The 52,721-nt window shown below is 71.2% G+C and carries 47 protein-coding genes and 1 pseudogene; 20 read left to right on the forward strand and 28 right to left on the reverse strand.

Annotated features, from left to right (window positions below):
* Nucleotides 1-562: pseudogene (locus tag ACWIF2_RS20515) on the reverse strand (hypothetical protein); the annotation flags it as partial.
* A 337-nt stretch (nt 563-899) separates the two neighbouring features.
* Between ACWIF2_RS20515 and ACWIF2_RS20520 the strand changes: the two are divergent.
* The 3 genes from ACWIF2_RS20520 to ACWIF2_RS20530 all read left to right on the forward strand — a co-directional run bounded on the left by ACWIF2_RS20520 (nt 900) and on the right by ACWIF2_RS20530 (nt 5,177).
* Nucleotides 900-1,892 carry an SCO0930 family lipoprotein gene (locus ACWIF2_RS20520; protein WP_454361942.1) on the forward strand — a complete coding sequence of 331 codons (993 nt, stop codon included), beginning with the start codon at nt 900-902 and terminating at the stop codon, nt 1,890-1,892.
* Between the two features lie 331 nt (nt 1,893-2,223).
* A complete protein-coding gene (locus ACWIF2_RS20525) occupies nt 2,224-3,036 on the forward strand; it encodes an SAM-dependent methyltransferase (protein WP_454361943.1) in 813 nt (270 codons plus the stop codon).
* Nucleotides 3,033-5,177: a putative bifunctional diguanylate cyclase/phosphodiesterase gene (locus ACWIF2_RS20530; protein WP_454361945.1), complete on the forward strand. Its 2,145-nt coding sequence runs from the start codon at nt 3,033-3,035 to the stop codon at nt 5,175-5,177. Before ACWIF2_RS20525 ends, ACWIF2_RS20530 begins: the two co-directional genes overlap by 4 nt.
* A gap of 94 nt (nt 5,178-5,271) precedes the next feature.
* Here the strand turns inward: ACWIF2_RS20530 and ACWIF2_RS20535 are convergent, their stop codons facing one another.
* On the reverse strand, nt 5,272-6,156 hold the full coding sequence (locus ACWIF2_RS20535) for a LysR family transcriptional regulator (protein WP_454361947.1): 885 nt from the start codon (nt 6,154-6,156) through the stop codon (nt 5,272-5,274).
* Nucleotides 6,157-6,274: 118 nt separating this feature from the next.
* Between ACWIF2_RS20535 and ACWIF2_RS20540 the strand changes: the two genes are divergently transcribed.
* From ACWIF2_RS20540 to ACWIF2_RS20565, 6 genes are all read left to right on the forward strand, one after another.
* Nucleotides 6,275-6,946 (forward strand): succinate dehydrogenase, encoded by a 672-nt coding sequence (locus tag ACWIF2_RS20540; RefSeq protein ID WP_454362015.1) that lies wholly within the window; start codon nt 6,275-6,277, stop codon nt 6,944-6,946.
* 1 nt (nt 6,947) lies between these two features.
* The gene (locus ACWIF2_RS20545; protein WP_454361949.1) at nt 6,948-8,897 is read left to right on the forward strand and encodes a fumarate reductase/succinate dehydrogenase flavoprotein subunit; all 1,950 of its coding nucleotides are present in this window, start codon (nt 6,948-6,950) and stop codon (nt 8,895-8,897) included.
* Nucleotides 8,894-9,643 carry a succinate dehydrogenase/fumarate reductase iron-sulfur subunit gene (locus ACWIF2_RS20550; RefSeq protein WP_454361951.1) on the forward strand — a complete coding sequence of 250 codons (750 nt, stop codon included), beginning with the start codon at nt 8,894-8,896 and terminating at the stop codon, nt 9,641-9,643. Before ACWIF2_RS20545 ends, ACWIF2_RS20550 begins: the two co-directional genes overlap by 4 nt.
* Nucleotides 9,644-9,759: 116 nt before the next feature.
* Nucleotides 9,760-10,527 carry a GNAT family N-acetyltransferase gene (locus tag ACWIF2_RS20555; protein ID WP_454361953.1) on the forward strand — a complete coding sequence of 256 codons (768 nt, stop codon included), beginning with the start codon at nt 9,760-9,762 and terminating at the stop codon, nt 10,525-10,527.
* Entirely contained in the window at nt 10,527-11,459 is a 933-nt protein-coding gene (locus tag ACWIF2_RS20560) for a lysophospholipid acyltransferase family protein (RefSeq protein WP_454361955.1), read from the forward strand. Before ACWIF2_RS20555 ends, ACWIF2_RS20560 begins: the two co-directional genes overlap by 1 nt.
* A 114-nt stretch (nt 11,460-11,573) precedes the next feature.
* A complete protein-coding gene (locus ACWIF2_RS20565; protein WP_454361956.1) occupies nt 11,574-12,749 on the forward strand; it encodes an alanine--tRNA ligase-related protein in 1,176 nt (391 codons plus the stop codon).
* A 4-nt stretch (nt 12,750-12,753) separates the two neighbouring features.
* Here ACWIF2_RS20565 and ACWIF2_RS20570 read toward each other — a convergent pair whose 3' ends face one another.
* A complete protein-coding gene (locus ACWIF2_RS20570) occupies nt 12,754-15,114 on the reverse strand; it encodes an ATP-binding cassette domain-containing protein (RefSeq protein WP_454361958.1) in 2,361 nt (786 codons plus the stop codon).
* 10 nt (nt 15,115-15,124) lie between these two features.
* A complete protein-coding gene (locus tag ACWIF2_RS20575) occupies nt 15,125-16,111 on the reverse strand; it encodes an LLM class flavin-dependent oxidoreductase (protein WP_454361959.1) in 987 nt (328 codons plus the stop codon).
* 134 nt (nt 16,112-16,245) lie between these two features.
* Here ACWIF2_RS20575 and ACWIF2_RS20580 point away from each other — a divergent pair, with 134 nt between their 5' ends.
* Nucleotides 16,246-16,956, forward strand: a complete 711-nt coding sequence (locus ACWIF2_RS20580; protein ID WP_454361960.1) for a nucleotidyltransferase domain-containing protein — start codon at nt 16,246-16,248, stop codon at nt 16,954-16,956.
* On the opposite strand, the gene rpmF is transcribed toward ACWIF2_RS20580, so the two are convergent.
* The 4 genes from rpmF to ACWIF2_RS20600 all read right to left on the reverse strand — a co-directional run bounded on the left by rpmF (nt 16,939) and on the right by ACWIF2_RS20600 (nt 20,863).
* Nucleotides 16,939-17,109 carry a 50S ribosomal protein L32 gene (gene rpmF, locus ACWIF2_RS20585; protein WP_104786949.1) on the reverse strand — a complete coding sequence of 57 codons (171 nt, stop codon included), beginning with the start codon at nt 17,107-17,109 and terminating at the stop codon, nt 16,939-16,941. The two genes, ACWIF2_RS20580 and rpmF, sit on opposite strands and share 18 nt — an antisense overlap.
* Nucleotides 17,110-17,212: 103 nt before the next feature.
* The gene (locus tag ACWIF2_RS20590) at nt 17,213-18,808 is read right to left on the reverse strand and encodes a sodium/solute symporter (protein WP_454362017.1); all 1,596 of its coding nucleotides are present in this window, start codon (nt 18,806-18,808) and stop codon (nt 17,213-17,215) included.
* Entirely contained in the window at nt 18,805-19,251 is a 447-nt protein-coding gene (locus tag ACWIF2_RS20595) for a DUF485 domain-containing protein (RefSeq protein ID WP_454361962.1), read from the reverse strand. Before ACWIF2_RS20595 ends, ACWIF2_RS20590 begins: the two co-directional genes overlap by 4 nt.
* Before the next feature lie 403 nt (nt 19,252-19,654).
* Nucleotides 19,655-20,863 carry a right-handed parallel beta-helix repeat-containing protein gene (locus ACWIF2_RS20600; RefSeq protein WP_454361964.1) on the reverse strand — a complete coding sequence of 403 codons (1,209 nt, stop codon included), beginning with the start codon at nt 20,861-20,863 and terminating at the stop codon, nt 19,655-19,657.
* 103 nt (nt 20,864-20,966) lie between these two features.
* Between ACWIF2_RS20600 and ACWIF2_RS20605 the strand changes: the two genes are divergently transcribed.
* Nucleotides 20,967-21,461: a phosphatase domain-containing protein gene (locus ACWIF2_RS20605; protein ID WP_454361966.1), complete on the forward strand. Its 495-nt coding sequence runs from the start codon at nt 20,967-20,969 to the stop codon at nt 21,459-21,461.
* A gap of 16 nt (nt 21,462-21,477) precedes the next feature.
* Here the strand turns inward: ACWIF2_RS20605 and ACWIF2_RS20610 are convergent, their stop codons facing one another.
* The 5 genes from ACWIF2_RS20610 to egtA all read right to left on the reverse strand — a co-directional run bounded on the left by ACWIF2_RS20610 (nt 21,478) and on the right by egtA (nt 26,196).
* Entirely contained in the window at nt 21,478-21,693 is a 216-nt protein-coding gene (locus tag ACWIF2_RS20610; RefSeq protein ID WP_382485947.1) for a dodecin, read from the reverse strand.
* A gap of 114 nt (nt 21,694-21,807) precedes the next feature.
* Nucleotides 21,808-22,770: an L-histidine N(alpha)-methyltransferase gene (egtD, locus tag ACWIF2_RS20615; protein WP_454361968.1), complete on the reverse strand. Its 963-nt coding sequence runs from the start codon at nt 22,768-22,770 to the stop codon at nt 21,808-21,810.
* Nucleotides 22,767-23,558, reverse strand: a complete 792-nt coding sequence (gene egtC, locus ACWIF2_RS20620) for an ergothioneine biosynthesis protein EgtC (RefSeq protein ID WP_454361970.1) — start codon at nt 23,556-23,558, stop codon at nt 22,767-22,769. Before egtC ends, egtD begins: the two co-directional genes overlap by 4 nt.
* Entirely contained in the window at nt 23,558-24,895 is a 1,338-nt protein-coding gene (gene egtB / locus ACWIF2_RS20625; RefSeq protein WP_454361972.1) for an ergothioneine biosynthesis protein EgtB, read from the reverse strand. Before egtB ends, egtC begins: the two co-directional genes overlap by 1 nt.
* Entirely contained in the window at nt 24,892-26,196 is a 1,305-nt protein-coding gene (gene egtA, locus ACWIF2_RS20630; RefSeq protein ID WP_454361973.1) for an ergothioneine biosynthesis glutamate--cysteine ligase EgtA, read from the reverse strand. Before egtA ends, egtB begins: the two co-directional genes overlap by 4 nt.
* 290 nt (nt 26,197-26,486) lie before the next feature.
* Between egtA and ACWIF2_RS20635 the strand changes: the two genes are divergently transcribed.
* A complete protein-coding gene (locus ACWIF2_RS20635) occupies nt 26,487-27,302 on the forward strand; it encodes a TIGR02452 family protein (protein WP_454361975.1) in 816 nt (271 codons plus the stop codon).
* Here the strand turns inward: ACWIF2_RS20635 and ACWIF2_RS20640 are convergent.
* From ACWIF2_RS20640 to ACWIF2_RS20655, 4 genes are all read right to left on the reverse strand, one after another.
* The gene (locus ACWIF2_RS20640; protein WP_454361977.1) at nt 27,287-27,733 is read right to left on the reverse strand and encodes a type II toxin-antitoxin system PemK/MazF family toxin; all 447 of its coding nucleotides are present in this window, start codon (nt 27,731-27,733) and stop codon (nt 27,287-27,289) included. The two genes, ACWIF2_RS20635 and ACWIF2_RS20640, sit on opposite strands and share 16 nt — an antisense overlap.
* Nucleotides 27,734-27,775: 42 nt before the next feature.
* Nucleotides 27,776-29,245 (reverse strand): flotillin family protein, encoded by a 1,470-nt coding sequence (locus tag ACWIF2_RS20645; protein ID WP_454361978.1) that lies wholly within the window; start codon nt 29,243-29,245, stop codon nt 27,776-27,778.
* Between the two features lie 134 nt (nt 29,246-29,379).
* A complete protein-coding gene (locus ACWIF2_RS20650; RefSeq protein ID WP_454361979.1) occupies nt 29,380-29,598 on the reverse strand; it encodes a hypothetical protein in 219 nt (72 codons plus the stop codon).
* 20 nt (nt 29,599-29,618) lie between these two features.
* Nucleotides 29,619-31,043, reverse strand: a complete 1,425-nt coding sequence (locus ACWIF2_RS20655) for an amidase (RefSeq protein WP_454361981.1) — start codon at nt 31,041-31,043, stop codon at nt 29,619-29,621.
* A gap of 216 nt (nt 31,044-31,259) precedes the next feature.
* Between ACWIF2_RS20655 and ACWIF2_RS20660 the strand changes: the two genes are divergently transcribed.
* Nucleotides 31,260-32,648, forward strand: coding sequence for a glycoside hydrolase family 43 protein (locus ACWIF2_RS20660; protein WP_454361983.1), 1,389 nt, complete (start codon nt 31,260-31,262; stop codon nt 32,646-32,648).
* A gap of 52 nt (nt 32,649-32,700) precedes the next feature.
* On the opposite strand, the gene ACWIF2_RS20665 is transcribed toward ACWIF2_RS20660, so the two are convergent.
* The 6 genes from ACWIF2_RS20665 to ACWIF2_RS20690 form a co-directional block, all read right to left on the reverse strand.
* The gene (locus ACWIF2_RS20665; RefSeq protein ID WP_454361984.1) at nt 32,701-33,561 is read right to left on the reverse strand and encodes a 3-hydroxybutyryl-CoA dehydrogenase; all 861 of its coding nucleotides are present in this window, start codon (nt 33,559-33,561) and stop codon (nt 32,701-32,703) included.
* Nucleotides 33,562-33,609: 48 nt separating this feature from the next.
* On the reverse strand, nt 33,610-36,837 hold the full coding sequence (gene icmF, locus ACWIF2_RS20670) for a fused isobutyryl-CoA mutase/GTPase IcmF (protein WP_454361986.1): 3,228 nt from the start codon (nt 36,835-36,837) through the stop codon (nt 33,610-33,612).
* Between the two features lie 83 nt (nt 36,838-36,920).
* On the reverse strand, nt 36,921-37,898 hold the full coding sequence (locus ACWIF2_RS20675; RefSeq protein WP_454361988.1) for a PDR/VanB family oxidoreductase: 978 nt from the start codon (nt 37,896-37,898) through the stop codon (nt 36,921-36,923).
* Between the two features lie 18 nt (nt 37,899-37,916).
* Nucleotides 37,917-39,107: an acetyl-CoA C-acyltransferase gene (locus ACWIF2_RS20680; RefSeq protein ID WP_454361990.1), complete on the reverse strand. Its 1,191-nt coding sequence runs from the start codon at nt 39,105-39,107 to the stop codon at nt 37,917-37,919.
* A gap of 30 nt (nt 39,108-39,137) precedes the next feature.
* Nucleotides 39,138-39,743, reverse strand: coding sequence for a histidine phosphatase family protein (locus ACWIF2_RS20685; RefSeq protein ID WP_454361992.1), 606 nt, complete (start codon nt 39,741-39,743; stop codon nt 39,138-39,140).
* 28 nt (nt 39,744-39,771) lie between these two features.
* Nucleotides 39,772-41,310 (reverse strand): AMP-binding protein, encoded by a 1,539-nt coding sequence (locus tag ACWIF2_RS20690; protein ID WP_454361994.1) that lies wholly within the window; start codon nt 41,308-41,310, stop codon nt 39,772-39,774.
* 193 nt (nt 41,311-41,503) lie between these two features.
* On the opposite strand from ACWIF2_RS20690, the gene ACWIF2_RS20695 reads away from it, so the two are divergent.
* From ACWIF2_RS20695 to ACWIF2_RS20705, 3 genes are read left to right on the forward strand one after another with little or no spacing between them, the layout of a single operon-like run.
* On the forward strand, nt 41,504-42,745 hold the full coding sequence (locus ACWIF2_RS20695) for an acyl-CoA dehydrogenase family protein (protein WP_454361996.1): 1,242 nt from the start codon (nt 41,504-41,506) through the stop codon (nt 42,743-42,745).
* Nucleotides 42,746-42,785: 40 nt separating this feature from the next.
* Nucleotides 42,786-43,550, forward strand: a complete 765-nt coding sequence (locus tag ACWIF2_RS20700) for an SDR family NAD(P)-dependent oxidoreductase (protein ID WP_454361998.1) — start codon at nt 42,786-42,788, stop codon at nt 43,548-43,550.
* Between the two features lie 3 nt (nt 43,551-43,553).
* Nucleotides 43,554-44,348 carry a ThuA domain-containing protein gene (locus ACWIF2_RS20705; protein WP_454362000.1) on the forward strand — a complete coding sequence of 265 codons (795 nt, stop codon included), beginning with the start codon at nt 43,554-43,556 and terminating at the stop codon, nt 44,346-44,348.
* A 37-nt stretch (nt 44,349-44,385) separates the two neighbouring features.
* Here the strand turns inward: ACWIF2_RS20705 and ACWIF2_RS20710 are convergent, their stop codons facing one another.
* From ACWIF2_RS20710 to ACWIF2_RS20725, 4 genes are read right to left on the reverse strand one after another with little or no spacing between them, the layout of a single operon-like run.
* Nucleotides 44,386-45,429 (reverse strand): NAD(P)-dependent alcohol dehydrogenase, encoded by a 1,044-nt coding sequence (locus ACWIF2_RS20710; RefSeq protein ID WP_454362018.1) that lies wholly within the window; start codon nt 45,427-45,429, stop codon nt 44,386-44,388.
* Nucleotides 45,430-45,431: 2 nt separating this feature from the next.
* Nucleotides 45,432-46,457 (reverse strand): ABC transporter permease, encoded by a 1,026-nt coding sequence (locus tag ACWIF2_RS20715; RefSeq protein ID WP_454362002.1) that lies wholly within the window; start codon nt 46,455-46,457, stop codon nt 45,432-45,434.
* A 1-nt stretch (nt 46,458) separates the two neighbouring features.
* Nucleotides 46,459-47,982: a sugar ABC transporter ATP-binding protein gene (locus ACWIF2_RS20720; RefSeq protein WP_454362004.1), complete on the reverse strand. Its 1,524-nt coding sequence runs from the start codon at nt 47,980-47,982 to the stop codon at nt 46,459-46,461.
* Nucleotides 47,967-49,109 (reverse strand): sugar ABC transporter substrate-binding protein, encoded by a 1,143-nt coding sequence (locus ACWIF2_RS20725; RefSeq protein WP_454362006.1) that lies wholly within the window; start codon nt 49,107-49,109, stop codon nt 47,967-47,969. Before ACWIF2_RS20725 ends, ACWIF2_RS20720 begins: the two co-directional genes overlap by 16 nt.
* Nucleotides 49,110-49,410: 301 nt before the next feature.
* Here ACWIF2_RS20725 and ACWIF2_RS20730 point away from each other — a divergent pair, with 301 nt between their 5' ends.
* Genes ACWIF2_RS20730 through ACWIF2_RS20745 form a run of 4 tightly spaced genes read left to right on the forward strand, consistent with a single transcriptional unit; the run spans nt 49,411 to nt 52,399 of the window.
* Nucleotides 49,411-50,820, forward strand: a complete 1,410-nt coding sequence (locus tag ACWIF2_RS20730; RefSeq protein ID WP_454362008.1) for an aromatic ring-hydroxylating oxygenase subunit alpha — start codon at nt 49,411-49,413, stop codon at nt 50,818-50,820.
* Nucleotides 50,805-51,131, forward strand: coding sequence for a 2Fe-2S iron-sulfur cluster-binding protein (locus ACWIF2_RS20735; protein ID WP_386496532.1), 327 nt, complete (start codon nt 50,805-50,807; stop codon nt 51,129-51,131). The genes ACWIF2_RS20730 and ACWIF2_RS20735 overlap by 16 nt, the downstream gene beginning before the upstream one ends.
* Before the next feature lie 7 nt (nt 51,132-51,138).
* A complete protein-coding gene (locus ACWIF2_RS20740) occupies nt 51,139-51,354 on the forward strand; it encodes a transposase (protein ID WP_454362010.1) in 216 nt (71 codons plus the stop codon).
* Nucleotides 51,355-51,358: 4 nt separating this feature from the next.
* Nucleotides 51,359-52,399 carry an NADP-dependent oxidoreductase gene (locus ACWIF2_RS20745; protein ID WP_454362012.1) on the forward strand — a complete coding sequence of 347 codons (1,041 nt, stop codon included), beginning with the start codon at nt 51,359-51,361 and terminating at the stop codon, nt 52,397-52,399.
* Here the strand turns inward: ACWIF2_RS20745 and ACWIF2_RS20750 are convergent.
* Nucleotides 52,382-52,696, reverse strand: a complete 315-nt coding sequence (locus ACWIF2_RS20750) for a putative quinol monooxygenase (protein WP_454362014.1) — start codon at nt 52,694-52,696, stop codon at nt 52,382-52,384. The two genes, ACWIF2_RS20745 and ACWIF2_RS20750, sit on opposite strands and share 18 nt — an antisense overlap.
* Nucleotides 52,697-52,721 lie beyond the last annotated feature (25 nt).

Raw genomic sequence — 52,721 nt, forward strand, 5'->3', positions numbered from 1 at the left:
CCTCCAGGGCTTCAGGGATCAGCGCGCGCGCAGCGCGGCGACGGCGACCACCGCGGGCACCGTGACGAGCAGGACGAAGGTGAGGGGCGACATCGTGTTGCTCGTCCGCCGTGGCCGCGGCGCGGCGCGATACCGCGGGTAGTGCACGGGCGAGGCGGACGGACGCGGGGTCGGTGCGGCCGACGGTTTCGGTGCCGGGGGAGGGGGCGGCGGTGGCACGGGCCTGAGGGTCGGCGAGGGCGGGGGCACCACCGGGCGTGGTGCGGGCGGAGGCGGTGGAGGCGGCGGCTCGGGCCTGGCCGTGGGCCTCGGCTTCGGAGGCGGTGGCGTCGGGTCCGGAGACGGACTCGGCGTCGGCTTCGGCGGCGGGGGTGTCGGAGTCGGTGTGGGCGTAGGAGTCGGCGTGGGCGTAGGCGTCGGTGTGGGTGTCGGGCACGGCGGCTTGGTCGGCCAGGTCTTGCTCCCGGCGTACGCCACCGCCTTCGTGCCGTCCGGCCCCGTCGAGGCGTACGCGCAGGCGGTGGCCACCGCCACTGAACCCGGTGCGCCGACGAGCGCCCACGTCAGCGCCGCCACCGCCAAGGCCCGTACGGCGACGGCGGGTTGGATCGAGGAGGGTCCATACACGACGAAGATCATGAGCCCTGTTCCGCCGGGACGTGCCGGAGCGCAAGGGGATTGCCCCGAAAGAGGGATATCCGGGTGCCGTGGGTTTGATCTGCGCTCCCCCGCGAGGAGCCCGGCATGCACGTGCGTACGACGGCGGAGGGCGCTCCTCACAGGTTCCGGAAAGAAATTTGGCCGGTCGTTGAACACAATCGCCGTCCCCGTGCGTACTCATGGCCGTGCGGCGGCGCAGCAGGGCGCTGCAACACCCTTGCGATTATGGGGAGTTGACGATGAAGACCTCCTGGCGGAGCGCCTCACTCGTGGCGAGCGCCGCGGCGGTCCTGGCGCTGACGACGGCGTGCGGTCAGGACAGCCCTCCGGCGGCCAGCCAGAACGTGGGTGCCACGGCGGCGCCCGGGGACTACGGAAGCATCGGCGCGGGCGCCGGGACCGCCGGTGCGGGCGGCACCGCGAGCAGCCCGGCTGCCGTGCCGAGCGCTTCCAGCCCGTCCAACCCCGCGGGCAAGCTGTCCGTGTCCACCGCCGATGAGATCGGCAAGGTGGTGACCGACAGCCTCGGCCTCACCCTGTACCGGTTCGACCAGGACACCGAGCAGCCGCCCAAGTCGAACTGCGACGGCGACTGTGCCAAGACCTGGCCTCCGGTTCCCGCGGACGACGCCGAGGCCGGTGAGGGCATCGACAAGGCGCTGCTCGGCTCGGTCACCCGGTCCGACGGCATCAAGCAGCTGACCGTCGGCGGCTGGCCGGCCTACCGCTACGCCAAGGACGTCAACGCCGGTGACGTCAAGGGCCAGGGTGTGGGCGGCAAGTGGTACGCGCTGGCTCCCGACGGCAAGAAGGCGCAGGAGGGTGGCGCGGGCGCCGCCGGTGGCGGCGGGGCCGAGGCGCAGGCCGGCCTTTCCACCCGTGAGGACCCCAAGCTCGGCGAGATCGTCGTCGACAAGAACGGCATGACCGTCTACCGGTTCAAGAAGGACGAGGCCTGGCCCAAGCCGGTCTCGAACTGCAGCGGCGAGTGCCTGAAGAAGTGGCCGCTCGTGGAGCCCGTCGACTTCGCCGACACCAAGGGCATCCAGGAGAAGGGCTACATGATCTTCGACCGGACCGACGGCAAGGGCAAGCAGCAGACGATCAACTGCTCGCCGATCTACACCTTCGCCGGCGACAAGGCTCCGGGCGACACCAACGGCCAGGGCGTGGGCGGTACTTGGTTCGCCGTGCGCCCCGACGGAAAGCTGGTCGGCGCGTCGGAGAAGTAGAGAAACCTCCCCAGGGTTGATCAGCTCGTCCACCCGGCGGCGTTGACCCGGTCCGCCCCTCCGTGCCCCACGGAGGGGCGGACCGTTTTGCCGTGCTTCACCTGAACTCATCGAATTCTCAACACTCTTCCCCTTCCGAACCGGAACTCTCCGGAATGCCTCGAACACTGTTCGTCATATGTTCGAAGGGCATGCGGGCGGGTATCAATTCGGCACGTGCCGCAGGCAGTGACCGGGAACGGATGGTCAATTTCCGTTTCGGGTCGCTCCATTGGCGGGCGATCAGTAGCCTCTGCTCGAACACCGGATCGCCTACGCCTTGGAGAGATAGATGGAGCGTCCCGCCTGGGCCCCACGGAGCATCGACATCTCGGTGCCCTCCGTTTCCCGGATGTACGACTTCTATCTGGGCGGATCGCACAACTTCGAGGTAGACCGGGAAGCGGCCCGCAGGGCCATGGAGTTCCTGCCGGGACTCCCCAAGATCATGCAGGCGAACCGGGCGTTCATGCGTCGCGCCGTGCGCTACGCGGCCGACGAGGGCATCACCCAGTTCCTGGACATCGGCTCCGGCATCCCCACCTTTGGCAATGCGCACGAGGTGGCCCAGGCCGCCTGTCCGGGCGCGCGCGTGGTGTACGTCGACCACGACCCGGTGGCCGTGGCGCACAGCCAGGCGGTCCTTGAGGGCAACGACGGCGCGGGCGTCGTCGCCGCGGATCTCCGCAAGCCCCAGGACATCCTGGGCAGCCCCGAGGTGGAGCGGCTGATCGACCTGAATCAGCCAGTGGCTCTGCTCCTCGTTGCCATACTTCACTTCGTGGAAGACGAGGACGACCCGTACGGGGCGGTGGCAGAGCTGCGGGACGCGCTCGCGCCCGGCAGCCTGCTCGTGCTCACCCATGCCTCCTACGAGGGGATCCCGCTGCCGCCGGAGCGGGCCGGGGGCGCGGTGGACGTGTACGAGGAGATCCGCAACCCGCTGATCATGCGCTCGCGCGAGGAGATCGCGCGGTTCTTCGAGGGGTACGACATGGTGGAACCCGGACTGGTGGCGATGCCGCGCTGGCGGCCCGACACCGCACCGGAGGACGAGGATCCTTACGCGTTCTCCGGTTTCGCGGGCGTGGGGCGTACGGCGTGATCGCGGAACCGGACGGGCCGGAGGACAGACTGCGCAGATTCGCGACGATCTGGAGCCGGGCGGTCTACCCGGTGACCTCGACGTCGTCGACCCGCCCGGAGTTCGAGGAGCAACTGCTGCCGCTGGCCCGCCGGCTGAGCGAGGCGCTGGTGGCCCGGGCCTTCGACTCCGACGAGGGCAGGGCCGTGGGCGCCGCGCTCGTGGACGCGCACTGCACCGACCCCGAGGCACTCAGCCACACCCTGGACTGCGTGGACGCCTACCTGGTCCTGTACTGCGGCGGCGACGGTGACCAGGAGGACCTGCGGGCGCGCTGCGCGCGACTCCAGCACGCGATGTCCGCCGGCTTCGCCCGGGCGCTGCGCGAGCGGACGCTGGCCGAACAGGAGGCGATCGCCGAGGCGGCCCTCCAGGCGCAGGGCGTGGTGGCGCAGGCCCTGCACGCGAGCGAGGCGCGGTTCCGGGCGGTCTTCGAGGGCGCGGCCATAGGCATCGGCATGGCGGACCTCGAAGGCAACATCCTCCAGGTCAACGGCGCGCTGCTGCGCATGTTCGGGATCTCCGAGCAGGCGTTGCGCAGCCGCAACGTCATGGAGTGGACCCACCCCGACGACGCGCCGCAGACCTGGCGGCTCTACGACGAGCTCGTACGCGGCGAGCGTGAGCACTACCACGTGGAGAAGGCGTTCTACCGCCCTGACGGAACGGTCCTGTGGACCAATCTGACGGTCTCCCTGCTGCGCGACGCCGACGGCGAACCGCAGTATCAGCTCGCCCTCATGGAGGACACCACCGAGCGGCGGCTGCTCAACCTGAGGCTGCGCTACGAGGCCACACACGACGCGCTGACCGGCCTGCCGAACCGCACCTTCTTCTTCGAGCGCCTGGAGAAGGCACTGGGCGCCGGGGAAGGCCAGCGGTTCGGGCTGTGCTACCTCGACCTCGACGGCTTCAAGACCGTCAACGACAGCCTGGGCCACGCGGCCGGTGACCGGATGCTGGTGGAGGTCGCCGACCGGCTGCAGTCCTGCGCCACCGCGCCCGGCGAGATGGTCGCCCGGCTCGGCGGGGACGAGTTCGTGGCGCTGACCACCGGCCCCGACACCCAGCGCGAGGTCGACGAGCTCGCCGGCCGCATCATGAACGCGCTGCTCGCGCCGATCAGCGTCGACGGCAGGGAGCTGACCGTGCGCGGCAGCATCGGCATCGTCGAAGGCCCGGCAGGGGAGCGCAGCCCGGCTGAGGTGCTGCGCAGCGCCGACATCACCATGTACCGGGCCAAGTCGGCGGGCGGCAACCGCTTCGAACTCGCCGACCCCGAGGCCGACGCCCGCGCCATCACCCGGCACGGACTGACCACGGCCCTGCCCACCGCGCTGGAGCGGGGCGAGTTCTTCATCGAGTACCAGCCGCTGGTCCACCTCGGCGACGGCAGCGTCCGGGGAGCCGAGGCCCTGGTGCGCTGGCTGCACCCGCAGCACGGCGTGCTCGGCCCGGACCGCTTCATCCCGCTCGCCGAGCACACCGGGCTGATCGTGCCGCTGGGCCGCTGGGTCCTGGAACAGTCCGTACGCCAGGCCCGCGAGTGGCGGGAACTGCACGGCGGCGCCGAGGCCGTGGGCCCGCTGCGGATCAACGTCAACCTCTCGCCCTGCCAGCTGACCCACCCCGGTCTGGTGCAGGACACCGTAGACATCCTGGAACGCACCGGCATCGAACCGGACGCGCTCTGCCTGGAGGTCACGGAGTCAGCGCTGATCGGCGCGGACGACGACCTGCTGAAGCCGTTGCGCCGGCTGGCGGAGATGGGTGTCGACATCGCCCTGGACGACTTCGGGACGGGCTACTCCAACCTCGCCAACCTGCGCCGCCTCCCGGTCAGCATCCTCAAGCTGGACCGCTCCTTCACCCAGAGCATGCAGCAGTACCCGGCCGACCCCGTCGACCTCAAGATCGTCGAGGGCATCGTCTCCCTGGCCCACAGCCTGGACCTCGCGGTCACGGTCGAGGGCGTGGAAACGGGGGCCCAGGCCGAACAACTCCGCATCCTGGGCTGCGACACAGCCCAGGGCTGGTACTACGCAAGGCCGGGCCCGCCGGAGAGGCTGCACGAACTGGCACTTGTGGACGCCACGGGTTAAGTCGGCTTTCTTGGGGGCGCGGGGAACTGCGCGAGCAACCACAACGCACCCGCACCCCCGAACGACGCTCACGCCCCACGGCGCTCCGGAAAGGTCACCGCTCCAACAACATCCGCTGAAGCTCCCGCGCGGCCCGAGGCGGAGCCACATCACTACGATGCGCCAACGCGATCGTGCGATGCAGCCCGGGCCGCGCCAGCGGAGTCACCCGCAACCCACGCCCCGACCTGGCCGCGACCATCCGCGGCACCACCGCGACCCCCAACCCCGCCCGCACAAACCCCAGCACCGCATCCATCTCCCCACCCTCCACCGCGAAGTCCGGCTCAAATCCCTCGGCCCGACACGCGGCAACGGTCAGCTCCCGCAAGTCGTACCCGTGCCGGAACATCACCAGCCGCTCCCCCTCCAGATCGGCGACCCGCACGGTACGCGAGCCCCGGCCCGGCCTCGCCGCGTCGGGTGAGGAGACCACCACAAGATCCTCCCGCAGCAGCTCCACCGTGGTCAGCGCCGGCGACGGCGTCGGCAGCGGCAGCACGACCAGCGCCAGATCCAGCGCGCCCCGGGCCAGCTCCCGCACCAGATCATGAGAGCCGCCCTCCTCGATCAGCAGCCGGATCCCCGGGTAGCGATCATGGAACGCGCGCAGCACATCCGGCAGCAGCCCCGTGCACACACTCGGCGTCGCCCCCAGCCGCACCCGCCCCCGCCGCAGCTGCGCCAGCTCCTGCACCTCCTGCCGCGCCGTGTCCGCGTCGGCCAGGATCCGCCGGGCCAGCGGCAGCAGCGCCTCTCCGGCGTCCGTGAGAGTGATGTTGCCGCGGGCCCGCCGGAACAGGTCCGCGCCCAGTTCCCGCTCCAGCGCCTTGATCTGCTGCGACAACGACGGCTGCGCGACATGGACCAGATCGGCGGCCCGGGTGAAGTGCCGGGTCTCGGCGACGGCCACGAAGTACTGGAGCTGCTGGAACTGCATACTCGTACGATAGCCCCGGCCTATGGAATCAAGCCGGACCATGTCTTGGACCGATCGGTCGCGGGTCCGTAGCGTTCTGGCCATGGCTCTGGCAACGCGGACGGACCGACGGCCGTCCCTGGCACGCACCGTGTGGGACTCCACCCTCGGCAAGAAGACCGTGATGGCGGTCAGCGGGCTGATCATGCTGCTGTACCTGGTCGTCCACATGATCGGAAACCTGAAGATCTTCTTCGGGGCCGGCGAGTTCAACGACTACGCGCACTGGCTGCGGGTCGTCGGCGAGCCGTTCATGCACTACGAGTGGACGCTCTGGCTCGTCCGGATCGTGCTGGTCGTCGCCGTCGTCGCGCACGCCACCTCGGCGTACCAGCTCAGCCGCCGCGACATCAGGGCACGGCCCAGCAAGTACGTGCACAAGAAGCCGCGGGCCTCCTACGCCACGCGCACCATGCGCTGGGGCGGCATCATCCTCGGGCTGTTCATCGTCTGGCACATCCTGGACCTGACGACCGGCACCGTGCACTCCGGCGGCTTCCAGGAGGGCCGTCCGTACCAGAACGTCGTGGACACCTTCTCCACCTGGTACGGCAACGTCGTCTACATCGTCGCGATGCTCGCGCTCGGCCTGCACATCCGCCACGGCTTCTGGAGCGCCGCCCAGACCCTCGGCGTCGGCAGCCGCAGCCGCGACCGCGCCCTGAAGGCCACTGCCGACATCCTCGCGCTGCTGCTCACCGCCGGCTTCATCGCCGTACCCGTGGGCGTCATGACCGGATTGGTGAGCTGACATGTCTGCCTACGCCGAATACACGACCGGCGAACCGGTCGTCGACACCAAAGCCCCCGCCGGGCCTGTCAACGAGCGCTGGGACAAGCGCCGCTTCGAGGCCAAGCTGGTCAACCCCGCCAACCGGCGCAAGCACACGGTGATCGTGGTGGGGACGGGTCTGGCCGGCGGCTCCGCGGGCGCCACCCTCGCCGAACAGGGCTACCACGTCGTCCAGTTCTGCTACCAGGACTCGCCGCGCCGCGCCCACTCCATCGCCGCGCAGGGCGGCATCAACGCCGCGAAGAACTACCGCAACGACGGCGACTCCATCCACCGGCTGTTCTACGACACGGTCAAGGGCGGCGACTTCCGGGCCCGCGAGTCCAATGTCCACCGGCTCGCCCAGATCTCCGTCGAGATCATCGACCAGTGCGTCGCCCAGGGCGTGCCGTTCGCCCGTGAGTACGGCGGACTGCTCGACACCCGCTCCTTCGGCGGCGTCCAGGTGTCGCGCACGTTCTACGCCCGCGGCCAGACCGGCCAGCAGCTCCTCCTCGGCGCCTACCAGGCCCTGAGCCGGCAGATCGCCGCCGGGAACATCGAGATGCACCCGCGTACCGAGATGCTCGACCTGATCGTCATCGACGGCAAGGCGCGCGGGATCGTGGCCCGGGACCTCATCACCGGCCGCGTCGACACCTACTTCGCGGACGCCGTCGTCCTCGCCAGCGGCGGCTACGGCAACGTCTTCTACCTGTCGACCAACGCCATGAACTCCAACGCCACCGCCATCTGGCGGGCCCACCGGCGCGGCGCGTACTTCGCCAACCCCTGCTTCACCCAGATCCACCCCACCTGCATCCCGCGCACCGGCGACCACCAGTCCAAGCTGACGCTGATGAGCGAGTCGCTGCGCAACGACGGGCGCATCTGGGTGCCGAAGGCGAAGGGGGACCAGCGGCCCCCGAACGAGATCCCCGAGGAAGAGCGCGACTACTACCTCGAGCGGATCTATCCGTCCTTCGGCAATCTCGTGCCGCGTGACATCGCCTCCCGTGCCGCGAAGAACGTCTGCGACGAGGGCAGGGGCGTCGGCCCCGGCGGCCAGGGCGTGTACCTGGACTTCGCCGACGCGATCGACCGGATGGCCCGCAAGGCCGTAGAGGCCAAGTACGGCAACCTCTTCGACATGTACCAGCGGATCACCGACGAGGATCCGTACCGGGTGCCGATGCGGATCTATCCCGCGGTGCACTACACGATGGGTGGCCTGTGGGTCGACTACGACCTCCAGACCACCGTCCCCGGGCTGTTCGCGATCGGCGAGGCCAACTTCTCCGACCACGGTGCCAACCGGCTCGGCGCCTCCGCGCTGATGCAGGGCCTGGCCGACGGCTACTTCGTGCTCCCGGCGACCATCAACGACTACCTGGCCCGCAACCCGCACCAGGAACCGGTCACCGGGGCACACCCCGTCGTCCAGGAGGTGCTGGCCGAGACTCAGGACCGGATCAACCTGCTCCTCGCCGTCGACGGCGACCGCACGCCCGACTCCTTCCACCGTGAGGTCGGCGAGCTGATGTGGGAGTTCTGCGGCATGGCCCGCACGGACTCCGGCCTGCGCAAGGCCCTGGAGCGCATCCCGCAGATCCGGGAGGAGTTCTGGCGGCGGATCAAGGTGCCGGGCACCGGCGAGGAGTTCAACCAGTCGCTGGAGAAGGCCAACCGCGTCGTCGACTACCTGGAGCTGGCCGAGCTGATGTGCCTCGACGCGCTGCACCGCGCCGAGTCCTGCGGCGGCCACTTCCGCGAGGAGTCCCAGACGCCCGACGGCGAGGCCGCCCGCAAGGACGAGGAGTTCGGGTACGCGGCCGCCTGGGAGTTCACCGGCACCGGCGAGGCCCCGGCCCTGCACAGGGAAGACCTGGCCTTCGAGTACGTCCACCCCACTCAGCGGAGCTACGCATGAAGCTCACCCTGCGCGTCTGGCGGCAGCGGAACGCCGACGCCGACGGCACGATGTCCACCTACCAGGTGGACGACATCTCGCCCGACATGTCCTTCCTGGAGATGCTCGACACGCTCAACGAGGAGCTCATCCTGCGGGGTGAGGACCCCGTGGCCTTCGACCACGACTGCCGTGAGGGCATCTGCGGTGCCTGTTCGCTCGTGATCAACGGGGACGCGCACGGGCCGGAACGCACCACGACCTGCCAGTTGCACATGCGGTCCTTCGAGGACGGCGACACGATCGACATCGAGCCGTGGCGGGCGTCCGCCTTCCCGGTCATCAAGGACCTGGTCGTGGACCGGTCCGCCTTCGACCGGATCATCCAGGCCGGCGGCTACATCACCGCGCCGACGGGCGCGGCTCCGGAAGCGCATGCCACGCCGGTGCCGAAGCCGGACGCCGACCTCGCCTTCGAGCACGCGGAGTGCATCGGGTGCGGGGCGTGTGTGGCGGCCTGTCCCAACGGGGCGGCGATGCTGTTCACGTCCGCCAAGGTCAACCATCTCAATGTGCTGCCGCAGGGGGCGCCCGAGCGGGAGACGCGGGTGCTGGACATGGTGGAGCAGATGGACGAGGAGGGCTTCGGCGGCTGCACCCTCGCCGGGGAGTGCGCCACCGCCTGTCCCAAGGGAATTCCCCTCATGTCCATCACCAGCATGAACAAGGAGTGGCTGCGGGCCACGCGGAGGGTCGCCAAGCAGTAGTTCAACAGGCGCACACCCGCACTCCGGGCACTCGTCACGCGCAGGACAGGCGGCATGGGCACAACAGTGGGCGGCGGCACCGCTCGCCGCCTCCGGCCCGTGACCAGGAGAGAGCCATGACCGGCGTACTGACCGTCGACCGCCCCGCGCAGCCCACGGCCCCCACCCGCTACACCGTCGCCCTCGCCCGGAACGAGGAGGACGTGCGTGCCGCGCAGCGGCTGCGGCACGACGTCTTCGCAGGGGAGCTGGGCGCCCTGCTGACCGGCCCGCAGCCGGGACTCGACGTCGACTCCTTCGACGCGTACTGCGACCACCTGCTCGTCCGCGAGGAGACGACCGGCCAGGTCGTCGGCACCTACCGGCTGCTGCCGCCGGAGCGCGCGGCGGTCGCCGGGCGACTGTACTCCGAGAGCGAGTTCGATCTGACCTCCCTCGGCGGGATCCGGCCGGAACTCGTCGAGGTCGGCCGCTCCTGTGTGCACCCCGACCACCGCGACGGCGCGGTCATCAGCCTCATCTGGGCCGGTATCGCCCGCTACATGGTCGACCGCGGCCACGAGTGGCTCGCCGGCTGCTGCTCCATCCCGCTGGCCGACGGCGGCGCTCTCGCCTCCGCCACCTGGGACCGGGTGCGCGACAAGCACCTGTCGCCGCAGGAGTACCGCGTCCGGCCGCTGCTGCCGTGGACCCCGGGCCCCGCACCCGCCGCCCGCGTCGAACTGCCCGCACTGCTCCGCGGCTACCTGCGCCTCGGCGCCTGGGTGTGCGGCGAGCCGGCCCACGACCCGGACTTCGGCGTCGCCGACCTGTATGTGCTGCTGCCGATGAGCCGGGTCAACTCGCGCTACCTGCGCCACTTCCTCTCCCTCGTACCGGCCTGATGAGCGCCTGGCTGCCCCTCGCGCCCTGCACGCCCCGGGCTTGTGTCGAGCCGGTGGCGAGGGCCGTGCCCTGGGCCGTGCTGCGGCTCGCCGCGGTTGTCCTGCTCCTCCTCGCCGGGATCGTGCTGACGCCGTTCGGCGCACGGATACCGGCGTCCCTGGTCCGGCGGTGGTGCCGGTGGATCGTGCGGGCCGCAGGGGTCCAGGTCCGCATCACCGGCGCCGCCGCCCCCACCGGCGGAGTGCTGCTGGTCGCCAACCACATCTCCTGGCTGGACATCCCGCTGCTGGCCGCCGTACGCCCCGCCCGGATGCTGGCCAAGACCGAAGTGCGGCAGTGGCCCGTCGCCGGGCCGCTGGCCGCGCGCGGCGGTGTCCTGTTCATCGACCGGGACCGGCTGCGGGCCCTGCCGGGCACCGTCGCCCGCATCGCCGAGGTGCTGCGCGAGGGCCGGGCCGTCGGCGTCTTCCCCGAGGGCAGCACCTGGTGTGGCCGCTCCCAGGGGGTCTTCCGCCGGGCCGTCTTCCAGGCCGCCCTGGACGCGGGGGCCGCCGTCCAGCCGGTGCGCCTCCAGTACCGGATCGCCGGCGGGCCCACGAGCACCGCGCCCGCCTTCGTCGGCGACGACACGCTGCCGGCCTCGGTCTGGCGTGTGGTGTCGGCACGCGGACTGGTGGCCGACGTCGACGTACAGGCCGTCATACCCCCGGGTGCCCACCCCGACCGGCGCTCGCTCGCCCGGGCCGCCCAGCCGGCACCGCCCGCACAACCGGCCTGGACACACGCCGCGTTGGTGACCCGGCCGTACGGCGGTATGAAAAATCCGGTGACGGTTCCCGCGCCCGCTGTTACCGTCGCGGCCATGGAGGTCATCAAGCGCACCGAAGCCGCAGCCGCGCGAGCGACCAGCTCACCGGCTGCCGACGCCTGACCTCGTCACCCCCTCCCGGCGGCCGGAAACGGACCGCCAGGACCCCGTACTTCCGTACTCTCCGGCTTCCCTCGCGCGGTTCGTTCCGGTCCCCCTGACCTCAAGGAGACCACCATGGACACGGACCGGACCGTACGGACCTTCAACGACTTCTTCCGCGAGCGCGGGCACCGGCTGATCACCGGCAGCACACTGCTGCCCCCGCCCTCGGAGCCGGTGCTGTTCACCACGGCCGGCATGCAGCCCCTCACGCCGTATCTGCTGGGCCGCCCGCATCCGCAGGGGCGGCGGCTGGTCAACCTCCAGCGCTGCCTGCGCACCACCGACCTGGACGAGATCGGCGACACCACGCACCTGACGGTGTTCGAGATGCTCGGATCCTGGTCACTGGGCGACTACGACCACGCCCAGTCGCTCCGCTGGGGGTACGAACTGCTGCGCGACGGATTCGGCATCCCGCACGAGCGGCTGCACGTCACGGTCTTCGGCGGATCCGAACAGGTCGGCCCCGACACGGATTCGCTGTGCGTCTGGGAGGAGCTGGGGCTGCCGGTGGAACGGGCCGGGGAGGAGAACTGGTGGTCCAACGGCCCGGCCGGCCCGTGCGGCCCCGACTCGGAGATCTTCGTCTGGACCGGCGAGCCCGGCACCCCGCCCCAGGGCACTCCCGGCACCGACCCCCGCTGGACGGAACTCTGGAACCACGTCCACATGCGCTACGAGCGTCACAGCGACGGCACTCTCGTCCCCCTGCGACAGCCCGGCGTCGACACGGGCATGGGGCTTGAACGCCTTGTCGCCGTCCTGCAAGGGCATCGGTCGGTCTACGACACGGACGTCTTCGAACCGTGGATGCGGACCGTGCCCTCGCTGTGGGGCCTGGACGGACCGTCGACCCGCCTGGTCAGCGACCACCTGCGCGCCGGCATCGTGGTGCTCGGCGACGGCGTACGGCCCACGAACACCGGCCGCGGCTACGTCCTGCGCCGACTGATCCGCCGTCTCCTCACCACGCTCGGACGCGGCGACTCCTCCCGCACTCTCGCCGACCTGCCCCCGGAGCCGATCGAGCACACCCTCGACCATTTCCGCCAGTCCGTCGGCGCCGACCTCGTCCGGGAGGTTCTCCTCGACGAGGAACAGCGGTTCGGCAGGCTCCTCGAACGGGGAAGGCGCCTGCTGTCCCGGCCCGAATACCAGGGACCGCTCAGCGAAGAGGACTACGGCTACCTCCACGACACCCACGGCCTGCCCCGGGACCTCGTCGCCGGTCTGCTCGCCGGCCGCTGAAGGGCTACGTCCGCTCCCGGCCGAGCGCCCGGCCCAGATACCGTGCCGTGGCGCCCGGCTCCGCCCGGGCCACCTCCGCGGGCGGCCCCGCCGCCACGATCCGGCCGCCCGCGTCGCCGCCGCCCGGGCCGAGGTCGATCACCCAGTCCGCGCGCGCGACGACGGACATGTCGTGCTCGACGACGATCACGGTGTGCCCGGCGTCGACCAGGCCGTGCAACTGGCGCATCAGGACGTCCACGTCGGCCGGGTGGAGACCGGTGGTCGGCTCGTCGAGGAGGTAGAGCGTGTGGCCCCGCTTGCCCCGCTGGAGTTCGCTCGCCAGCTTGATGCGCTGAGCCTCGCCCCCGGACAGTTCGGTCGCGGGCTGGCCGAGGCGCAGATAGCCGAGGCCCACGTCCAGCAGGGTGGTGAGACTGCGGGCCACGGCCGGGGTGTCCGCGAAGAACTCCGCCGCGCTCTGAACCGTCAGGTCCAGCACCTGCGCGATGTTCCGTCCCCGGTAGGTCACTTCCAGTGTCCCGGGGTTGTACCGGGCCCCGCCGCAGTCCGGGCAGGGCGCGTATGTGCTCGGCAGGAACAGCAGCTCCACGCTGACGAACCCCTCGCCCTGGCAGGTCTCACAGCGCCCGCCCGCGACATTGAAGGAGAACCGGCCGACGCCGAAGCCCCGTTCGCGCGCCCCGTCTGTGGCCGCGAACACCTTGCGCACGACGTCGAAGAGTCCGGTGTAGGTCGCGAGGTTCGAACGCGGGGTGCGCCCGATCGGCTTCTGGTCGACCGAGACCAGCCGGCCCACCCCCGCCGTGTCCGCCCCGTCCTCGGTGATCTCGCCGATGAGCGTGGACTTGCCCGAGCCGGACACCCCTGTGACCGCGGTGAACACGCCGAGCGGGAACTCGGCGGTCACGCCGCGCAGGTTGTGCCGGGTGACCGGGCCGGTCCTCAGCCACCCGCTCGGTTCGCGGACCTCCCGGGCCGGGGCGGGGGAGCGGTCGAACAGATAGCGGGCCGTCGCCGACTCCTCGACGGCGGCCAGCTCCGCCACCGGGCCGCTGTGCAGCACACGACCGCCGTGCTCGCCCGCGTCGGGCCCCACGTCCACCAGCCAGTCGGCGCCGCGTACGACGTCGAGGTGGTGCTCCACCACGAACACCGAGTTCCCGGCCGCCTTCAGCCGCTCCAGCACCGTGAGCAGCGCCTCGGTGTCCGCCGGGTGCAGTCCGGCCGACGGTTCGTCGAGGACGTAGACGACGCCGAACAGGCCGGAGCGCAGCTGGGTGGCGAGGCGCAGACGCTGCAGTTCGCCGGCCGAGAGGGTGGGGGTGGGCCGGTCGAGACTGAGGTAGCCGAGGCCCAGTTCGACGACCGGTGCGATCCGGGAGGTGAGGTCGGCGGTGAGGACCCGGGCGGTCTCCGACGTCGCGTCGAGACCGGCGGCCAGCTCCACCAGCGGCAGCGCCGCCAGCTCCGCGATGGTCCGGCCGCCGAACGTCACCGCCATCGCCTCGGGGCGCAGCCGGCTCCCGCCGCAGGCCGAGCAGGGCGCACTGATCAGGAACCGTTCGGCCCTCGTCCGCAGGGTGGGGCTCTTGGAGTCCGAGAAGGTCTTCATCACGTACCGCCGGGCGCTCATGTACGTGCCCTGGTACGGCCGCTGGATGCGGTCCGCGTCCCGCACCGGGTGCACGGTGACCACCGGCTGCTCGTCCGTGAACAGGATCCACTCCCGGGCCGCGGCGGGCAGCTCCCGCCACGGCCGGTCCACGTCGTGGCCGAGCGCGTCCAGGATGTCCCGCAGGTTCTTGCCCTGCCAGGCGCCCGGCCACGCGGCGATCGCGCCCTCGCGGATCGACAGTGACGGGTCGGGGACCAGCGACTCCTCGCTCGTACGGTGTACCTGCCCGAGCCCGTGGCACTCCGGGCAGGCCCCGGCCGCCGTGTTGGGCGAGAACGCGTCGGAGTCGAGGCGCTCGGCGCCGGGCGGGTAGGTGCCGGCCCGGGAGAACAGCATGCGCAGGGAGTTCGAGAGGTTGGTGACGGTGCCGACGGAGGAGCGCGAGGTGGGGGCGGCGCGGCGCTGCTGGAGCGAGACCGCCGGCGGCAGACCGGTGATCTCCCCGACCTTCGGCGCGCCGACCTGGTGGATCAGCCGGCGCGCGTACGGCGCGACCGACTCGAAGTAGCGCCGCTGGGCCTCCGCGTAGATCGTGCCGAACGCCAGCGACGACTTGCCCGATCCGGACACGCCGGTGAACACGGCCAGCACGTCCCGGGGGATGTCGACGTCGATGCCCTGGAGATTGTGCTCGCGGGCGCCGCGGACGCGTACGTAAAAGTCGTGGGAGGTGTGGGGGTCGTGCATGGGCAGGACTCTAACCGGAGGCGATCGCGGCCAGCCGCCGGTAGGAGTCCAGCAGGGCCTCGCGGTCGTACGTGCTGGTGGTGACCAGGACCTCCTGGGCGCCCGTCTCCTTCAGCAGCGTCTCCAGCTCGTGGGCCACCTGCTCCTCGGTGCCGACGACATGACCGGCGAGCCCGGCCTCGTAGAAGCCGCGCTCCTTGCCGGTCATCGTGAGTGCCTCCACGCGCTCAGCGGGCGACAGGGGAGGGAAGGTGCCGTGGGTTCGGGAGTACGCCATCGCCCAGGCCTCCGGGACCAGCAGCCGCCGGGCCTCCTCGGGGGTGGCGGCCACGGCGACGGTGCCTGAGATGACGACGTACGGCTCCGGCGCCCAGGCGGAGGGGCGGAAGTGGTCGCGGTAGTGGTCGATGCCGCGCCGCATCTTCTCCCGGTTCCGGAGATCACCGATGACCATGGGCAGGCCGGCGCGGGCTGCGATGCCGGCGCCCTCGCCCATGGCCAGCACGAACGGCGGCACGCTCAGACCCTCGGCGGGCCTGGCGTGGACACCGGTGGGGGAGGTGCCCCGGAACCAGCCGAGCAGCTCCCGCAACTGGTCCTCGAAGTCCTTGGCGTCGTCCTTGTCGCGGCCCAGGGCCCTGCGCACTCCGTCCGTGAAGCCGACGGACCGGCCCAGGCCCATGTCGATCCGCCCGGGGAACAGCGACTCCAGCACCCCGAACTGCTCGGCCACGACCAGCGGCCGGTGATTGGGCAGCATCACCCCGCCGGTGCCCACCCGGATCGTCCGGGTCGCGGCGGCGACAGCGGCGGCCAGCACGGTCGGCGCGGAACCGGCGACCCCGGGAACGCCGTGATGCTCCGACACCCAGACCCGGTGGTACCCGAGCCGCTCCAGCTCCCCCGCCAGCCGCACGGTGTCCCGCAGCGCCTCGGGGTGGGTGTGCCCCTCGCGGGTGCGGGAGCGGTCGAGGACGGACAGGCGTACTGGTTCCATACGAGGTTCTACGCCGCACGGGGCCGCCGGTATTCCGCCGCCGCGGCGCGGGGAGCACCGCCGGAAAACCGGGTGACCGTGTCCTGGCAGGTCAGGACAATGGCCCGGTATCCCGTAGTGAAAGGCGGCCGACCGTGAGCGTCCCCAACGTCCTGCTCTCCGGCATCGTCGGATCGACCGCGTACGGACTTGCCCGCGAGGGCTCCGACATCGACCGCCTCGGCATGTTCGCGGCGCCCACCGCGGAGCTGCACGGTCTGCGCCGGCCCAAGGAGTCCCACGTCAGCACGGCGCCGGACAGCACGCTGCACGAGGCCGCCAAATGGTGCCGGCTCGCCCTGGGCGGCAATCCGACCGCGATGGAGCTGGCGTGGCTCCCGGAGGAGCTGTACGAGGTGCGGACCCCGCTCGGCGACGAGCTCATCGGCATCCGTACGGCCTTCCTGTGCGCCAAACGCGTCCGGGACGCCTACCTCGGCTACGCCACCCAGCAGTTCCGGCGGCTCGAGGCGCGCGGCGACGGCTCGTTCTCGGCGGACACCCGCAGGCGCACGGCGAAGCACGCCCGGCATCTCAAGCGGCTGTGCGGGCAGGGCCTGGAGCTGTACACCACCGGGCGGTTGACGATCCGTGTCGAGAACCCGGAGGAGTACCACGCCTTCGGGGAGCGCGTCGCCGCCGACCCGTCGGCCGCGCTGCCCCTGCTCAGACACTACGAGGCCGCCTTCGACGCCGGCCCCACGGCGCTGCCGGACGCACCCGACGATGCGCCGGTCGAGGCATGGCTGCGCCGGGTCCGCGCCCATTTCTACGCGGAGGCCGTGAGCTCAGCCGTCCGGGCGTAGCAGCCCGCGCTCGTAGGCCTTGACCAGGTTCTGCGGCACGAGGTGCCGGACGCCGTCGACGGTGACCGGGACCAGTGCCGGGGTGGCCGCCTTCCACTGGGCGCGGCGGTGGCGGGTGTTGCTGCGGGACATCTTCCGCTTCGGGACAGCCATGGGACTCCTCCTCGGTGGTCGGGCACCGAGGACGCTACATGAAAATGGATCCCATTAACAATATGCGTCCCCGGTGCCCGTGTGCCGAGGCCCTCAGGGCGAGTCAGTCGTCGGCGCCCACCAGCATCCGCACCTCGAACTCCTCGTGCACGCTGCTCTCCTCGGCCGGACCCTTGTCCAGCACCGTGCCGAGCCAGCCCAGCAGGAAGCCCGCGGGGATGGAGACGATGCCCGGGTTCTGGAGCGGGAACCAGGCGAAGTCGACGTCGGGGTAGAAGGAGGCCGGGGCGGAGGAGACGACGGGGGAGAACACGGCGAGCACGACGGAGCAGGCCAGACCGCCGTAGAGACTGAGCAGCGCCCCCTTCGCCGTGAAGCGCCGCCAGAAGAGGGTGTAGATGATCGTCGGCAGGATCGCGGACGCCGCGATGGCGAAGGCCAGGAAGGCGAGCGTCGCGGTGTTCGCCCCCCAGGCGACGAGGGCCAGCAGGATGCCGAGGATGCCGATGACCGCTCCGGACAGCCGGGCCACGGTCAGTTCCTCCGTCTCACTGGCCTGGCCCTTGCGAATCACCTCGCTGTACAGGTCGTGCGCGAGGGACGAGGCCGCGGCCAGGGTGAGGCCCACCGCCACGGCGAGCAGGGTCAGATAGGCCAGGCAGGTCAGCAGCGCGGTGAGCACACTGCCGCCCAGTTCGTGGGCGAGCAGCAGTACGGAGGCGTTGCCGGTGCGGTCCGTGTTCTCGATGGTGTCCCGGCCGAGGAGCGCGGTGGCGCCGAGGCCGAGGATGCCGGCCCCGAAGCAGACCGCGCCGACCAGACCGACGGCCCAGAGGAGGGAGGAGCGCAGCACGCCGCTCTTGCGCGGGGCGAGCAGCCGCATCAGCACGTGCGGGAGCGCGGCGAGGCCGAGGACGATGGCCAGTTCGAGGCTGAAGAAGTCCAGCTTGTTGCTGACGGTCCCGCCGTAGCGCAGCCCGGGTTCGAGGAAGCCCAGACCGGAACCGCTTTGTTCGGACGCCCTCTCCAGCAGCGCGTTGGGGTTCCAGTCGAAGTGGTACAGCACCCAGCCCGCGGTGAACAGCACACCCACCACCAGCATCACGGCCTTGATGATCTGGATGACCGTGGCTCCGGGCATGCCGCCGAGGGAGGCGTACAGGATCACGAACGTTCCGATCACGGCCACGCACAGGGTGCGGGTGGTGGCGCTCGGCGCACCGGTGAACTGCGTCAGCAGCGCCACACTGCCGACGAGCTGGGCCACCAGGTAGAGCGTCGCGATGGCCAGGATGCAGACCGCGAGCGCGACCCGCACCGGCCGCTGCTGCCGGGGCAGGCGCAGCGCCACCGTGTCGCCCAGCGTGAACCTCCCCGTGCGGTGCAGGGGTTCGGCGATCAGCAGCAGCACCATCATCCAGGCGACGGTGGTGCCGCCGAGGTACATCAGTCCGTCGTACCCGGTCAGGGCGACCAGTCCGGTGCTGCCCAGCAGGGTGGCGGCGGACAGATAGTCGCCGCACATGGCCAGGCCGTTGCGCAACGGCGACATGACGCGGTTGCCGAGGTAGAACTCGCTGATCTCGTCACGCTGAGGGGCCGTCAGCAGTGCCGTGAACAGGGTGATCACGACGACGGTCAGGAACAGGACGAACGTCAGCTGCAGGCTGCTGTCGTCGATGGCGGCGGCGGTCGTCACCACGTGCGGAACCCCCTCGTGCCGTGCTGCAGGGGCTGCCCGGCGCCCTGGGGCGCCGTGGCCGAACGGGCGCGGCGGTTGTCGTTCTCGTACTGACGGGACCTGAGGCCGCGGGCGAGCGGATCGACCCGGTCACGCATGTGCCGGACATAGCACCAGGCGGTCACGCCCATGATGACGAACTGCCCGAGACCGAGGGTGAGTCCGACCGTGAGGTGACCGAACAGCGGCTGATTCATCACCGCGGGAACAAAACTCGACAGCAGCACATACAGCAGGAATCCGCCGGCGGACAGGATCGTCGCCCGGGCGCCGAACCGGCGCTGCGCGCGACGCAATGAGTGAAATTCGGGATGGTCGGATATACGAGACGGCGGTGTGTGTTCGATGTGCGGAAGCGGGAATGTGGGAGTGTCTTCCCGCCGCGGTGGGAATTCGGGCACAGGCGCACCTTCTTCGCTGCTTCGTGCCCCGCACTCGACCCCGTCGGACAGGTGGCGCCCGGCTTTCGAGCAGGGTGGAGGGGCGCCGGACATGGTGAGGGGGTGCGGGCTCTGTGGGGGGCTCGTGAAACCGAGAAACTCGCAGTTCGGAATCACGAGGACGGCCTCGGGGTTCTGTGTGGGGATCCCCGACCAGCCCCGGCCACGGGTGGTGGCGAGGCTGAATGCGGAGTATGTCAGTGCCGTGCTTGAGCCATCAACTGTGATGGTCAATTGACTTGTGGTCATGGCTCGTTCACGTCCCCGGTGAAGGGGTGACGGTGCTGCGATGGCCTGGGTGAAAGGAGTTTCCGGCGAATAGTCCGGACCATTTATCCGGCCAGGCTGTCTCAAATGAGCCGGATCAGAAACGGGCGCCTACGGCGGTGCCGTTCCGTGGGACGAGGAACGCCGGCGCCTTCGGCAGCGAACCGTCCGCCGCCCGGGGGCCGGTGAGCGGAGCCGGGTCGGTGCTCAGCACAGAGGAGGCGTTCCATGTGCCGCCGATGTTCCAGGAGTTGCCGTCGGCGACCGTCTTCGCCCCGACGGCCGCCGCACGCTGGTCCGCGACGGACAGATTGCCGGTGAGCCGGGCGGTCCCGCCCGAGACGTCGGCGTCGAAACCCGTACCGGCGTTGCCGTACGTCGTGTCGCGGCTCAGGACGAGGGAGCCGGGGTTGCCGTTGTCCGTGAAGCCGTGTTTCGCGTTCTTGAAGGCCACGCTGCCGCGCACGGTGTGCGCCACCGCCGGGGCCGGGCTGCCACCGCCGAGCTTGAAGCCGTTGCCGTCGCCCGCGAAGTCGGGGAAGCTCCAGCGGTTGAACCCGTTGCCGTACGCCACCGTGTTCTCGATCGTCACCGGGGAGGCGAACTCCCAGGCGTCGAAGCCGTCGTCGACGTTGTTCCACAGCCGGGCGCCGCGCACCACGTTGCCCGTGCCGCTGCCCTCCTTGACGGCCAGGCCGTCGGCGCTCTCCCCGTTCTTGCGCGGGTCGCGGTTGCCGTGACTGTCCAGGTTCAGGATCTGGTTGCCGCTGGAGGCGCCCTGGAGCTGGAAGCCGGACTCGTAGTTGTCGTGCGTGCTCAGGCGCGAGAACACGTTGCCGTTACAGCCGTCGCAGTACACGCCGTAGGGGCCGTTGACGATCTCCAGATCCGAGATCCGCCAGTGCGACGCTTCCATGTGGATCGCCCCGCGTTCGGCACGGGGGATGCTGCCGCCGACCGGGGTGTGGCTGGCCGGCAGTCTCTCGCCGTCGACGACCACACGCTCGCCCGGGTGGGCGGCGAGGGTGATGGGCTGGGACGCGGTCCCCGAGGTGGTGATGGTGATGTTGTCCGTGAGGGCGTACGTCCCGCCGCGCACGCTGATGGTGTCGCCGGGCTTCGCCAGGTCCACCGCCCGCTGGATGGTCCTCAGCGGCCGGGCGAGCGTGCCGGGGGCGGAGTCGTCCCCGTCGGGCGCCACGACCAGGGTCGTGCCCGCGGCGGCAGCCGGCCCCGCCGGACCGCCCAGCGCCATGGCCAGCGCCGCCCCCGTCACCGCCGCCGACCAGATCCTCGTGTTGCGCATACGGCCTCCCGTCTCTGCCTGCGTGCTGTCGCAGAGCAGTGGCCGCGACAGGGGTGAAGGTTGCCGGGCGACGGAAAGCCGTTTCAGGCCTAGGGTGAGCAGCGTGAGAGACGACCGAGGCAAGGCCCCGCTGGCCGTGTTCGACCTGGACAACACCCTTGCCGACACCGCGCACCGGCAGCGGTTCCTGGAGCGCAGGCCGCGGGACTGGGACGGCTTCTTCGCGGCGGCGCCGCAGGACCCGCCGCTTCCGGAAGGCATCGAGCTGGTCCAGGAGAGCGCTCGGGAGTGCGAGATCGTCTATCTCACCGGCCGGCCCGAGCGCTGCCGCCGCGACACTCTCGACTGGCTCGCCGCGCAGGAGCTGCCCGAAGGGCGCGTGTACATGCGGCCGAACGCCGACCGCAGGCCCGCCCGGGTCACCAAGCTGGAGATCCTGCGACGGCTCGCCCGCACGCGTGACGTCCGCGTCCTCGTGGACGACGACGAACTCGTCTGCGAGGACGCCCGGCGCGCGGGCTTCACCGTCCTCCGGGCCGACTGGGCCGCCCGGTCGGCCGAACTGAAGGTGGCTCAGGAGCGGGAAGGCAGGACCTGAGAGCGCACGCCTCCGGCTACTCGCCCTCCTCCAGCCGGAAGCCCACCTTGAGTCCCACCTGCCAGTGCGCGATCTGCCCGTTCTCGAGCTGGCCGCGCACCTGGGTCACCTCGAACCAGTCCAGGTTGCGCAGCGTCTGCGAGGCTCGGCCGATGCCGTTGCGGATGGCCTCGTCGACGCCGTCGGGCGAGGTCCCGACGATCTCCGTGACCCGGTAGGTGTGGTTCGACATGCCGCTGCTCCTGTTCCAGTGACGGGTGTCATGCGTCACTCCACCGTGCCCCACCCGGCGGCGAAGCGCGAGACGTCGCCTCCCGCTCCGCCGCCGTCCCAGGGTTCCCGGATGTCAGCGCGCCACGCTCAGCGACAGCGCGAACCGGCCCGCACCGTCCGTCCACCAGTGGGCCAGGTCCAGCCCCGCCGCCGACAGCTCGGTGCGCACACCCTCCTGCCGGAACTTCGCCGACACCTCGGTGCGCAGTTCCTCGCCCGCCGCGAAGTCGACGGCGAGGTCGAGCGCCGGCACCTTCACCGTCTGCGCCGTACGGGACCGCAGCCGCATCTCGATCCACTCGTGCTCGGCGTCCCATACCGCCACGTGGTCGAAGGCGGCGGGCTCGAAGTCGGCGCCGAGCTCACGGTTGATCACGGTGAGGACGTTCTTGTTGAACGCGGCCGTCACCCCGGCCGCGTCGTCGTACGCCCGGACCAGCACCTCCTCGTCCTTGACCAGGTCCGTCCCCATCAGCAGGGCGTCGCCCGGGGCGAGCATGCCCCGCACCGACGCCAGGAACGCGGCACGCTCGGCCGGCAGCAGATTGCCGATCGTGCCGCCGAGGAACGCCACCAGCCGGGGCCCCGGCGTGTCCGGCAGCGTCAGTTCCGCGGTGAAGTCCGCGATCAGCGCGTGCACGTCGATCCCCGGCCGCTCGGCGGCGAGCGCCTGCCCGGCCTGGGTGAGGGCGCTCCCGCTGACGTCCACGGGGACGTAGGTGTGCAGCTCCGTGAGGGCGTCCAGCAGGTGCCGCGTCTTCTCGGAGGAGCCGGACCCGAGTTCGACCAGGGTGCGGGCGCGGGTCGCCGCGGCGATGTCGCCGGAGCGGCCGAGCAGGATCTCCCGCTCGGCGCGCGTGGGGTAGTACTCGGGCAGTTCGGTGATCTTCTCGAACAGGTCGCTGCCGTGCGCGTCGTAGAACCACTTCGGCGGCAGCGTCTTGGGGGTGCCGGTCAGTCCCCGGTGGACGTCGGCGCGCAGCGCGGCGTCCGTGGCGTCCTCGGGCAGGGTGCGGGTGAGGCGGAACGGGCTCACGTGCGGGGCTCCTTAGGTGGTGCGGGGACGAGGGGGTCGGCCGGCTCCTTCAGCGGTGTGAGCAGCACGTCCGTGCGGCTCGCCGCGAGGAGGGTGCGGTCGGGGACCTCCTGCCAGTGCGGATCGTCGTCGTAGGGCTCGGAGGCCACGACCGTGCCGCCGCCGGGCCGGGTGAGGTACCACAGGGTGTCGCCCCAGGCGGTCGCGGTGATGGTGTCGCCGTTGGTCAGGAGGAGGTTGAGCCGCGAACCGGGCGCGGCGGCGGCGACCTCCAGGACCGTGTCGGCCATCGCCTGGCCCTCCTCGTCACCGCCGCGGAGCCGGGCCAGCACCAGCGCCCACACGAGCGCCGAGTCGTTGCGGGCCTCCAGCGACAGCAGGTCCTGAGGTGGCAGGCTCCGGGACACCGGCGCGAGCGAACCCGGCCAGCCCTTGACCGCGCCGTTGTGGCTGAACAGCCAGGTCCCCGCGGCGAACGGCGCCGCCGCGGCCTCCGCGTCCGCACCCGACAGGGTCGCGTCCCGCACCGCCGCGAGCAGCGCCTGGGTCCGTACGACCCGGGCGAGATCGGCGAAGGACAGGTCCGCCCAGATCGGCCCGGCCCGGCGGTAGCGGGCCGGCACCGGGTCGCCCTCGGCGTACCAGCCGGCGCCGAAACCGTCGGCGTTGACCGTCCCGTACCGCTGCTTCCGGGGCGCCCACGACTGCCGGTACAGGCCGTGCGGAGGATCCACCAGGAGCCGCCCGAGCGGCTCCTGGGGCCCCACGTACGCCACATGACGGCACATCAGACATCCTCCGAGCGGGCCGTGCGGAACCCGGAGAAGATCTGCCGCCGGATCGGATGGTCCCAGTTGCGGAACGTGCCCCGGCAGGCCACCGCGTCCACGGCGAACGCACCGCCGCGCAGCACCTTGTAGTCGGGCCCGAAGAAGACCTCCGAGTACTCCTTGTACGGGAACGCCTTGAACCCCGGGTACGGCAGAAAGTCGCTCGACGTCCACTCCCACACGTCGCCGATCAACTGCCGTACGCCGAGCGGGGACTCGCCCGCCGGATAGCTCCCCGCCGGTGCCGGACGCAGGTGCCGCTGGCCGAGGTTGGCGTGCTCGGGCCCCGGGTCGGCGTCGCCCCAGGGGTAGCGCATGGAACGGTCACCGGCCGGGTCGTACCGGGCCGCCTTCTCCCACTCGGCCTCGGTGGGCAGCCGGCGTCCGGCCCAGCGGGCGTAGGCGTCGGCCTCGTACCAGCACACGTGCAGCACCGGCTCGTCGGGCGGTACGACCTCGGTGAGGCCGAAGCGCCGGCGCAGCCACTGCCTGCCGTCCCGCCGCCAGTACAGCGGGTGCGCGATGGAGTTCCGGCGGATGTGCGCCCAGCCGTCCGCCGTCCACCAGCGCGGGTCGTCGTAGCCGCCGTCCTCGATGAACGCCTGGTACGCGCCGTTCGTCACCGGCGTGGTGTCGATGTGGAACGGCGCGACCTCGCGCCGGTGCGCGGGACGCTCGTTGTCCAGCGCCCACGGCTCGCCGGAGGTGCCCATCGTGAACGGGCCGCCCGGGACCAGGACTTCGGACGGGCCGGTGAACAGCGGAACCGGCTCCGGGTCGGGCGCGGTCAGGGCCTGCGGCCCCTTGCGCAGCTGATGCGTGATCAGCATGGTCTCGTCGTGCTGCTGTTCGTGCTGGGCGACCATCCCGAAGGCGAACCCGGCCTCCGTCAGCCGCGTCCCGTGGAACGCGGCCCGCTCCAGCACGTCCAGCGCCCGGCCGCGGACGTCGGCCGCGTAGGTACGTGCCTCCCGGGGCGACAGCAGGGGCAGCTTCGGCCGCTCGGCCCGCGGGTGCTCGAAGGCGTCGTAGAGGCTGTCTATCTCCGGCCGTATCGCCTCCTGCCCGGCGACGGCCCGCAGCAGCCACTGCTCCTCCTGATTGCCGATGTGCGCCAGGTCCCACACCAGCGGCGACATCAGCGGAGAGTGCTGCGCGGTCAGGTCGGGCTCCTCGACACAGCTCGTCAGCAGGGTGGTGCGGTCCCGGGCGACGACCAGCGAGGCGACCGCGCGCTCCCGGAGAACCTCGGGGTCGACGGTGTCGATGTCGACGGCGGGATCGGTGTCGGTCATGAGCGGATGTCCTTCCCGTGGGCGCGACCGTCCGTGCCGCGCTGTCGGTCGAGCAGGTCGTCGGCGGGGCAGCGGCCCCGGACGACATAGCGGTCCAGATGGGCCGAGACGGCTTCCAGGACCTCGGGCGCGGCGCCGAGCCGGGGCAGGGCGTCCAGCGCGGTCGTGAAGCACGTGACGGCCACCTCGCGCAGTTCGCCGTCGGCCAGCCCGCTGCGGGCCGCGTCGAGCCACAGCGGGTTGTGCGGCGCGGGCAGCCCCAGCGTCCGCTCGGCCAGCGGCTTCACGGCCCGGTAGGCGGTCTCGGCGGCCTCCGGGTCGTCGAACAGCGCCGCCGTCACGGCCAGTGGCACGATCCAGCCGTCGTCCCCGGGCTGCGCGTCGATCATGCGCAGTTCGAGGTGGCCGCGTGGCCTGACCGGCGGGAACAGCGTCGTGACGTGGTAGTCGAGGTCCTCCCGGGTGGGCGGTCTCGGCACCCCCGTCTCGATCCACTCCCGGAAGGTGAGCCCCTCCGGGACGTCCCAGGGCCGCCCGCCGTCCTGCCGGACGCACATCACGGGGGAGTCCAGCACGTGCCGGGCCCAGGCGCCGCGCGGGTCGGTGTCCAGTGGCGGTGCGCCGGCCCGCCCGGCGCCGATCCGCGTCCACAGCAGCTGCCGGGTGGACATCCAGCCGGTCGGCCGGTGGCCGGCGAGCGGGGAGCTGGCGAACGCGGCCACCAGGACCGGGCCCAGATGATGGGCGAGCCACCAGCGCCGCACCAGGCCGAGGGGCCCGGGCTCCTCATGGCCGGCGTCGAGGCACACCTGCACGGAGGCGGAGGTGCACATCATGGCCCGGCCGGAGGGGCCCGTGCGGTCCAGGCAGGCCTCCATGGCGTCGTAGCGCGGTTCGCGCAGGAACCGGCGCGGTTCGTGCCAGGGGTCGTGGCCGAGGCCGACGAGCGCGAGGTCCTCCTCGCGCAGAACCGTGCGTACGGCGTCGAGATCGGCGGAGACGGTACCGATGCACTCCGTCAGGGAGTCGGCGGGGGGCGAACTCAGCTCCAGCTGGCCGCCGGGCTCCACGGTGAGCGCCGACCTCAGAGGCAGGTTCCGCACTGCGGCATAGGCCGCTTCGAGTCGTTCGGGTGTGACGGGGAGCTGCGGTGCGCGCAGCTCGTGGACGAGCCATTCCACCTCGACCCCGAGGCGGCGTGGCGGGCCGGTTTTGAAGCAGATGCCGCGGACCAGGGCCTCGACGTCTGCGGCGGACAGGGCGGTGTGTGGCTCGGTACAGCCACTCGCCGAATCGGACATGTCGGGATCCTCCTGAGATTCCACCATGCCATCGGTCCGGGCTCTTGGCGGCCCGGGCCGGGGATCACTCGTTCCACCCAAGACCTTCACGTCGTTCGGCACAAGGGGGCGAACCGGGGCGTTCCAGGCCGGTCATTCAGGCCGACCGGGCGTTTCCCGTGGCTTTCCCCGGCGTTCTCCGACGTCGGAAACTCCGTTGCGCCGCGATCCGGCATCACCCACGATGCCTGCGTGAGCACGACAAAGAAGACCGCGGGGTGCGCGGTCACGGCGCGCACGGGGGTGGCGCCGTGAGCGCGCGCCTGCGCGGTATCGCGCGGCAGACGGAGCAGATCGTGGCGACGGGGGCCTACCGGGCGCCGAACGGCCACGAGGTGTCCATCGCCGAGGAACTGCGGGCGGCGCGCGAGGGCACGCGTCTGTACGGTCCGGAACCGGTACCGGTGCCCTCCGTTCGGGTGACGCGGACATCGATCGAGGTCACGGGTGAGAGCAGCCTGGAGGCCGCCCGCCGCCTCGGCGGGGACGTGGCCGTGCTGAGCTTCGCCTCGGCCCGCAATCCCGGCGGCGGCTACCTCAACGGCGCCCAGGCCCAGGAGGAGGCCCTGTGCCGGGCCTCCGCGCTGTACACCTGTCTGCTCCAGGCCCGCGCGTACTACGACCACCACCGGGCCCACCGCGACCCCTTCTACACGGACCGTGTCATCCACTCACCCGCCGTGCCCGTCTTCCGTGACGACCGTGGCGCGCTGCTGGACGAGCCGTACACCGCCGGCTTCCTGACCTCGCCCGCGCCCAACGCGGGCGTGGTACTGCGCACGGCACCCGAACGGGCCCCCGAGCTGCCGCGGGCCCTGGCCGTACGGGCCGAACGGGTCCTGGAGACGGCCGCCGCCCACGGCTACCGCAGGCTCGTACTGGGCGCCTGGGGCTGCGGGGTGTTCCGCAACGACCCGGCCCAGGTGGCGGGGGCGTTCCGGGCGCTGCTGGAGCCCGGCGGACGCTTCGCGGAGACCTTCGAGCACGTGGCGTTCGGGATCCTGGACCGGACGCCGGACCGCGCGGTGCTGGGCGCCTTCGAGAAGACCTTTCAGGTCCAGCCGTAGCGTTCCTGCAGCCGGCGTCTGACCAGGTTGAACCGCATACGGTCCAGCGCGCAGGCCTCCCGGCGCATGCCGTTCTCGTGCAGGCGCAGGACCCGGTCCACGTCGACCCATGACTCCCGGCCGGAGCGGTCCCACGGCCCGCTGCCGATCGGCACCCACTCCCGGTCGCCGTCGTGTCTCTTGCTGGACAACTGCACGGCCAGGAAGGTCCCCGAGGGCTCGCGGGCGACCACGAGCACCGGGCGGTCCTTGCCGCGCCCGTCGTTCTCCTCGAAGGGCACCCAGGTCCAGACGATCTCGCCGGGGTCGGGATCGCCGTCGTAGGCGGGGGAGTACTCGGTCCGCACCCGGCCCACCTTGCCCGGGTCGGCCTGGACAGTGGCGGAGGGGCCCTGGCGGCCCGGGACGTTCTCATCGGTAAACGCGGTCACGGGGGCACCCTAAGGGCCGCCCCCGTGACACCGCCCGACGGGTCACTTGTCGTCCATCGGCACCTTCTGGGCCAGGCCGTTGAGCTGCGAGGTCTCCGTCGGCGCCGACCCGTTCTGGTTCATCGACGCGAGCAACTGGCGCGCCAGGCCCAGCCCTGTGCCTCCCATGGTGAGCGCCTTGGCGAACATGTCCGCCATGCCGTCGGCGCCGTTGAGGACCACCATGTTGTCGACGTTGCCGAAGGCGGACGCTCCGGCCTTGACGATCTCCGGCCAGTTCTCGGCGAGTTGCTGGGCGACGACGGCCTCCTGGTTCTCGGCGAGGGCGGCGGCTCGGGCCTTGATGGCGTCGGCCTCCGCGAGTCCCCTGGCTTTGGCGGCCTCCGCCTCGGCCAGCCCCCTGGCCTGCGCGGCCGCCGCCTCGGCCTCCCCGGTCGCCCGGGTGGCCTGCGCGGCCGCCTCACCCCGCGCCTTGGTCGCCTCGGCCTCGGCACCCGCGGCCGTCTTGACCCGGGTCGCCTCGGCGGCGGCCGCCAGCTCCGTCTCCTTCGCCTGGGCCTCGGCCCCCGAGATCCGCGCGTCGCGCTCCGCCTCGGCCAGGGTGCGCGTCTCGTAGGCCGCCGCGTCGGCGGGCTTGCGGACATCGGCCTGGAGCTGCTGTTCGCGCCGGTGCGCCTCCAGCTCCGCCACCCGCGTCTCCTGGACGACGACCTCCTGCCTGGCCCCGGCCTCGGCGAGCGGACCGGCCTGCCGGGCCTTGGCGGCGGCCTTGTCACGTTCGGCCTGGTATCCGGCCTGGAGGATCTCGCTGTCCCGGGTGGCTTCCGCCATCCGGGCGAACGACTGCTGCTCGGCCTCCGTGGCCAGCCGGTTCGCCTCCGCCTGCGCGATCCTGGCATCCCGCTGCACGGCCGCCGCGTGCGGCATGGCCAGGTTCCGGATGTACCCGGTCGGGTCCTCGATCTCGTGGATCTGCAGCGAGTCCACGATCAGACCCAGCTTCTCCATCTCGGTGCCGCACGCGGCCCGCGTCTGACCGGTGAGCTTCTCCCGGTCCCGGATCATGTCCTCGACCGTCAGCCCGCCCACGATGGACCGCAGATGACCCGCGAAGACGTTGTGCACCCGCTCCGACATCAGCTTCTGCTGGTCGAGGAAGCGGCGGGCCGCGTTCGCGATCGACACGAAGTCGTCGCCCACCTTGAAGATGACCACGCCCCGCACCTTGAGCGGAATGCCCTGGTGGGTCACGCAGTCCACTTGAAGTTCGGTCTCGTTCAGGTCGAGCGAGAGCTTGCGCACCGCCTGCACACCGGGCATCACGAGCGTGCCGCGACCGGTGACGATGCGGAATCCCATGCCCTCCTCGATGCCCTCCGTGCGGTGCTTGGAACCCGAGATGATCAGTGCCTCGTTGGGTTCGGCGACCCGCCACATGAGCTTGAACAGACCGATCAGAACGGCAACGGCGGCAACCGCCGCCCCTGCCACGACGCCGACGACCATCGGCATTCGCCCCCTTTGGATGGTGCCCTCTCGGCACCGAACGAAGGGGAGTGTGCTCCTGCGCGGAGCCCGGGTACAGACGCCCGCGCATCCTTGTCCAAACCTTGACGCGTACGGCTCTCACCTGCGTCGCAGCGGGCTCAACTGTCGTACGCCGCCGTGACGTAGACGGTCCGCGGGGGCAGGTACTCGACCACCGTCACGACCGTGCCCGGCTCGATGCGGTCCGCCGCGGAGGCGGGGTGGGCGAGGAAGTGCTCGGCACCGCCGCGCACCCGGACGATCACCTCGCCGACCAGCCCGGGCCCGATCGTTCCGGTGACCCGCCCCATGAGCCCGACCATCGACGCGTCCGCCATGCCCGACAGCGTACGGTCGCTCAGGCGACAGCGGAACGGGCCGCGACCGGCGGCGACGGCCACTTCTCGTACCAGCGCAGCTCCGCCTCCAGTTGGGCCGCCACCTGCACCAGCAGCGGCTCGCTGTCGGCCGGCCCCAGCAACTGCGCCCCGACGGGAAGCCCGTCCGCCGTGAACCCGGCGGGCACATTGACCCCCGGCCAGCCCAGCACGTTCCACGGCCAGGCGTACGGACAGGCGGCGATCATCGCGCGGTCGGTGGCGAAACCGCTGAGTTCGAGCAGGGCGCCGATGCGGGGCGGGGGAGCCGCGGTCGTGGGCGCGAGGACGACGTCGTACGAGGTGAAGAACCCTCCGATACGGCGGTGCAGGACGGCCTCCGCCCGCCGGGCCGCCCGCAGCGGGGCCCCGCCGAGCAGCCGGCCCAGCCGGGCCGCGTCCCGGGTGCGCCGGTCCAGCAGCGCCGGGAAGGGCGCCTCGCCCACCCGCTCGGCGATCCCGGCCGTCGCGCGCGGCACGAAGGTCAGCCCGATCTGCCCGTACGGCGGGTCCGCCTCCTCGACCGTGTGCCCCAACGCGGCGAGCCGCTCGGCCAGTTCGACGATCCGGGTCCGGACCTCGGGGCGCAGCCGGGCGGGCACCGCCGTGAACGGCGGCTTGAGGGAGAGCGCGATCCGCAGCCGCCCGGGATCGCGGCCGACGGCCGCCGAGGCGTCGACGGCCGGGGGCCGGTGCGGGTCCAGCGCGTGGTTGCCGCTCGCCGCGTCCAGCAGCAGGGCCGCGTCCGCGACCGTGCGGGCCAGGGTGCCGTTGACGGTGATGCCCTGGAAGGACTCGCCGCGTGGCCAGGTGGAGACCCGGCCGCGCTGGGGTTTGATGCCGATCAGATGGGTCCACGCGGCCGGGATCCGCACCGAACCGGCGCCGTCCGAGCCGAGCGCCGCGGGTACGAGCCCGGCGGCGACCGCGGCGGCCGATCCGCCGGACGATCCGCCGGGCGTGTGCTCCGTGCTCCACGGGTTGCGGGTCGCGCCGAAGGCGGGGCCCTCGGTGAAGGGCCACTGCCCGAACTCGCAGGTGTTGGTCTTGCCGACGATCACGGCCCCGGCCGCGCGCAGCCGCCGTACCGCCTCGCCGTCCTCGGCGACCGGCGGGAACTCACCGCAGCAGCCGAAGGCGGTCGGCTCGCCGGCCACGTCCATGTCGTCCTTCACCGCCACGGGGACGCCGAGCAGGGGCTTGCGCACGCCCGTGGCCAGTTCCCGGTCAGCCGCTTCGGCCTCGGCGAGGGCCGCCTCGGCCCGGACGATGCGGAAGGCGTTGAGGCTGCCCTGTGTCGCCTCGATCCGCGCCAGCGTGAGCTCCACCAGGGCGCGGGACGTCACTTCCCCGGCGGCCAGCGCACGGGCGGTCTCCGCCAGGCCTGCGGCTCGGTCGAACGTCATGCGGACACCTCCGGAAGCGGGTGGTCTACCGAACGGTAACGTCCGGTGGCCGGTGAGGGAACGGCGGCGACGGAAGTGGATGTTCACCGACTCCCTTCCGGGTTCTGCGGCTCTCGTACAGAACCATTGACGCACTTCTGCCTCAGCTCTACCTTCTGACCGACTTCCCGAACCTTGTTCGGTATTTCGACCCTCTGAGTCGAGAGTGAGCCGCAGATGACCCCCCGTCCCGCCACGCAGTCCCGCCGTACCCTGCTGCGCACCCTGGCCGCCGTGCCCGCCTCGGCGCTGCTGCTCGGCGAGACCCCCGGACTGCTCGGCAGCGCACTGGCCGCCGCACCCCCGAACGGCTCGGCCACCCGCTACACGATCGTGCCGTTCCTCAACAGCGACGACGGCACGGTCAACGTCTACCAGTCGGACGACGCCACCGACTTCCGGCTGCTGCGCGCCTCCGCGTACACGCCGCCGGCGGGCCGGATCCGCGACGCGAGCGTCCTCAGACACACCGACGGCTTCTACTACGTCACCTACACGACGCACACCTGGCAGGACACCAGCACGACCATCGGCTTCGCCCGCAGCTCCGACCGCGTCAACTGGACGTTCCTGTACGACTACACCGTCCCCGTCGCGAACCTCTCCCGCGCCTGGGCGCCCGAATGGTTCGTCGACAGCGACGGCAGCGTCAACGTCATCGTGTCCTGCTCCACCACGAACGACGAGTGGATCTTCACCCCGTACCGGCTGAGAGCCACGAACTCCGCCCTCACGTCGTGGAGTTCACCGGTCGCGCTCTCCGGCATCGGCGCCAACCACATCGACACGTTCATCGTGAGGATCGGCTCGACCTATCACGCCTTCCCGAAGAACGAGACGACGAAGTACATCGAGTACGCCACCGCCTCCAGCCTCACCGGCCCCTATACGATCCGCCGGACCGGCGACTGGGCGGGCTGGGGCAGCTACCGCGAGGGTCCCGCGCTGGTCCAGCTGGACAACGGCGGCTGGCGCATCTTCTTCGACGGCTACGGCGACGGGAACTACTACTACAGCGACAGCCACGACACCTTCGCCACCTGGTCGGCACCGGCCGCACTGCCCGCGATCTCCGGCACCGCCCGGCACTTCACGGTCGTCAAGGAGACGGTCCCGGGCGGCCCGAGCCTGGCGAGGAACACCACCCGCTCCTTCCGCTCCGCCAACTACTCCACCCGCTACTGGCAGCAGCAGTCCGCGCTTCTCAACCTGCCGGTGGTCAGCGGCTCCAGCACCACCGCCGAGAAGCAGGCCGCCACCTTCACGGTCGTCGCGGGCCTCGCCGACGCGAACGGCTACTCCTTCCGCGACACGGCCGGCAACTACCTGCGCCACTGGGACTTCCGCGCCCGCTTCGACCCGAACGACGGCACGAGCACCTTCGCCAGGGACGCCACGTTCGTCCTCCGGGCCGGCACCGCGTCGGGCTCCGTCCGCTTCGAGTCGTACAACTACCCGGGGCACTACCTGCGCCACTACGCCTACCAGCTCCGCGTGGAACGCTCGAACGGAACGGACCTGTTCCGGCAGGACAGTTCGTTCGTGCCGGTGGCGTCCTGGGCCTGACCCGCATCCCTGGTGGTGCCGATGAGGCCGGCGGTGACCATGCGTTTGATGTTCAGGCGTCGTAGGTGTGGAAGCCGCGTCCGCTCTTGCGGCCGAGGTGGCCCGCGGCGACCATGCGGCGCAGCAGGGCGGGCGGTGCGTACAAGGGCTCCTTGAACTCCTCGTACATCGACTCGGCCACGGCCTGGGCGGTGTCGAGGCCGATGAGGTCGAGCAGACGCAACGGCCCCATGGGGTGGGCGCATCCGAGTTCCATGCCCCGGTCGATGTCCTCCGGCCGTGCGGAGCCCGACTCCACCATCCGTACGGCGCTGAGCAGGTACGGCACGAGGAGGGCGTTGACGACGAAGCCGGAGCGGTCGGGCGCCTGGATGGACCGTTTGCCCAACTGCTCGGTGAGCGCGCGCGACCGCCGCATGGTGTCCGCGCTGGTGACGAGGGCGGGAATGAGCTCGACCAGCTGCTGCACGGGCACGGGGTTGAAGAAGTGCATGCCGATCACCTGCGCGGGCCGCTCGGTGACGACGGCGAGATCGACGACGGGGATCGAGGAGGTGTTGGTGGCCAGGACCGCCGTGGGGTCCTCCACCGCCTTGTCCAGGGTGCGCAGGACATCGGCCTTGATGTCGCGGTTCTCGGCGACAGCCTCGATGACGAACTGGCGGTCGGCCATGTCGCTGAGATCGTGGGTGAAGGAGAGCCCGGCGAGGGCCTGGTCCCTCTGCTGCTCGCTGAGCTTGCCGCGCCGTACGCCCCGGTCGAGGGACGCGGTGAGCCGGCGGCGGCCTGCCTCCAGGGCGTCCGGTGTGGCCTCGGCGACGCGGACGTCGATACCGCTGCGGGCCGCGACTTCGGCGATCCCGGAGCCCATGAGGCCGCAGCCGACAACGCCGAGACGGGTAACGGGATCCATCTGAGGTCCTATCTGGTGAGTCGCTGCGGGCTGCTTTCCGGGGCTGGGTCAGACGTTGCGGCGGTACTGGCCGCCCACCTCGAAGAAGGCCTCGGTGATCTGCTGAAGTGAGCAGACCCGGGTGGCGTCCATGAGGACGGCGAACACGTTGCGGCCGCTCGTCGCCGCGTCCTTGAGAGCGGCCAGGGCATGGTGGGCCTGGTCGCGGTGGCGAGTGTGGAAGTCCCGCACGCGTTCCAGCTGGGACTGCTTCTCCTCCTCGGTGGCCCGGGCGAGTTCCAGCTCCTGGGGCCGGCTGTCGCCGCCGGGGCGGAGGAAGGTGTTGACGCCGATGATGGGCAGGGTGCCGTCGTGTTTGCGCTGCTCGTACAGCATCGACTCGTCCTGGATGCGCCCCCGCTGGTAGCCGGTCTCCATCGCGCCCATGACCCCACCGCGCTCGCTGATTCGCTCGAACTCCTGGAGTACGGCCTCCTCCACCAGGTCGGTGAGTTCGTCGATGACGAAGGATCCCTGGAGGGGGTTCTCGTTCATCGCCAGGCCCCACTCGCGGTTGATGACGAGCTGGATCGCCAGCGCCCGCCGCACCGACTCCTCGGAGGGAGTGGTGACGGCCTCGTCGTAGGCGTTGGTGTGCAGCGAGTTGGCGTTGTCGTAGATGGCGGTGAGGGCCTGCAGGGTGGTGCGGATGTCGTTGAAGTCCATCTCCTGGGCGTGCAGGGAGCGTCCGGAGGTCTGGACGTGGTACTTCAGTTTCTGGCTGCGTTCGCCCGCCCCGTACTTCTCCTTCATCGCGACGGCCCAGACCCGGCGGGCGACTCGGCCGAGGACGGAGTACTCGGGGTCCATGCCGTTGGAGAAGAAGAACGACAGGTTCGGGGCGAAGTCGTCGATGTGCATGCCCCGGGCGAGGTAGGCCTCGACGTAGGTGAAGCCGTTGGCGAGGGTGAAGGCGAGCTGGCTGATGGGGTTCGCTCCGGCTTCGGCGATGTGATAGCCGGAGATGGACACGGAGTAGAAGTTGCGGACCTTGTGGGCGATGAACCATTCCTGGATGTCGGCCATCATCCGCAGGGAGAACTCGGTGGAGAACAGGCAGGTGTTCTGCCCCTGGTCCTCCTTGAGGATGTCGGCCTGCACGGTGCCGCGCACGCTCGCCAGCGCGTGGGCCCGCAGCTCGGCCGCCTCGTCGGGCGACGGCTCACGGCCCTCGGCTGCGCGGAACCCTTCGATCTGCTGGTCGATGACGGTGTTGAGGAAGAACGCCAGAATGGCCGGCGCCGGTCCGTTGATGGTCATGGAGACCGAGGTCGTGGGCGCGATCAGGTCGAAGCCGTCGTAGAGGGCCTTCATGTCCGCCAGCGTGGCCACCGACACCCCGGACGTGCCGACCTTGCCGTAGATGTCGGGGCGTTCGTCCGGGTCCCGGCCGTAGAGCGTGACCGAGTCGAAGGCGGTGGACAGGCGGGTGGCCGGCTGGCCCTCGGAGAGCAGCTTGAAGCGCCGGTTGGTGCGGAACGGATCGCCCTCGCCGGCGAACATCCGCGCCGGGTCCTCACCGTCGCGCTTGAAGGGGAACACCCCGGCGGTGAAGGGGAAGTGGCCGGGCAGATTCTCCCCACGCCAGAACCGCACCAGTTCCCCGTGGTCGGTGAAGCGGGGCAGGGCCACGCGCGGGACCTTGTTGCCGGACAGGGACTCCCGGGTCAGCTTGGTGCGGATCTCCTGGTCCCGGACCTTCACCACCTGCTCGTCGCCGGAGTAGGCGGCGATGACGGCGGGCCAGTTCCCGATCTGCTCCGTGACCTGGTGCGGGAGATGCTTCCGGGCGTCATCGAGGAGCGACTGCACGTTCGCCGCGTCGGAGCCGGCCTCCACGAGCTCGTCCCTGACCGCCGCCAGGTGCTGCACCCGCCTGGCCGCCTCGGCCAGTCGCGCGGTGTCGGCATGGTACGCGCGGACCGTGTCGGTGATCTCGGCGAGGTAACGTACCCGGCCTGCCGGGACCACCTGCCGGATGCCGGAGGAGTGGCGTACCCCGACAGGCGCCAGCGCACCCTCGGACAGCGGCAGCCCCTTCTCGGCCAGGCCCGTCCTCAGGTGCTGGTAGAGCGCGGTGACACCGTCGTCGTTGAACGTCGCCGCCGACGTGCCGTACACCGGCATGTCCTCGGGCCGCTTGCCGAACGCCTCACGATTACGAACCAGTTGGCGGCCCACGTCGCGCAGCGCGTCCTGCGCACCGCGCCGCTCGAACTTGTTGATCGCCACCACGTCGGCGAAGTCGAGCATGTCGATCTTCTCCAGCTGCGAGGCGGCACCGAACTCCGGTGTCATCACATACAGCGAGCTGTCGACGAACGGCACGATCGCCGCGTCGCCCTGACCGATGCCAGGCGTCTCCACGATCACCAGGTCGAACCCGGCGGCCTTGGCCACGTCGATCACGTCGGACAGGTGCTCGGGCAGCTCCCGACTGCCACGGGTGGCCAGGCTGCGGAAGAAGACCCGGTTCCCGTCGAGGGAGTTCATGCGGATCCGGTCACCGAGCAGTGCCCCGCCGCCGCGGCGGCGGGTCGGGTCGACCGCGATCAGGGCGATCCGCAGTTTGTCCTGCTGGTCGACGCGGAAGCGGCGCACCAGTTCGTCGGTGAGCGAGGACTTCCCCGAGCCGCCCGTGCCGGTGATGCCGAGCACCGGCATCACCCGGGCCGCGGCGGCGGCCCGCAGCTGCTCCAGGAGGTCCGGGGGCAGCTTGCCCAGTTCAGCGCCGGTGATGGCACGGGCGATCGCGAACCGGTCGCCCGCCAGCACGGCGGCCGCGTCGACCGGCTTGCCGTCCCAGAGGTCGAAGTCGCAGTCCTTCACCACCGCGTTGACCATCCCGGCCAGGCCCATCCGCTGTCCGTCCTCGGGCGAGAAGATGGTCACCCCGCTGTCGCGCAGCCGGGCGATCTCCTCGGGCACGATGACGCCGCCTCCGCCGCCCACCACCCGGATGTGGTCGGCTCCCCGCGCCCGCAGCGACTCGACCAGGTACTCGAAGTACTCCACGTGTCCGCCCTGGTAGGACGAGACGGCGACACCGTGGGCGTCCTCCTCCAGAGCGGCGTCCACGACCTCCCGCACCGACCGGTTGTGTCCGAGGTGGATCACCTCGGCGCCCTGGGACTGGAATATCCGCCGCATGATGTTGATCGACGCGTCATGCCCGTCGAACAGAGCCGAAGCCGTGACCAGGCGGACAGGATGCACAGGTCGGTGCAGATCGCTCATGGGGGCCTTCCCGGACACGGCGGGGGTACTGCTGACGGAAGAGATACTAGGACGTCCTAGTAAATTGCTGGGAGTGACTGCCGTCACAGATCGAGGACGAGGCGAGGCCCGCACGAGCGGGAGACGCAGATGAGCATGGTGTCGCCGGCGGCCCGCTCGTCCTCGGTCAGCAGCGAGTCACGGTGGTCGGGCTCGCCGTCGAGTACGTCGGTCTCGCAGGTGCCGCACGTGCCCTCCCGGCAGGAGAAGTCGACCGCGACACCGGCCTGCTCCACGGTTTCGAGGACCGAGCGGTCCGGCGCCACAGTGAGGATGAGCCCGGATCGGGCGAGCTCCAGCTCGAAGGCCCCGGCCGGGCCGGTCGTGGCCGTCCGTGCCGGGGTGAACCGTTCGAGGCCCAGCGTGCCGGGCGGCCAGGCCGCGCACAGCTCCTGCACCGCCAGCAACAGGGGTTCGGGACCGCAGGCGTGCACCAGCGTGCCCTCCTCGGGCGCGCCGAGGTGGGCGGCGATGTCCAGCAGGCCGTACTCGTCCTGTGGACGGACGAGTACCCGGTCCCCGTGCGGGGCGAGGCGGTCCAGGAACGCCATGGAGGTTCGGGTGCGGCCGCCGTACAGCAGACGCCAGTCGGACCCCGTGGCGGCTGCGGCCTCGACCATGGGAAGGATGGGTGTGATGCCGACGCCGCCGGCGATGAAGAGATGGCGTGCGGCGGGCCGCAGCGGGAAGTTGTTCCGCGGTCCGCGCACCCGCACGGCGGTGCCTTCGCGCAGGTGGTCGTGGACGTACGCGGAGCCGCCGCGGCCCCCCGGATCGCGCAGCACGGCGATCTGCCAGGCCCCGCGATCGGCCGGGTCGCCGCACAGGGAGTACTGACGGATGAGGTCGCCGTCTTCGCCGTCACCACTGCCCAGGACTACGTCGATGTGGGCGCCCGGCGTCCAGGCGGGGAGCACTCCGCCGTCGGGGCGGCGCAGGGTGAGGGAGACGACGCCGTCGGCGGCGAGGGTGCGGGTCGCCACGGCAAGGGTCGTGGCGACCGAGGTCAGTTGGACGTTCATGATGGTTCGGCTCCGGGTTCAGTCCTGGTTCGGCACATGCAGCAACAGCGCGTCGCCCTGGCCGCCGCCCCCGCACAGGGCCGCCGCTCCGCTGCCGCCTCCGCGCCGCCGCAGTTCCGCCGCGAGTGTGAGCACCAGCCGGGCTCCGGTCATCCCGACCGGGTGCCCCAGCGCGATCGCTCCGCCGTTGACGTTCACCTTGTCGAGAGGGATGTCGAGCTCCCGTATCGAAGCCAGGGCCACCCCGGCGAACGCCTCGTTGATCTCGAACAGGTCCAGGTCGGAGGCCTTCAGCCGGCCGTCACGGGACAGGGCGTCGCGGACCGCGCCGGCCGGCTGGACGAGCAGCGAGGGGTCGGGGCCCGCGACCGTGCCGTAGGCGCCGATCTCGGCGAGCGCTGTCAGGCCCTCGAACCGGGCGCGCTCCGCGCTCATCACGATGACGGCCGCGGCGCCGTCGGAGAGCTGTGAGGAGTTGCCCGCGGTGATGGTGCCGGCGCCGGAGAAGGCCGGCTTCAGGCGCCCCAGGCCCTCGGTGGTGCTTCCCTGCCGTACACCCTCGTCGGTGTCCACCACCGCCTCGCCCAGGCGTCCCGCCACGGTCACGGGGGCGATCTCCTCGGAGAACGCCCCCGACTCCTGGGCACGGGCGGCTCGTTGATGGGACAGCGCGCTGTACTCGTCCTGTTCCTCGCGGGTCAGGGCGAACGGCCGCTGGTAGCGCTCGGTGGCCGCGCCCATGGAGACGCCGTCGAAGGCACAGACGAGGGCGTCGCGGTCCAAGGCGTCCTCCACCGTGGCCGACCCGTACTTCCAGCCGGTGCGAGCCCCGCGCAGCAGGTGCGGGGCGCCCGACATGGACTCCATGCCGCCGGCGACGACCACCTCGTGGCGGCCGGAGGTGATCATGAGGTCGGCCAGGGCGATGGCGTGCAGGCCGGAAAGACAGAGCTTGTTGACGGTGCTCGCGGGGACGGAGAACGGAATGCCGGCGCTGATCGCGGCCTGCCGTGCCGAGTTGGGGCCGGCCCCGGCCTGCACGACATGACCCATGACGACGGCTTCCACAGCCGCCGGGTCCAGACCAACGGCGGTCAGTGCAGCGCCGATGGCGTGGGCGCCGAGGTCGACGGCGGGCACGGTGCTCAGGGCACCCCCAAGCCTGCCGATGGGCGTCCTTGCCCCGGCGACGATGACGGATCCGGGCATGGCCGGGACCTCCTGGGGAGTGGGACGGGGTCAGGCGACCGCGTCGACGGCACGTTCGGCGACCATGTGGGCCGTCTCGTTCACCGAGTGCGGAACGATCCGGCCGCCGGGCATGCGCCGCACCCGGCTGACGGACGTGTAGTCGGGGTGGAACCAGAACATCGTGGGCAGGCCGAGCACCGTCGCCAGATAGGTGTTGGTGATGCCGCCGTGGCACACGACCGCGACCCGCCCGCCGGGATGGGCGTCGAGGATGGTGTCCATGGCCCGTCCGGCACGGGCGCGAAAGGCGTCCCGGTCCAGATCCGGCACGAAGTCCTCGTAGCGTCCCTCGGCGAGTGCCGCGGCCCGGGGATCGTCCGTACCGATCTGCTCCGGTGGCGTGTAGGGCTGGGACGCGTCGGTGTCCCATTCGCGCAGGTCGTCGAGGACGGTGGCGGTCATGCCGGTGAGTCGTTCCAGAGGTGCCACGGTCTCGCGCGCGCGCCGGAACGGGCTTACGTACAGGGCGTCGACGTCCTCGTGCACGAGCCAGGCGGCGAGGCGCTCGGCCTGGGCGATGCCCTCCGGTGACAGGCCCGGGTCGAACACGCCCGCCAGAGGGAGGCCGTGCCGGATGAGGAGGAGTTCGGTCATGGGTGGTCCTTACTGGGGGGAGCCCGGCTCAGCCGGCGATGGTCCGTTCGGAGCGCCAGTACGGGCGGCGCATCGCGCGCTTGTCGAGCTTGCCCATGGCGTTGCGCGGGAGTTCGGGGACGTACTCGTACGACTTGGGGCACTTGTGGGCGGCGAGGCGCTCGCGGCAGAACCGGTCGAGCTCATCGGACGGCGGCTCGTCCGCCGCCGCCACGACCAGCGCCCGCAGTGATTCGCCGAAGTCCGGGTCGGGCACCCCGATGACCGCGACCTCGGCGACCGCCGGGTGCAGACGCAGGACCGCCTCGCTCTCGGCCGGGTACAGGTTCACGCCGCCCGAGACCACCACGTCCGCGGCCCGGTCGGTGATGAAGATGTAGCCGTCCGCGTCGACGTAGCCGATGTCGCCGAGCGTGAAGACGCCGGGGGAGAGATAGGCGGACCTGGTCTTGTCCGGGTCCGCGTGGTAGCGGACGCCCTGGCCCTCCGGTGCGCGGAAGGCCAGCAGTCCCTGCTCGCCGGGCGGCAGTCGCCGGCCGTCGTCATCGGTGACCAGGACCTCGAACGGGGCCCGGACCCGCCCGACCGAGCCCGGGTGTGCCAGCCACTCGGCACTGCTGATGCGGGCCACGGTCCCCGCCTCGCTGGCGCCGTACGACTCGGTCAGCACCGGGCCGAACCACTCGATCATGGCGCGCTTCACGTCCGGCGGACACGCGGAACCGGTGTGGGAGACCTGCCGCAGGCTGGAGACGTCGTACCGGGCGCGGATCTCTTCCGGGAGGGCGAGCAGCCGCTGGAAGTGGGTGGGCACCATCACCGTCGAGGAGACGCGCCATCGCTGCACCCGGCTGAGGAACGTCTCCGCGTCGTACCTGCCGAGCACCACCACGGGCTGACCGGCCGCCAGGTGCCGCAGCGAGGTCAGTGGCGCGTTGTGCTGGAGCGGGCCGCACACCAGGTGCGGTCCCGGCGGGAATCCGGGCCGGGCGGACATCGCGGCGAGGTAGGCGGCGCTGTCGGCGACCGGGCCGCTCACCCAGCGCACCTCGGTGCCCCGCGCCCGGCCGGTGGTCCCCGAGGTGTAGACGAGCGGAGGCCGGGCGGGGCGGTCCGTCGGGACGGTGCGCCCGGCGGACGCGGCCGTCAGCCACAGGTCCCAGTCGAAGGCGTGCCCTATCGCCGGGGTTCCGTGTGTCACCAGCGGCAGGCCCAGTTCCCGGGCCGCGTCCAGGGCGGCCCCTGCCCCGGCGGGACCGGCGACGATCACGGTCGCGCCCGCGTCGATGACCTGGTCGACGACTTCGCCCGATGTGAGGTTCCGGGAGGTGGCCACGGTCCCGACCCCGGCCCGCAGGCCGGCCAGATGGGCCACCAGCGTCGGGATGGCGTTGTCACCGAGGACGGCGACCCGGTCGTCGGGACCGGGCGCGAGCTCCAGCAGCCGTTCCGCCGCCCGCGCCACCTGGTCGGCGAGACCGGACCAGGACAGCACGCCCAGGTCGTCCGCCAGTGCGGGCTCGTCGGGTGTCTCCTGGGCGCGACGGTCGAGTGGCAGCAGCGACATGGCTCCTCCGGCGGCTCCTGGGGCCTCTCCCGATGCGAGGGGAGAGGAGATGCTGGGACTGTAGCGTTTATCAAGAAAGTACGGAACACTCTGATCCCGAGCAGAGTGATTCCCGCATGTTCAGGGGTCGGGCAGGTGCCCGTCGCATCCCTGTTACTGAATCTCCCGTCTGGTAAGTGCACGAGGAGGAGACATGTCCCAGCCCGACCCGGACGCATGGCGCACGCAGGTACGGCAGTGGCTGGCCGGCGTGCTCGAACCGGCGCGGGCGCCGGAGACCACCGGAGAGGCCGACGATCTCGCCGTGTTCCACAACCTCCCCGAGGACGAGGAACGCCTGCTGCTGGAGCGCTGCCGCGCCTACCAGCGGGCCCGCTTCGACGCCGGCTACCAGGCGCTGACCCTCCCCGCGGACAAGGGCGGCGCGGGCCTGACCGCCGCCCACGCGGCCGTCTTCGCCGAGGAGGAGTCCGCCTTCGAGGTGCCGCCCTCCACCGAGCTGATCAGCGTCACCGTGCGCCTGGTCGCCATGGCTGTCTCCCTGTTCGGGACGGCTGAGCAACTCCACGACCACGCCCGCGCGTTCCTGCGTACCGACCTGCTGGCCTGCCAGCTCTTCAGCGAGCCCGGTGCCGGGTCCGACCTCGCCGCCCTGCGCACCCGCGCCCGGCAGGCCGACGGGGGCGAGTGGGTGATCGACGGTCAGAAGGTGTGGACCTCGGGTGCCCAGTTCGCCGACTACGGTCTGCTGCTCGCCCGCACCGACCCGGACGTCGTCAAACAGGCCGGCATCACCGCCTTCCTGGTCCCGATGGACGCCCCGGGCTTGGAAGTGCGCCCCATCCGGCAGATGAGCGGCGGCGCCTCCTTCAACGAGGTGTTCCTCAGCGGCGTACGCGTCCCGGACCGGCTCCGGATCGGGCGGCCGGGCCAGGGCTGGGAGGTCGCCACCACCACCCTCGCCTTCGAACGCACCGCCTCCGGCAGCGGCAACCGCCGCAAGGGCGGCACCTTCCCGGACGTCCTCGCGCTCGCCCGCTCCCTCGGCCGCACCTCGGACCCGCTGGTCCGCCAGCGTCTGGCCGACCTGTACGTACGTGCAGCCCTGCGCGCGGCCACCGTGGACCGCGTCGCCAGGACGAGCGCCGTCGGCGGCCGGCCCGGTCCCGAGGCGTCCTTGACCAAGCTCATGGCCTCCGACCTGCTCACCCGCACGGGACAGGTCGCCGCCGAGCTCATGGGGGCGCGCATCAGCGCCGACACCGGGGAACCGGGCACCTTCGCCTGGACACAGCACCTGCTCGGCGCCCCCGGCTACCGGCTGGCCGGAGGCACCGACCAGATCCAGCGCAACCTGATCGGCGAACGGGTGCTGAAGCTGCCGCCGGAGCCCCGAACGGACCGGGCGCCGTTCTCGCAACTGCCCGGCAACTGAGCACCGTGACGGTTTCGGCAATCACAAAGGAGTGACATCCATGGAATTGGGACTGACGGGCGCGAAGGCGCTGGTGACCGGCGCGAGCCGGGGCATCGGCCGGGCGATCGCCGCGACACTCGCGGCCGAGGGCTGCGCACTGGCCCTGTGCGCCCGGGGCGAGGAAGGACTCGCCAAGGCCGCCGCCGAACTGCGCGGCGAGGGGGCCACGGTGTTCGCGGAGCCGGTCGACGTCACCGACCCGAGGGCACTCGCGGGCTTCGTGGAGCGGGCGGCCGGGGAACTCGGCGGCTTGGACCTGCTGGTGTCCAACGTGTCGGCGGGCAATGTGAAGGGCCCCGAGTCGTGGGAAGCCAGCCTGCGCGGCGACCTGATCCCGTTCGCGGGGCTCGTCGAGGCGGCCCTGCCGCACCTGGAGGCCTCCGACCGGGCAGCCGTCGTGGCCATCGGCACCACCAACGCCTCCGACACCGCGCGCCCGGCCGGAGCGAACTCCTACTCCGCGCTCAAGGCGGCCGTCGTCCAGCACGCCTCGGCCCTCGCGCACTCCCTCGCGCCGAAGGGCATCCGCGTCAACACCGTCTCGCCCGGACCGATCGACTTCCCCGGCGGCGCCTGGGAGACCATCCGCACCAGCCGCCCGGAGGTGTACGAGGAGGTCCTCGCCAAGCTGCCGATCGGCCGCTACGGCACCGCCGAGGACGTGGCCGCGGCGGTGGCCTTCCTGCTCGGGCGGACCGGCTCCTTCTGCGTCGGGGTCAACCTCGTGGTGGACGGCGGGCTGCTCACCCGCGTCCAGTACTGAGCCGTGGGGGGCCCGGCCGGCCGCCTGGACGCCGTACTGGTCTGCGGCGGCCGGTGGCACGACTTCGACCACGCACGGCTGCGGCTGCTGGAACTGCTCGGTGAGCATCCGCGGGCGCGCACCACGGTGTACCAGGACTACGACTGCGTGGCCGCACTCGACAAGGCCGACCTGCTGGTCACCTACACCTGTGACGTGCGGCCCGGCCCGGCGCAACAGGCCGCGCTGGCACGGTTCGTCGAGCGGGGCGGGCGCTGGCTCGCCCTGCACGGCACCAACGCGGTGATCGAGCCGTCGAGTGACGGGCCGCGCGTGTACACGACCCCACGGCTCCTCGGGGAACTGGCTCGGGTGCTCGGCAGTCAGTTCCTGGCTCATCCGCCGATCGAGCCGTACGAGGTGCTGGTGACCCGGCCCGACCATCCGCTGGTCGCCGGGATCGGACCGTTCACGGTCACCGACGAGCTGTACGTGTGCGAGCTGCATGGCGAGCTGGAGGTGCTGCTGCACGCCGAGTACACCGGGCCGTGCCGCGGTTTCGCCGAGGGTCACACAGCGGCCCTCGACGACGCGCCCCGACCGGTGCTGTACCTCAAGCGGCACGGCCTCGGCGAGGTCTGCTACTTCACCCTCGGCCACTGCCGGGGCCGTTACGACATGCAGGACCTCGGCGTGGACGACACCCGGCGCGTGGATGCGGGGCCCTGGGCGACACCGGAGTTCCTGACGGTGCTCCGGCGCTGTGTGGAGCGAGTGGCCGGCGTGCGCAGCCCGGCGCGGGAGCGAGCCGGCACCTGAGCGGGGCTCGGGCGCCGGCCCTCCCAGGGGGCGCGGCTCAGGCGTGCGGCAGCACCACCGCACGGCCGCTGATCTCCCCGGCGTGCAGGCGCTCGTACGCCTCGGGCGCCTGTTCCAGCGTGAAGATCTCGACGTGACAGGACACGTGACCCTGCCGGGCCAGTTCGAGGACCTCCATGAGCTCCGTCCGGCTGCCCCAGTAGGGGAAGGAGGCCGACACCTCGAACGGCAGTCCGCCCCCGAAGCCGACGGCCAGCGTGCCCCCGCCGAGGCCGACTACGGTGACATCGCCCGCCACCGCCACCGAAGCGGCGGCCACCGCCAGGGTCGTCCCGGCTCCGACGAAGTCCAGGACGGCCTCCGCGCCCGTACCGCCGGTGAGTTCCCGGATCCGTGCCGCCGCCTCGCCGTCGGAGAGCAGCGTCTCGTGCGCGCCCACCTCGGCTGCCAGTCCCAGCTTCTCCTTGCTCACGTCCAGGGCGACGACCCGGGCCGGGGACAGCGCGCGCAGCAGCTGCACGGCGAGGTGGCCGAGACCGCCGACGCCGATCACCACCGCCGTGCTGCCGGGCAGCAGCTTCGGCAGCGATCTGCGGACAGCGTGATACGGGGTCAGCCCCGCGTCCGTGAGGGGTGCCGCCTGAAGGGGGTCGAGTCCGTTCAGCGGCACCAGATGCCGGGGCGAGTCCACCAGCATGTACTCCGCCAGGGCACCGGGTGAGCCCAGCCCCGGCGGCAGGATGCCCAGCCCGGCGGCGTGCGGACAGCAGTTCTCCTTGCCCTCGGCGCACGAGTGACAGCCCCCGCAGCCCCACGGGCCGTACACCGCCACCGCCTCGCCCTCCGACACGCCGGTGACACCGGCCCCCAGAGCCGCGACTGTGCCGACGCCCTCGTGACCGAGTGTCATCGGCAACGCGTAGGGGAACTGCTCCTCGGGCCAGCCCATCACGGCCAGATCGGAGTGGCAGAGCCCCGCGGCCGTCACCTTCAACAGCGCCTGGCCGGGACCGGGTTCGGGTTTCGGGACATCCACGACCTCGGGGGCGTGCCCCACCCGCCGGTACTGAAGTGCCTTCATCATCAGATTTCCTTGCTGGTGGACGGGTCCGGCAGTGATTTCGCCCGGCGGCGCAGCACGGCGGGCAGGGCGATCCGGTCACCCGTGAGGACCAGCGCCACGATGAGGACCGAGCCGGTGAAAAGGCTCGCGGCCCACTGCGCGCTGGTGGCGAGCCCGAGTCCGGTGATGCCGGTGCCGAGCAGGAGGACGGCGAGGACGGTCCCCCAGGCGTTGAAGCGGCCCGCGCGCAGCTGGGTCGCCCCGACGAAGGCGGCGGCGTAGGCCGACAGCAGATACGGGGCGCCCGCGGTCGGCGATCCGGAGCCGACCGATGCTGTGAAGACGACACCGGCGAAACCGGACAGCAGCGCGGAGGCGACCAGGGTCAGAAAGCGCAGCCGGTCGGTGCGCACCCCTTGCAGCCGAGCCGCGTCGGCGTTGAATCCGGTCGCGTACAACCGGCGTCCGGTGGCGGTGTGTTCCAGCAGAAACCAGATGGCGAGGGCGGCGAGCAGCAGATACAGCACAGGCAGGGTGATGCCGCCGGCGTCCAGCTGGGCGATGCTCGCGAACGGCTCGGCGAGCAGCCGCACACCGGTGATCGAGCTGTCATTGGTGACCATGGTGACCAGAGACTGGATCAGCGCGCCGGTGGCCAGGGTGGCGATGAACGAGTCGACGCGCAGGACCACCACCACGATGCCGTTGACGACCCCGACCAGCAGCGCGGCGGTCATCGCCAGGACGATGGCCGTGCCGGGCCCGAGCCCGGCGGAGACCATGAGGTGGGCGGTCAGCGCGCTGGTCAGCGACATGGTGAAGGCGATGGAGAGGTCGAAGACGCGGGCGGCCAGCGGTGGTACGACGCTGAGTGCGACCAGGCCTGCCACGGCGTTGCCGTTCAGTACCTGCTTGACCGTCGTCGTCGTGGGGAACGTGTCCGGTGCCCAGACGGTGAAGAGCACGGCGATGACCAGCCACACGTACACGGCGCCGATGTTCCGGAACGACAGCGCGGCCGCCGCCCGGGTCGGGGTGGACGTCATGTCACTCGGTTCCTTCCATGGCGTGCACGAGCGCGGGCTCGGTGATGTCCCGGCCGCTGATCTCCCGCGCGATCCGGCCGTCCCGCACCACCAGGACGCGGGTGCACAGTGCGAGCAGGTCCTGGGTGTCGGAGGAGGACACGATGACGCCCATGCCCTCCTCGGCCTGACGCTCTATCAGGTCGTACAGCTGAAGGCGGGTGGCGATGTCCACGCCCGCCGTGGGTTCGCACAGCACCAGCACCGGCGGGCGCTGGGCGAGGCACCGGGCCATGACGACCTTCTGCTGGTTGCCGCCGCTCAACGTGGTGATCCCGGCTCCGCGCCCCGCCGTACGCACCCCGACCCGCCGGATCCAGTCCTCCGCCAGGGCGGACTCGCGGCGGCGGCGCAACCGCCCGGAGCGGGAACGCAGCCGGTCCAGGAGTGGCAGGGTGAGGTTCTCGCCGACCGAGAAGTCGCCGATCACTCCCTCGCCCGGCCTGTCCGCCGGGACCAGGGGGAGGCCGAGGTCGCGGGCGTCACGCGCCTGAGTCCACCGTTCGGAGCGTTCCGGCAGCCGCAGCCTGCCGCTCACCCGCCCGGCATGGGCCCCGCACACCGCGTACGGCACGATCTCGTGGCCGGAGCCGACGAGACCGGTGATGCCCAGACGCTCTCCTTTGGCCAGGTCGAAGCCGACTCCCCGCAGGGGCCAGGCCGCCAGCTCACGGACCTCCAGCAAGGGGTCGGCGAGGGCGGAAGGGGGTGCCGGGCGGTGGCCGGTCTCCATCTCCTCGCCCGCCATCAACTCGGCCAGCGTGCGCGGAGTGAGCTCGGCGACCGGGCGGGTGGCGATCCGGCGTCCGCCGCGGATCACGGTGACCCGGTCGGCGAGCGCGAAGATCTCGTCCATCCGGTGTGAGACGTACAGCACGCCGGCGCCGGCGTCGCGGACCTCCCGCACGATGTCGAACAGGCGGGCCACCTCGCCCGGCGGGAGTACGGCGGTGGGCTCGTCGAGCACCAGAACACCGCGGCGGCCCTCCCAGCCCTGCAGTGCGGCGGCGATGGCCACCACCGTGCGCTGGACCGGGGTCGCCGTCGCCAGGGGCCGGCGTACGTCGATGCCGAGGCCGAACCGTTCGACCAGGGCGCTCGTGCGCCTCTCCATCTCCGGCCAGCGGATGTTGCCGAAGGCCGTGCGGGCGAAGCCATGGCTGAGCGCGAGGTTGTCGATGGCGCTCAGCTCGCCCACCAGCCCCAGCTCCTGGTGGACGAAGCGGAGCCGGTCGTGACGGGAGGCCGTGATCTGACCGAGGTCGAAGGGCTCGCCGTCGAGTTCGGCCACGGCGCCGGGCTCCGCGTGGTGGTAGCCGGCGAGAATCTTGATCAGGGTGGACTTGCCGGAGCCGTTCGGCCCGATCAGGGCGTGGATCTCGCCGGGCGAGACCTCCAGATCGACATCCTCGAGTGCCTGGGTGCCGCCGAATCTCTTCGACAGGGCGGCCACCCGTAGCACCGGCCCGGTCAATTCAGCCCCCACAGCGCCTTGAACTGCTTCCGGTAGTCCTCCACGATCGGGAAGTCGCCGTCTGCCGAGGGCAGGTTGTCCTTGGTGACGAGCATGTTGGGCAGCGCCGCCTTCTGGTCCACGGCCATGGACTGGCCGGTGAAGTGCCGGGCCAGCGCGTCGGCTTGCAGCCAGGCCGTCTCGTGGGAGTTCAGCGCCATCGCGCCGTCGGTGAGACCGCTCTGGATGTACTGGTAGTTCTGCGCGTCACCGACGTTGACCACGATGTGTTTGCCGGTGATCCCGGCGGTCTTCAGCGCGGCCGGCACGCCCACGTTGAGCAGGCCCAGGGAGAAGACGACATGGGTCACCTCCGGGTGCGACCGGAGGTACGACACCACGCGGTCCGGCATGTCCTTGCCCACCGCGGTGATCGGCACGTCGACGTTGTCCAGCGAGCAACCGGTGCACCATTCCTGGTACTTGGCCGCGAAGGAGTCCTTGACGGGCTTGAGGATCGTGTAGGCCGGCAGATCGAAGTAGACGGTGTTCGCCTTGGCGCCGCTGTTCGACACCACCCATGAGGCGAGCATCTGGCCCTGGACGCCGACGTCCTTCGGTCCGTTCTTCAGCAGGGAAATGCCGTCGCCCGTCACGTCGTCGGCGTTCGACTGGATGACGGGGATACCGGCCGCCTTCAGCTGCGCCAGCTGCTTCGCGTAGACGGCGCGGGGGAAACCGGAGGCGACGACGGCGTCCGGCTTGTCGCGCACGGCCTGCTCGTAGGCGGCCTGGACGGACTCAGGGGTGCCCTGGGTGGCGATCTGCTTCACCTGCCAGCCCAGTTCCTTCGCGGCCTCGGTGAAGAAGTCGGCGAGGTCCTTGCAGGACTGGACGCCGCAGAGGATGAAGTCGATCTGCTTGCCCTTGGGGATCGCCTTGCCCACGGGCTCGGTCACGGAGATCGTGGCCGGGCGCTCGGAGTACTTCGCCAGGGCTGCGCGGGCCGCCGTCAGGCCGGGCGAGCCGGGCGCCCCCGCCTGCGTCGAGTCGGCGGCCGGAGTGGCGCCGGTGCCGCATGCAGCCAGGGCGAGCAGAGCGGTGACGGGAAGGATCGCGGTCAGAGCGCGGCGGGCCGCGCGACGGGGTCTGGAACTCATCGTTGAGCACTCCCGTGGTGTGACGCCTGCGCTGCCACGACTCGCGTCGCTTCCGCGTCCGCGGCGGTCGGCTCCATCAGGCGGATCGATTCGGAGAAACTTATGAGGCACTACAGCCTCAAGTGGGTCGGAGTGTGACATGCCCCAGCGGGCTTGGGGAGAGGGGTGCCGCAAGAATTCCGGGAAATGTGGAGGAAAGTGCGGTGGCCTCGCGTGGTGTGGAGATCGGCCACCGGCGCGAGTGTTGCTCCCGGCCGCAGACGGTAACTACACTCGCTCTAAAGTTTCTGCCGGAGGAGAGATGATGGATGAATCGTCGGAGCCGGCCACGGCCCGGTGCCCCGGGCCCAGCGTCCAGGACTACCTCGACCAGGACAGCCGCCCCGTTCCCCCCGCCCTGAGGTACGAGCGCAACGACTACCTCGGCAGCGAGGACATCGACACCGCGCGCTTCACCTCCCGGGAATGGGCCGAACGCGAGATGCGGCAGGTCTGGCGGCGTGTCTGGCAGTTCGCGTGCCTGGAGAGCGAGATTCCCGAGATCGGCGACCATGAGGTCTACGAGATCGGCGACGACTCCCTCATCGTCGTCCGCACGGCTCCCGACGAGATCCGCGCCTTCGTCAACGTCTGCCTGCACCGCGGACGCAAACTGCGCACCGGCGGCGGCAACGTCAGCGAGTTCCGCTGCTCGTTCCACGGCTTCGCCTGGAACCTCGACGGCACGATGCAGACCCCGCCCTGTGCATGGGACTTCCCGCACGTCACCCCGGAGAAGTTCGCGCTCCCCGAGGCGCAGGTGGCCACCTGGCGGGGCTTCGTCTTCATCAACATGGACCCCTACGCCGAGTCCTTCGACAGCTACCGCGGCACCTTCGACGAGTACTACATCTGGCCGCTGGAGAACCGTTACAAGTCGCTGCACATCGGCAAGGTGCTGCCGTGCAACTGGAAGATCGCGCAGGACGCCTTCATCGAGTCCTTCCATGTGATCGCCACGCACCCGCAGATGCTGCCGTGGCTCGCCGACGCCAACTCGCAGTACGACGTCATCGCGGACCAGCCGAACTGGAACCGGATGATCAACATCCAGGGCGCGCCCAGCCCACACGTCGCGGACTCCGTGACAGAAGAGGACGTCCTGGAGACCTTCTACGACTCGCGTTCGTTCTACGCCGCCGCCCAGGGTCGCGACCTGGTGATGCGGGAGGGTGACGAACTGCCGGCGATCCCGCCCGGCGGCACCGCCCGCCAGGTCCTCGCCGCGAGGATGCGCGAGCAACTGGCGGCCACCTCGCACCAGGACTTCTCGGGGACCCCCGACACGGAGCTGCTGGACGCCATCAACTACTTGCTGTTCCCCAACTTCAACCCCTGGGGCGGCGCCAAGTCGAACATCATCTACCGGTTCCGGCCCAACGGCCTCGACCCCGACTCCTGCACCGCCGAGATCATCTTCATGTCGTCCCCGAAGAAGCCCGGCGAGACACCGCCCCCGGTGAAGATCCGCTGGGTGCCCGAGGACATGCTCTTCGCCGACATCCCCGAACTCGGCGTGCTCGGCCCCGTCTTCGACCAGGACTGCGAGAACCTGCCCTACGTCCAGCAGGGCCTGAAGGCGATGCGCAAGCCGGGCATCACCCTGGCGAACTACCAGGAGAGCCGCATCCGCCACTTCAACCAGACGCTCGACCAGTGGATGAGCAGGTGACCCACCGGGTGGCGGTCGGACCCTCCGGCGTCGAGCTCGACGTCCTCGACGGCGAGGACCTGTTCACCGCCGCCCGGCGGCTCGGCTACCGCTGGCCCACCGTCTGCGGCGGCAAGGGTACCTGCCGTACCTGCTTCGTCCAGGTCGAGGAGGGCGCCGAGAACTGTTCCCCCGTGGACCCGCTGGAACGCGAGGGCATCGAGGCCCTGCGCAGACCGGTGGACGGCCTGACCCGGCTCGCCTGCCGGCTCCGGGTCGAGGGCCCGGTGACCGTGACCAAGCGCGGTGTACGCCGCCGAGTGCAGGAGTGAGGCCCCCATGTCCAAGCAAGTGATCCACCCACTGACCGGCCATGTGTACCGGCTCACCGAGGACGGACTGGTCGAGGTGACCGATCCCAGGACAGGGGTGCGGGGCGTCTTCGACTTCCAGGCCCGTTGGCTGTCGGGCGAACTGCGCCACGCCGACCTCCAGATGGCCGGCTGGGTCGGCCGCCTCGCTCAGCGGCGCACCCCCCGGCAGCCGGAGGGGTGACCCCGTGACGCCTCGCACCACCCGGGTGGTCTGTCTGGTGCGCCGACCCGACGGAGAACCGCTCCCCGGTGACTTCGCCGTCGAGGAACGCCCGCTGCCGCCCCTGGGGGAGGGGCAACTGCTCGTCCGCAACCTCTACATGAGCGTCGACCCGTCCATGCGCGGGCGCCTGGAGAGCACCGAGAAGCACTACACGCACAACTTCACCCCGGGCTCGCCGCTCGACGGCCGCGCTCTGGGCGTCGTGGAGGAGAGCCGCTGCGCCTCGGTGCCGCCCGGCACGTACGTACGCCACCAGCTCGGCTGGCGGGAGCGGACGGTGCTGGACGCGGGAGCCGTGGACGGCGCGGGCCGTATCGACCCGGAACTCGCACCGCTGCCCACCTGGCTGGGTCTGCTCGGCCAGACCGGGTTCACCGCGTACGTCGGCCTGACCCGTGTCGCCCGACTGCGGCAGGGCGACACCGTCCTCGTGTCGGCGGCGGCCGGGGCCGTCGGTACCGCCGCCGGCCAGTTCGCCCGTCTGCTGGGCGCCGACCGTGTCATCGGCACCGCCGGGGGACCGGACAAGTGCGCCCTGCTGGTGGAGGAGTTCGGCTACGACGATGCCGCGGACTACCGTGCCGAACCGGTACGCGACGCGCTGGCGCGCCTGGCCCCCGACGGCATCGACGTGTACTTCGACAACGTCGGTGGTGAACAGCTCGCCGCCGCGCTGCACGCACTGCGCACCGGTGGCCGCGTCGCCCTGTGCGGAATGATGTCGCAGTTCGGCGGCGACCGGCGAACCGTGGACATCAACCAGTTGATACAGGCGGTCCTCAAGCGACTGACGTTGTGCGGGTTCATCGTCCGCGACCACGAGGACCTGCGGCCGGAGTTCGAACAGAGGGTCGCGGGCTGGCTCGCCGAGGGCCGGATCACCGCACGCGAGACGGTGGCGGACGGCTTGGAGAACGCCGCTGGGGCGCTGCTGTCCCTGCTGGGCGGTGGCAACGTCGGCAAGATGCTGGTCCGGTTGGGAGAGTCAGCGCATGGCTCGTGACGAGGCCACGGTGTGGGCCCGCAAGGAGACCCCGACTCGCGTCAGCCCGGCCACGGCCGCCCGGAACTCCTTGATGTGCGGCGTGGCGAAATGCTCGTCGAGGGCTTGCTGCGAGGCCCACCGCTCGTACACACGGATACGCCGTGCGTCGCCCGGGTCCGCGGTCATCGCGTAGTCCAGGCAGCCCGGCTCCTCCTCACGGGTCCGGGCCCCCAGCACGACCAGCTGTTCCAGCACGCTGTCCCGATCGCCGGGCTCGTAGTCCATCCAGCCCGCGACGATGATTTCCTCTGCCATGGCGTGTTCCCTTCGAGGTCATGGC

It is taken from the genome of Streptomyces sp. NPDC055506 (genome assembly GCF_053643595.1).

Bases quoted from the DNA above. Each gene is read 5' to 3' on its own strand.
- ACWIF2_RS20520 (WP_454361942.1), top strand. From the start codon at position 900: ATGAAGACCTCCTGGCGGAGCGCCTCACTCGTGGCGAGCGCCGCGGCG.
- ACWIF2_RS20525 (WP_454361943.1), top strand. From the start codon at position 2,224: ATGGAGCGTCCCGCCTGGGCCCCACGGAGCATCGACATCTCGGTGCCC.
- ACWIF2_RS20535 (WP_454361947.1), bottom strand. From the start codon at position 6,156: ATGCAGTTCCAGCAGCTCCAGTACTTCGTGGCCGTCGCCGAGACCCGG.
- ACWIF2_RS20545 (WP_454361949.1), top strand. From the start codon at position 6,948: ATGTCTGCCTACGCCGAATACACGACCGGCGAACCGGTCGTCGACACC.
- ACWIF2_RS20550 (WP_454361951.1), top strand. From the start codon at position 8,894: ATGAAGCTCACCCTGCGCGTCTGGCGGCAGCGGAACGCCGACGCCGAC.
- ACWIF2_RS20555 (WP_454361953.1), top strand. From the start codon at position 9,760: ATGACCGGCGTACTGACCGTCGACCGCCCCGCGCAGCCCACGGCCCCC.
- ACWIF2_RS20560 (WP_454361955.1), top strand. From the start codon at position 10,527: ATGAGCGCCTGGCTGCCCCTCGCGCCCTGCACGCCCCGGGCTTGTGTC.
- ACWIF2_RS20565 (WP_454361956.1), top strand. From the start codon at position 11,574: ATGGACACGGACCGGACCGTACGGACCTTCAACGACTTCTTCCGCGAG.
- ACWIF2_RS20570 (WP_454361958.1), bottom strand. From the start codon at position 15,114: ATGCACGACCCCCACACCTCCCACGACTTTTACGTACGCGTCCGCGGC.
- ACWIF2_RS20575 (WP_454361959.1), bottom strand. From the start codon at position 16,111: ATGGAACCAGTACGCCTGTCCGTCCTCGACCGCTCCCGCACCCGCGAG.
- rpmF (WP_104786949.1), bottom strand. From the start codon at position 17,109: ATGGCTGTCCCGAAGCGGAAGATGTCCCGCAGCAACACCCGCCACCGC.
- ACWIF2_RS20600 (WP_454361964.1), bottom strand. From the start codon at position 20,863: ATGCGCAACACGAGGATCTGGTCGGCGGCGGTGACGGGGGCGGCGCTG.
- ACWIF2_RS20610 (WP_382485947.1), bottom strand. From the start codon at position 21,693: ATGTCGAACCACACCTACCGGGTCACGGAGATCGTCGGGACCTCGCCC.
- egtC (WP_454361970.1), bottom strand. From the start codon at position 23,558: ATGTGCCGTCATGTGGCGTACGTGGGGCCCCAGGAGCCGCTCGGGCGG.
- egtB (WP_454361972.1), bottom strand. From the start codon at position 24,895: ATGACCGACACCGATCCCGCCGTCGACATCGACACCGTCGACCCCGAG.
- egtA (WP_454361973.1), bottom strand. From the start codon at position 26,196: ATGTCCGATTCGGCGAGTGGCTGTACCGAGCCACACACCGCCCTGTCC.
- ACWIF2_RS20645 (WP_454361978.1), bottom strand. From the start codon at position 29,245: ATGCCGATGGTCGTCGGCGTCGTGGCAGGGGCGGCGGTTGCCGCCGTT.
- ACWIF2_RS20650 (WP_454361979.1), bottom strand. From the start codon at position 29,598: ATGGCGGACGCGTCGATGGTCGGGCTCATGGGGCGGGTCACCGGAACG.
- ACWIF2_RS20655 (WP_454361981.1), bottom strand. From the start codon at position 31,043: ATGACGTTCGACCGAGCCGCAGGCCTGGCGGAGACCGCCCGTGCGCTG.
- ACWIF2_RS20660 (WP_454361983.1), top strand. From the start codon at position 31,260: ATGACCCCCCGTCCCGCCACGCAGTCCCGCCGTACCCTGCTGCGCACC.
- ACWIF2_RS20665 (WP_454361984.1), bottom strand. From the start codon at position 33,561: ATGGATCCCGTTACCCGTCTCGGCGTTGTCGGCTGCGGCCTCATGGGC.
- icmF (WP_454361986.1), bottom strand. From the start codon at position 36,837: ATGAGCGATCTGCACCGACCTGTGCATCCTGTCCGCCTGGTCACGGCT.
- ACWIF2_RS20675 (WP_454361988.1), bottom strand. From the start codon at position 37,898: ATGAACGTCCAACTGACCTCGGTCGCCACGACCCTTGCCGTGGCGACC.
- ACWIF2_RS20680 (WP_454361990.1), bottom strand. From the start codon at position 39,107: ATGCCCGGATCCGTCATCGTCGCCGGGGCAAGGACGCCCATCGGCAGG.
- ACWIF2_RS20685 (WP_454361992.1), bottom strand. From the start codon at position 39,743: ATGACCGAACTCCTCCTCATCCGGCACGGCCTCCCTCTGGCGGGCGTG.
- ACWIF2_RS20690 (WP_454361994.1), bottom strand. From the start codon at position 41,310: ATGTCGCTGCTGCCACTCGACCGTCGCGCCCAGGAGACACCCGACGAG.
- ACWIF2_RS20695 (WP_454361996.1), top strand. From the start codon at position 41,504: ATGTCCCAGCCCGACCCGGACGCATGGCGCACGCAGGTACGGCAGTGG.
- ACWIF2_RS20700 (WP_454361998.1), top strand. From the start codon at position 42,786: ATGGAATTGGGACTGACGGGCGCGAAGGCGCTGGTGACCGGCGCGAGC.
- ACWIF2_RS20710 (WP_454362018.1), bottom strand. From the start codon at position 45,429: ATGAAGGCACTTCAGTACCGGCGGGTGGGGCACGCCCCCGAGGTCGTG.
- ACWIF2_RS20715 (WP_454362002.1), bottom strand. From the start codon at position 46,457: ATGACGTCCACCCCGACCCGGGCGGCGGCCGCGCTGTCGTTCCGGAAC.
- ACWIF2_RS20725 (WP_454362006.1), bottom strand. From the start codon at position 49,109: ATGAGTTCCAGACCCCGTCGCGCGGCCCGCCGCGCTCTGACCGCGATC.
- ACWIF2_RS20730 (WP_454362008.1), top strand. From the start codon at position 49,411: ATGATGGATGAATCGTCGGAGCCGGCCACGGCCCGGTGCCCCGGGCCC.
- ACWIF2_RS20740 (WP_454362010.1), top strand. From the start codon at position 51,139: ATGTCCAAGCAAGTGATCCACCCACTGACCGGCCATGTGTACCGGCTC.
- ACWIF2_RS20750 (WP_454362014.1), bottom strand. From the start codon at position 52,696: ATGGCAGAGGAAATCATCGTCGCGGGCTGGATGGACTACGAGCCCGGC.